This is a genomic window from Mycobacterium pseudoshottsii JCM 15466 (genome assembly GCF_003584745.1).
GTDB lineage: Bacteria > Actinomycetota > Actinomycetes > Mycobacteriales > Mycobacteriaceae > Mycobacterium > Mycobacterium marinum.
The window spans coordinates 4,955,258-5,012,928 of the sequence record NZ_AP018410.1 but is presented as its reverse complement, the minus strand read 5'-3'; the positions used below and the strand labels follow the sequence as shown (position 1 = coordinate 5,012,928).

Genomic DNA, 57,671 nt, shown 5'->3' with positions numbered 1-57,671 from the left:
CCCCGTCCTGTTGAGCGAACACCACCAGCGCGAAGCTACGGCAGGCTGTCGCAGTGTGAACGCGACGCCAAGTCGGGCAGGGGTGGGTTCGCGCTTTCAGTGTCCGGCCAGAACGTTCTTCACCACCGCGATGGCGGTCGCGAGAATGAGCACCACCAGTCCGTAGACGGTTGCCCGGAGGCGGCCCGCGCCGCCGCGGCGCGCTACCGCGTAGCCGCTGACCGCGATGAACCCGGACAGGCCGAACTCGGCGGCGTGGTACTCCAGATGAGCTGGCAACACGAGGATGGTGACCGACGCCAGGGCGGCGACCACGGCGGCGCCGACCAATTGTGCGCCGGCCGCCTCGATGTCGCGAGCCTGGACTTTGCCGGCCCCGATGAGGCGCGCCGAGATTTTGAAGGCGAAGAAGTGGGCGGCAGCCAGCCCGATGGTGATGCCCCAGATGAGACCGATCAGGTGGTGGCGGGCGGCCTCGGGCAGCGCCAACAGCGCGGCAAGCAGGCAGACGGCCACATACAGGGCCATCGTGTAGCTCTCCTTGCGCAGTTCGGCGGCGTCCTCGCCGCTTTTCGCCCTCGCGGAAGCACCTTCGGCCATGTTGCTCATCGTGACACAACGGCCGACGGTGGTCTGCGCCGAAACAGCCCGGCCCGATGCCCGTCGATCCGCGGGGGCGATACCCGAGGCGGGTAGCGCCAAGCACCCTCTTTCGACGATGACGACACCGCGCATTCCTTTTACCGAATCGAATGGTGCGGGACAGGAGCGGTGAAATCGCGAACGGCCTAGCGGGAATATCGGAGATTCCTACCGAACGTGCCACTTGAGGAGTACATCTTTTTACTACGCGATGTCTACCTGACGCGCGATTTGGTGCCGTGCTTGGAGTGGCTGGCGGTGTGCGAAGTGTTGTCTAACGCGGGCGTGGTTCAGTTTCGGGTGCTGGCAATTACGTGTGTAATGGGGCTTCTCTTCGCGCCAGCAGTAAACGCCGAACCGGGCGTTGCGCCGATCCCGCGACAACCAAGCTCATCGTGTGACCCGAACTACTCCGGTGCCTGCGTCCCGATCGCCAGTGATGTCGACTGCGCTGGCGGTAGCGGAAATGGTCCGGCCTATGTGGAGGGCCCGGTAATTGTCATCGGACGCGACATCTACGGCCTTGATCGAGACGGCAATGGAATTGGGTGCGAATAAAGCCCGTGAACTGGCGGGCCAAGAGTCTGCGTCAGGCAGTTTGGGGAATACGTACTAGCCTCGATTCTTCGTGCTGGCGGGGTTCGGTGGTGTTGGATCATGAAAATCGCTCAGTGATAGCGATTTTGGGTTTGGGGTGTGTTTGACTGCCCCGTGGCGCCCGGGTTGGGCGGGCTTTCCCGGGGTCGGTGGGCAGTCCGCTCCGTCGGCTACCGCCGCGGCCAGATCGGTGAACACCGCACCCGGGGCATACGCTCACGGCCCCTTGTAGGTGTCGGCCAATGCCGCGGTGAACTGCTCAGACAACCCGGTCTGATCGGCGAGCTCGCGCAACAGCCCCATCCCGGAATGCGACACCACACCATGGCCGTCCGCCGATACTTTCGCCCGCGAGGCGCCTTCCAGTCGAGATGGTTGAACCGTAGAGAAGTCCAATCATTCTTTACAGGACAGGCACTTTCGCGCTTCAACACCCAGATGCATCGGCATCCCGCGAAGAATCGAGGCTAGTGCCTGAAGAGCCGTATTGGCCGTGCCCGATCTCATTTCGGCCCCCGGCTGGGCCCCATTGAAGCATTGGCAACATTGGCAATGAAACCGAAATTGGGGCTAGTTGCTGACACTCCTAATACGTTGGTATGACGAAACATTCGATTAGGTCGATACTTCGACACAGTTCTTCGAAGCGGGGTCATCCCCACGCGGGCGGCTAGTACCGTTGCGCCTGGCCTCGACGAACAATATGCGGCTGTAGGCGAAGTTGCTTGCGATGCCAATGATAAGACTCGGTGCGATTGTCGCCAGGATATTCGATGTGCCCGCTATCAGGTGGCCGATGACCAGCCAGGATGCCGTGAGCATGGAATTCACCACCGCGGCCATCCAAAAGCCCCGTCGGGGGTTTGCTGGCCAGCGGACTAATCGTTCGAGCGTCAGTGCCAGCACGAGAGTCGCAGACAGGCTGAGTGCCGCTTGGGTCAAGCCGGCGTGCAGGGCGACGATCACGCCGGAGCGATAGTGCGTGACGGCAGCCGAACATCCGTAGCTCATGGCCGCCCACATTGCGAGCAATGCTGGCCGTGCATTGGTCCGTAGCCACCGAAAGTCGGCGCTGTTGCGTATTAGTCTCATCGGAAGCATCCGCGTCAACTTATGGCAATGGGAAATCTAAGTGAATCCGATGGCTAGGGGACATCTCTTGTCCCCTAATCGGGGGAAAAGAGATCTTCGTGACGGGACAGCGGACGTACGAATAGCACCCCTACAACGACGCAGCATGCAATCATAGATATGGGTTATTGACCGTTAAACTTTCTTTATGATTCTAAATTTGCACAGCTCAAACCCCTTGTGGTAGACGATATGTTCGAACTCCCCCCTCGGAGTCGAGGTGGTTTGGAGCCGACATGGGTGTTACGTGCTAGCAAGAATTGAGATTGAGGAATCAATTATTTCTGCGATTGAGGAATTCATCATTTCTGAGGTGGCGGCGCCGCGGCTGGAATTGTTGGCGCAGGCGCACCATTTGTCGGTGGGATTTGCTCAGGTCCGTGAGGACGCGTTGCAGGACGTGTGGCTTGCGTCGCGGCAATACCGGACGCGGGGTAGGCCGTTGCGCGTCGCGTTGACGGCCTCCGGTGGGTGTACCGTCGCTGCCTTGGCGGCGACTGCGGGTGTGGGTTTGCTGCATCTGATCGACGCCAATCCGGCGCAACTGGCGTTGACGCGGCTCAAGTTGCACCTGCTGGAGACGGTCGGTAGCCCAGAGCGGATGTGTTTGCTGGGACACGAGTGGATGCCTGCGTCGGAACGTCACGCCGCATTGGAGCAGGGCTCCGGCGTTGTTGATTAGCAGGCTTGTGAGCTGGGTTGATGATCTTTGGTGCCGCGCTATTGGGGCCGGAGTGTAGGCACGGGCTATCTGGAGAACGATCGAGTTGGTTACTGTTCGTCGTTGGTCTGGAGTTGCCCGTGCCTACCGTTTCAGTATTGCCTGTGTCGTCGGTTCCAGAGGTGTTCGACCGCTGGAGTCCTGGTGAGCGCAGCGAGTTCATCGGATCGGAGTTTCTCGATGTGTTGGCCTCGGTGCCAGACCTGAGGGGCCCACGCGGTCGGAGGTATTCGCTGGTGGCTTTGTTGGCGATCGCGGTTCTGGCCACTGCCGCGGGGATGCGCGGCTATGCTGGTTTTGCCACATGGGCGGCCACCGCTCCCGATGATGTGTTGGCCCAATTAGGGGTCCGGTTCCGGCGGCCCAGTGAGAAGACCTTCCGCGCTGTTTTGTCTCGGCTAGACCCCGCCGACCTCAACGCCAGGATGGGCAGTTACTTCACTGCACACGTGGCTAGCAGCGACCCCAGTGGATTGGTGCCGATCGCGTTGGACGGCAAGATGCTGCGTGGTGCTTTACGCGCCAAAGCGACAGCCACGCATCTCGTGTCGGTGTTCGCCCACCGTGCCCGATTGGTGCTCGGTCAACTCGCTGTCGCCGAGAAAAGCAATGAAATTCCCTGCGTACGTGCCCTGCTCACGCTGCTGCCGGGTAGCTTGCGGTGGCTGGTCACCGTGGATGCGATGCATACCCAGGTCGTCACCGCGAAGTTGATCTGCGCCACCTTGAAGTCGCACTACCTGATGATCGTCAAGTCCAACCAAGCCAAAATATTTGCGCGTATCACCGCGCTGCCCTGGGCCGAGGTGCCCGCAGCCGCTACCGACGACTCCCGCGGCCACGGCCGTGTCGAGACCCGCACCCTGCAAATCATCACCGCTGCACGAGGAATCGGCTTCCCCTACGCAAAACAAATCATCCGGATCACTCGTGAACGCTTGATCACCGCCACCGACCAGCGCAGCGTGGAGGTGGTCTATGCCATTTGCAGCCTGCCGTTCGAGCACGCCCGCCCTACCGCGATCATGACCTGGATGCGTCAACACTGGGGAATCGAGAACAGCCTGCACTGGATACGCGACGTCACCTTCGACGAAGACCGTCAAAGGGCACATACCGGAAACGGCGCACAGGTCCTAGCAACGCTACGCAACACCGCGATCAATCTGCACCGCCTCAACGGCGCCGACAACATCGCCGAAGCCTGCCGGATCACCGCTTTGACCGCCAACCGCCGCCTAGACCTCCTCAATCCACAATTCCCCAGCTCACAAGCCCGCTAATCAACAACGCCGGAGCCCTGCGCATTGGAGCCGGTCTTTGCGGCATTGAACATCGCACCGGACGCAGTGGGCCCGGTACCGGAGGTTGCTACCTGGGGCCCGGATTTCTGCGGTCGCTACGAGTGGCTGTTCGCCGCGTTGCGTCATGAGCTTGCGGACTGGCAATACGAATTGAATGGTGTCCTAGGGCTGCGGAATCCGGCAGAGCAGTCGCGAAGGGTTGCTCGTGGCACGGCTCTCGGTGCGGCGTTGGATCGCGCCTTCGATGCGGCCTTCGACCTGGACATCCTGGTGAATTTGTTCGGTGAGGGGGCGACGGCCAACCGTGTCGAACCGTTCGCCCGGCACTTCGCCCGCCGGACCCGACACGTGCTCGCGACCCAACCCGCGGCCGACAATCCCTACCTGTGGCAACTATTGGCCGGGCGATACCCCGGCGTCACGGTGCCTTGGCTTGCCCACAAGGCGCCAGTAGTCGACTTACCGGAGATCACATTCACGCAAAACACAATGGACGCGGCCCTCGGAGTCCTGCCGCGCGGCGGGTTCGACATCGTTCACCTGTCGAACATCCTTGATTGGCTCACTCCCGAGGAGGCTCTTATCACGCTGGCGCGTGCTTACCACGCCCTGCGGCCGGGCGGCATTGTCGTTGTGCGCCAGCTGAACTCAACGTTGGATGTGCGCGGCTGCGGCCCGGATTTCCGATGGGATCCGGCTGCGGACGAACTACATAGGCGGGACCGCAGCTTCTTCTATCGAGCCTTGCACGTCGGTGTCAAGCCCTGATCGCTACCGAATCAACTTCTCTTCATCCACCACCCCGATTGGAGCACGATGTCTACTACCGTATGCCTCACCAAGGCCGCGCGTGTCACGAAAAGGGCCGAGCAGATTCTTGACGGCATCGGGATCATGGCTAACCCGTACCTCACCACACTGACCGACGGCAGCATGCCGCTGGAGCGCTTCCGCGCCAGCCAGGAGCAGTTCGGCTTCGCCGTCACCTACTTCGCCCGGCCGATGGCCTCACTGATTTCCCGGATGGATCTACCCGGCCAGCGGCTCGGCATCTTGAGCAACATCGTCGAGGAGCATGGCGACTTCAAACCTCATTTCTTCCACCACGCGACCTTCCGGCAGTTCCTAGCCAGCATCGGCAGCGATGCCGAGCGACTGGACGCCCTGGCGCCAGCCCCCCAGGTGGATGCCTTCAACAGCGTTCTGACCTCCGTCTGCACGATGGAGGACATGGCGGTGGGGATCAGTTGTCTGGGCATCATCGAGCATGCTTTCGCCGGCATCTCGGCAACGATCGGTTCCGCGGTGGTGGAGCGGGGTTGGGTCGCCCAAGACGATCTGGTGCACTACGCGTTGCATGCCGAGATCGACGAGCAACATGCTGAGGACTTCTTCGTCCTCGTCGAGGACACCTGCGACGACTCGCGCACCAGCTGTGCGGTAGACCGCGGCCTGCGACTCGGCGGATACGTGTTTAACCGCCTGTACACCGACCTGTATCAGCTCGGCGGCTGAGCCAGGAGTGACAACCGTCCACATGCTTCAGGGCCCGCCGCCTTCCGGCCTGGCGCGAGCCTTGGAGACTTTCGAGCAGCAGTTCACCTACCCGCTGGGGCCCGGCCGTAGCTTCCGCATCTCCCATGGCGCCGACTACACGCGGTTCTACCGGGCGATGGGCGAGGTGGCCAGGGTGTTCGTGGCCGAGCGCGACGGCCAGGTGATGGGCACAGTGGCGGCTGCAGTGCGACCACTGCGGACCCCCGAGGGGCGCGAGCAGCACAGCGCCTACATCGGGGACTTGAAGATCCTGCCGGCCGAGCAGGGCGGACGGACCATTTTGAGGCTTGGCATCGCCTTTCTGAAAGAAGCAAGAAAGCATAGCCACGCCGAGAGCAGAGGGTTCGGCGTGGTGATGGATGGCACCGCCAAAACGCCGTCGGAGTATTCCGGGAGGCTGGGATTTCCCAACGGTACCGAGGTCGGCCACATCAGCGTGCTGCGCATCCCCACCTGCCAAGGCTCCGATGCCACCGCGGCACACACCGCCTACCTGGTGCCCCCGGCAGCGGCCGCGCAGGCCTACCGGCGCTGGACGCAGGGCCACTACGCGGTGCCCGCGGGCGACGCGACGTTACGCTCCGAGCTAACCCCAACCACACTCCTGCTGCCCGACGACTCGGCGTGCGGGCTGCTGGAAGACACCCGCCAGGCCAAACGCTTGCTCACTGAGGACGGTGAGCTGCGCAGCGCGCATCTGTCCGACTTCGCCTACCGCAACCCGGCGTGTGGAGCCGCACTGCTGCAGTCCGCGCTGCCGTTGGCCGCTAAGCATGGCAACCCGGCGCTGTTTGTCGCCGTCCCGGCTTCGGATACCGACGCGTTCCTGGCGCATCTGGACATCCCGCAAACGGTGGTGGCCCCGGCGACGATCTACGGCACGAGGCTGGCCGCCGCGCCGCGATGGACCGTCAACACCGCAGAGATCTGACATCTCTATCACCTGTCAAGAGAGGACATTGCAATGGCGGAAGCCACAACTGACCCGATTCGGCTGCCGCCGGGGCCGAATGCGTCGAAGCTGACTCAGACATTGGTATACGTTTTCGCCAAGGCGCGCGCCCGGACGCGGTTGACCAACCGGTATGGCTCTGGGTACTCCCTCAATCTACCAAAATACGGCCCCACGCTAGTCATCAGCGATCCGGCGATGTTGAAGGAACTTTTCACTTCCGGCAACGATTTAGTCACTCGGCCAACGACTCTCGGCAAGCTGCTGGGGCCGGGCTCGATACTCAGCATGATCGGCGTCGAGCATCGTCAGCGTCGCAAGCTAATGGTGCCACCATTTAACGGCAGGCGCATCGACGCGTACGTCAAGATCGTCGAAGAGGAGTTCCTGCGTGAGGCTCAAACCTGGCCTGAGGAAACAGAATTCGAATCCCTGCAAGCGTTGGTGAATATTACCGGCAGCATAGTCTTGCGCACGATCCTGGGTGCGCACGGGGCGATCGTCGAAGAGCTCCAGTACTTGGGGCCACGGACAATTGTGCTCGCCGCTAGCATGATTGCCTTACCAGAGTGGTTGCGGCGTGATCTTGGCCCCTGGAGTCCATGGGGCAAGATTCAAGCGGCTCGAAGCCGATTTGACGAACTGGTCGCCCAGCTGATCGCTGAAGCACGGGCAGATCCGAACTTTGAGACACGGACCGACATGCTGGCGATGATGCTGCAGGCGCGCTATGACGACGGCTCACCCATCACCGACGCTCACATCAGCGATGAAATGCTGACGATGATCGTGGCCGGACACGAAACGACGGCCACCACGCTGGCATGGGCCATCGAGCGTTTACGTCGCAGCCCCAGTTTCGTGGCGCAACTCGTCGATGAGATCGACAGCGGCGGAACCGCGCTGATGCAGGCTACGGTCTGGGAGGTGCAACGTACCCGGCCGGTATTGGATTTCATCGCTCGGCGAGTCGAAACGCAGCTACGACTGGGCCCATGGGTGCTTCCGAAGGGTCATATGATCGTTGGCGATGTTTGGGCTGCTCAACACGCGTCGAGCAGTTTCAAGGACCCAGAACGGTTTGACCCGACCCGTTTCGCCGATGGGCCACCAGAGAGCTATGCGTGGATACCTTTCGGCGGCGGCATACATCGGTGTATCGGCGCCGCCTTTGCGAACATGGAGATGACAACCGTCCTGCGAACCCTCCTGCGCAAGTTCGAACTTGTTCCGACCGATGCTCCCGCCGAGCCGATCCGTTCTCGCGGTATCACCAACGCGCCGGGCCATGGCGGGCGCATCGTGGTACGCAGCCGTCCGGCTGGTGCCCGCGCCGCATATGCGTCTGAGGATGGGCATTCTGCTGTAGCACAATCAGTTTGAAATCCGACCGGGAATTTTCACGCATGACCGACAACTCGATCGCCTGGGTGGAGGGGTCGTTGGTAGCGGGTGACCAGCGTGCGCAGCCGCACGAGCCGCGCCAACTGCGGATTGCGACGGCCGACGAACTCATCGCGGCGATCGCGACTTCGCTTATCAGGGGGGCGCCCGCGATTGGCGTCACGGCGGCTTTTGGAGTGGCGTTGGCCGCGTCGTTGGCTGCCTCAGGTGACAACACCGACGAGCAGATCCGACGTCAGGCCGCGCGCATCGCGTCGGCGCGGCCAACCTGCGCCCGTATATCCGCAAAGAACGGGGCGTGGACGCGAAGTAAACGTCGTCGATCTCTTGGTACTGGCGGAGCGCACACACCGACAACACGTTCCGGCGGTGGAAGAAGGACCTCGCCACTGAGGAGGCGGGCTCAGATCGATGCCTCTGTGAGTGGCAGTAAACGCGCGGTCCGTCGTTGTATTTCGCTGTCGAAGCAACAATGGTCGACTGCACCGCAATCACGTTCTAATAGCGCCTACAAGTACTACCGGGTGAAATTCGCATGACTGTCAATTACGCGAACCACTCCGACACCGAAAGGCCGCTGATCGCGAGGAAGATTCATGCGTTCGCGGTGCCAATCATCTTGGGCTGGCTGGCTATTTGCGTCGCACTCACCGTGTTCGTGCCATCGCTGGAAAAGGTCGAACAACAGCGTGCAGTTTCACTGAGTCCTCAGGATGCGCCGTCCTTCCAAGCGGTCAAGCGCATCGGCCAGGTGTTCCACGAAGGAAATTCCGACAGTTCAGCGATGATCGTGTTGGAGGGCGATCAACCGCTCGACGACGCGGTCCATAAGTATTACGCCGCTTTGTTGCGCAAGTTGAATGCCGATAAAAAGTACGTAGAGCACGTGCAAGACTTCTGGGGCGATCCTCTCACGGCGGCGGGCGCGCAAAGCGACGACGGCAAAGCCGTGACTGTCCAATTGAGTTTGGGGGGGCAATCGAGGTGAGTCGCTGGCCAATGAATCCGTCGAAGCCGTCCGCAAGATCGTTGCGGAGACGCCCGCTCCGCCCGGGATAAAAACGTACGTCACGGGACCATCGGCGCTCATGGTGGATATGCAGCGCAGCGGTGACAAGTCCATGCTGAAAATCACGCTGACGACTGTCACAGTCATTTTTTTCATGTTGCTACTCGTCTATCGTTCGGTCAGCACCGTTATTGCCTTGCTGTCCATGGTCGGCGTTGCATTGACAGCGTCGCGGGGAATTGTCGCCCTCATCGGGCACAGCGGGGGTATCGGACTCACCACGTTTGCGGTCACGTTGCTCACGTCGTTAACAATCGCGGCCGGCACGGACTACGGCATTTTCGTCTTTGGCCGGTACCACGAAGCGCGCCTGATCGGCGAAGACGAAGAGACCGCCTTTTACACCATGTACCGCGGCACTACCCACGTCATTTTGGGCACTGGCTTGACTATCGCCGCCGCGACCCTCTGCCTCCTGTTCGCCCGGCTGCCTTCCTTCCAGACTCTGGCCATCCCCTGCGCGGTGGGGACGCTGGTTACTGTGGCGGTCGCGCTGACGCTGACGCCGGCCGTGCTGGTTGTCGGCAGCCGCTACGGTCTGTTCAACCCCAAACGGCGGCTCGACGTCCGGAGCTGGAGACGAGTCGGCACGGTGGTAGTGCGATGGCCTGTGCCCGTCCTCACCGCAACACTGGCTATTGCCCTCGTCGGACTGCTGGCTCTGCCCGGACTTCGAATCAACTACAACGACCGGATCTATCTACCCGCCGGCATCCCTGCGAACCAGGGGTACGCGGCGGCAGATCGCCATTTCGCCCCGGCCCGGATGAAGCCCGAGATCTTGATGATCGAGGCGGATCACGACATGCGAAACCCGACCGACTTCTTGATTTTGGACAAACTGGCCAAGGGAATCTTCCGCGTTCCCGGAATCTCGCGGGTCCAGGCGATAACCAGGCCCGACGGAACTACACTGGCGCACACGACGATACCGTATTTGACCAGCATGCAGAACGCCATTCAAGTGCCGACGCTCAAATTTCAGCGTGACCCGATGAAGGACATGCTCGCGCAAGCCGAGGAAATGGGCTAAATGGCCGTTGCGATGCGTCGCATTTACGACGCCATGGCGAAGCTTTCCGGCAATACCCACCGAATGGCTAATGACTTCGTCGAGATGGAGCAAATCACCAGTGAGGTGCGCGACCACATCGCCGACTTCGATGACTTCTGGCGGCCAATCCGCAGCTATTTCTACTGGGAAAAGCACTGCTACGACATTCCGATCTGCTGGTCGTTCCGATCGGTATTCGACGCGCTGGATGGTGTGGACGAGATAGACGAGAAAATCGGCGCGCTCGTGAGTGACGTCCAGACCCTGGACGCGCTGCTACCCCAGATGCTCGCGACGTTCCCGCCGATGATCGAGACCATCGAAAGCGCGCGCACCATGATGCCGACCATGCACAGCACCATGGTGGGCATTTTCGACCAGATGGATGAGATGAGCGAAAATGCGAACGCCATGGGCAAGGCGTTCGACGCCGCCAAGAACGATGACTCTTTCTATTTGCCGCCGGAGATTTTCCAAAACAAGCGTTTTCAGCGCGCAATGGACTCGTTTCTGTCGGCGGACGGACACGCGGCCCGCTTCATCATTTTGCACCGAGGCGACCCCCAAACGCCCGACGGCATGGCAAGCGTTAATGCGGTCCGGACGGCGGCGGAAGAGTCGCTCAAGGGGACCCCATTGGAGGACGCCAAGATATATCTGACTGGCGCGGCAGCTGTGGTCAAAGATATCGACGAGGGCGCCGGCTGGGACCTTCTGATTGTGGGAATTTCGGCCATGTGCCTGATTTTTATCATCGTGCTGATCCTCACCCGCGCCCTTATTGCTGCCGCTGTGATCGTGGGGACGGTAGTGCTGTCGCTGGGCGCTTCCTTTGGGCTATCCGTGCTGCTATGGCAGCATATTCTCGGCGTTCCCTTGCACTACATGGTGCTGACGATGTCTGTTATCGCCCTCTTGGCGGTGGGATCTGACTACAACCTGCTGTTGGTGGCCCGGTTCAAACAGGAATTGGGCGCCGGACTGAATACCGGAATCATCCGCTCGATGGGCGGTACCGGAAAGGTCGTGACGAACGCGGGCCTGGTATTTGCCGTCACCATGGCATCGATGGTCGTCAGCGACTTGCGAGTTATCGGCCAGGTGGGAACTACGATTGCCCTGGTCCTGCTGTTCGATACCTTGATTGTCCGGTCGTTCATGACGCCCGCAGTAGCCGCGCAGTTGGGCCGCTGGTTCTGGTGGCCGATGCGAACAGGCGCCATACGCTAGATGGCTAGATCCGGCGAAGCCGGATTTTTGAGTCAAGTTGTGTGGCGTGGGTCAGGTTCGCTGGTGTTCGATTTGGAGGGTGCGTCATTCCATCTGCGTAGGTCCGGGGTGGTCCATTAGCGGACCGCTGTTGGGGCGGACAGAAGGAGTGTCTTGTGACCAAGACCATGCAGGCGCCAGCCGGGGACAAGACGGCGGTGCGGCGGTTGGCCGAGACGTTCACAGCCGAGACGCTGGACTCGTCGATCAACCTGACGTAGGTCACTTTTCCGGTTCGGGTTTGTCGCGGGGCTTGGAACTGCTGTTTTCCGATCGTTGAGGCTAGAGCAAGCTCAGTGCGGCCGTGTGCAAGCATTCGCCGTCGTTTTCGGCCACCATGGTGTGGTGGAGCTATCGGTACGCGGGGCGGCGCCATGACTCGGGCGCAGGTCGCGCGCCTGCTCGAACAGCACCGGGCATCGGGGCGCCGATTCACCGCGGCCGGCATCGAGTCCTTCGTCTTGGATAGCGGCGCCCGAGACGCACCGCCGGTGATCTGCGTGCACGGCGTGCCAGCGTCGTCATTCCTCTACCGCAAGGTCGTGGCGGCCCTGGCCCAGCGTGGTCTGCGGGGGATTGCGATCGATCTGCCCGGTCTCGGCCTTGCCGAATGCCCCGGCGACGCCGACTACACCTGGAGCGGTCTGGGACGTTGGCTGGGCGCGGCGATCGATGCGCTGGGTGTCGGCCGCTTTCACCTGGTCGTCCACGACATCGGTGGACCGATCGGATTCGACGTCGCCAACGCGGCACCCGATCGTGTGCTGTCGATGACGCTGCTCAACACCATCATCGCGGTGGAGCGCTTTCACCGCCCCTGGCCGATGGAGCCGTTCGCTCATCGAGCGGTCGGCGAAATGTGGCTTGCCTTGTTGCGCGTTCCGGGTGCGTTCGAGTCGATAATGCGTCTGGTGGGCGTGAGCAGTCGGGTCCCGAGCGCCGAGATCGCTTGTTGGAAGCCGCTTTTGTTCGGGGATGACGGAGGCCGGGCATTCCTCGAGATCATGCGGGGCTTCGAACTGACACCAGAAAAACAGCACAGCTACATCGCGGCGGTCCAGGACACGCGCTATCCGGTGCAAATCGTATGGGGTGTTCGAGACACGATGCTGAGTTGGCGCCGCTACGGCGCCGAGGCCCGGCAGCTGGCCGGGACGCAGCGGGTGACCACGCTACCGGCCAAGCACTTTCTTCAAGAGGATTTTCCAGAGGAGATCGCGGCCGCGGTTCAGCGGCTCGCCCAGTCGAGCTGAATCACAGGCCATGGTCTGCTTTGACGATCTCCGCGGCACGCTCACCGATCACGACGCAAGGAGCCATGGTGTTGCCGGTGGTGATCCGCGGCATGATCGAACTATCGGCGACCCGAAGATTTTCCATTCCATGGACTTTCAACTTGGCGTCAACCACCGACATGTCGTGTCGCCCCATCTTGGCGGTGCCGGACTGATGCCAATAGGTCGAAGCGCCATCGCGAATGAAACGTTCGAGCTCGGCACCCGCGAAACCGCCCGGCATCACCTCGCGCTTCGCGAAGGGGCGAAGTGGTGCCGTATTTCCGATCTCGCGGCAGAGTTGCAACCCGGCCGCGGCGGCCTTCATATCGTCAGGGTGGGCGAGCATCTCGGCCTCGATCAGCACAGGGTCGCCGGGGTGCGGCCCGCTGAGCCGCACCCGACCGCGACTTTGTGGTCTGACCACGCCGACACACATGGTCCAGCCGTGTGCCGGCAGCCCGTAGCGTGCTGCGTTCTCCGGGCTGGACAACGGAAACTCCGCGACACAGATCTGTAGGTCCGGGGTGGCCAGCGTCGGGTGGCTCTTCCAGAAGACCGTGACCTCCGCCCCGTTGTTGCGCGGTGCCAGCGCCTCATGCGATTCCCATACACAGTCAATCCGAGGGTGATCCTGATAGTTGTGTCCCACTCCGCGAAGATGCGTGATGACCGGAATGCCGAAGCCGCGCAGTTCATTTGCATCCCCGATGCCAGACTGCATGAGCACTTTGGGGGTGTTGATGGCGCCGAGTGAGACGACCACCTCTTGGGTGGCGGAGACGGTGCGGATCGCGTTGGCATGTGAGAACTGCACGCCGGTGACACGACTCCCGCTGAACGTCAGCCGCCGGACCGTCGCACCGGTAAGGACGGTGAGGTTGCGTTGTTGCAGGTGGGGGTGCGCATAGCTGCGGAACACCGACTCGCGGAGTCCATTTCGCAGTTGCAGGTCCAATAGCGATGCGCCGCCCGGTCCCTCCATCATGATGCCGTTGTTGCTGTCATACACGGGAATCCCGATTGCGCCCGCACCATCGACGACGGCCGTGGCAATCGGATTGGGGTCGGGCGCGGTTTGGACGAACACCGGGCCTCCGACTCCCCGCCGATCGCCGTCGCAGCGGCCGTGAGAGTCTTCGATGCGGCGGTAAATGTCCAGGACCGATTCATAGCCCCAGCTCGGGTCGCCGGCCGCCGCGGCGAAATGGGCCCAGTCGTTGCGGTGACCGCGCGCCCAAGCCATCACGTTGATGCTCGATCCTCCGCCGAGCACCTTGCCCATGGAGAGCGGGATGGATCGTCCGTTCAGGTGGGCGCTCGGAGCCGACGCAAAGCCCCAATCGCGTGCGCTGCCCAGGTTGAGTGGCCATTGGGCGGGATCCATCACCTCCGCAACGTCGTCGGTGCCGCCGGCCTCCAGCAACAGCACGGCGACGTTGCTGTTCTCGGATAGTCGCCGCGCCAGCACCGACCCTGCCGAACCGGATCCGCAGACCACGAAGTCATACCGCGCCGCGATGGGGTCGGAGCACATGTGATTTCTCGATTCTGCATCGGGGCGGTTCGGTATCCGGTGGTCTTTTGGTTTGCGGTCGCGGGGATCAGTGGCGGCGCCGATCACGATGACGCGATGTCTCACCCAGTGTTGGTCGCGCGGGACGGGGCGCGCTTGCACGCCGGCGCACGGATCTTGAGCTTGCGCGAATGCTTCGGGTGAACTCGCGGCGCAGCGCCGCTTCGGGCGCCGCGCAGGTACCGTCGAATGAGGTGCTCAGCATCCGTCACGGGGGTGGGCGCCGTACCGCGCGATGACGTCGGCTGAGCAGGTTGCGGCCAAACCCGGGATGGCTCGCCGACGAGTTGGAGGCACCATGGTGAATCCCAGCCGACCCGGCCAGCGCTGTGCCGCCACGTCCGCACGGCGAAACGAACGTTTTGAAGCCTTCCAGCACGCCATCTCCCAGACATTCGTGCCGCTTGCGTTATGCGTCGATGACGTCGGAACTTTTCGTGGCCAGGTGCGCTCGGCGAGTCTGGGCACGGTCCGAGTGTCCGATGTCCGGGTCGGAAGTGACGTGCTGGTGCGCCGCACGGCCAAGCTGATAAACCACAGCGCCCCGGACTACCTCAAGGTCGCGATGCCGCTGAACGGTAAGTGCGTTGTGACCCAGGACGGCCACGAAGAGACGTTGGCTCCGCGAGATTTCGCGGTGTACGACACGACCCGGCCCTACAGCCTGGCTTTCAGCGGTGTCTACCGGGCGCTGGTCGTCATGTTTCCGCGCGACCAGATGCGGCTGTCCTCGGCCGAATTGACGCGATTAACGGCTCGGCGGCTGAACGGGCGCGATGGCTTGGGAGCGTCGGTGTCGGCCTTCCTGACCGAGATGGGCAACCGGCTCGACGATGCGAACACCGCCGGCACCCTCTATCTAGCCGACGCGGTGCTGGACATGCTGGCGGCATCGTTCGCCGCGCAACTCTCCGACGAGACCGGCGGCAATGTGGCTCGAGGTACGCGAGGCCTGGCGCTGCGGATTCGCGCCTTCATCGAAAGTCGGCTCGGTGACCCGGGTCTGGATGTTTCAACGATCGCTGCCGCGCATCATGTTTCGGTGCGGTACCTGCAGAAGCTGTTCGAGTCGCAGGGTCAGACAGTCACCGGCTGGATCCGAGACCGCCGCATCGAACATTGCCGTCGCGACCTGGAAGATCACCGCCTTGGGGAGGTGCCGGTGAGCTCTATCGCCGCGCGTTGGGGGCTGGTCAACGCATCGCATTTCTCCCGCCTCTTCAAGGCCATTCATGGGTCCTCACCCGCCGAATACCGCGCCGAGGTTTCGCTACGCTCGCCTTCCGCATCCACCGATCGGGGCTAGGTTGGGAGGTAGAGCTGCGCGATAGCGGGATCGGGTTGCTGCTTGGGGAAAGGCGGCCGGTGTGGCAATCGACTACAACCAGGGGCACATCGCCGAGCAGTATCAACAGGCGAAGACGCAGCCTTGGCGAGAACGCATCGAGACCTACTCCTTTCTCAAGCACATCGGTGACGTCAGCGGCAAGAAGGTGCTGGACGTCGCTTGCGGCGAAGGGCATTTCACCCGCTTGTTGCGCCGCGCCGGCGCCGGGCAGGTGGTCGGACTCGACATCTCCGAACGGATGATCGCCCTGGCCCGCGCGCAGGAAAAGCAGCAGCCGTTGGGCATCGACTACGTCGTGGCGGACGCCCGTTCGACCGTTGCGCAACAGGATTACGACGTGGTTGTGAGTGCGTGGCTGCTGGTGTACGCGCAAAACCGGGCGGAGCTCGCGCAGATGTGTCGCGGCCTGGCGTGCCGGGTCAAGCCGGGCGGCCGGTTCGTCACCGTGAACACCAATCCGGGGGTGTATTCGTTTCGGCCCGACTACCGTAAGTATGGATTCGAGCTGCAACTGGCCGATCACGTCTACGACGGCGCGCCGATCGACATCACGGTCAATCTCGCCGATTCCAGACTGCGAGTCCGGAACTACTACCTGCCGATCGAGGCCTATGCCCGCGCGTTCCGGCACGCCGGTTTCCACGACTTCGCCGTCCACATTCCCGATCTGGAGCCTGCGCCCGAAGCGGGTGAGGAGGGCGACTACTGGGACTACCTACTCGACAATCCTTTCCTGGTCATCATGGACTGCGTCAAAGACTGACGTGCGCCGCGACGGTGCCGTCAGAGCTGCTGGAGCTAAATCGATTTCGGTTTGGCGAGATCCTGTCACGACCACGTTCTAGTTGTCGTTGACCGTTACCACCATCTGGTAGTCGCTGGCCTGCCAGGCCTGCATGAAGGTGTCGATCGGCACCTGCTTGTCGGCGCCCGACGGATAGGCGGGGTCGTTGAGGTGCACGACGCCGGTGCGGGTGTCCACGCCGGTGATGACCAGGGAGTGGTCCGGGGCGCTGTGGTCGCCGTCCGGGTTGTCCCAGATGGTTTCGACGTTGACGGTGGCGATCACCTTGTGGCCATCGCCGAGGTAGCGCTCGATCGCCGAAAGTCCGGTGGGAACACCGGTTTGCTCTTCGGTGGAGGCATTGGTGATGGCACCCTTGATGCCGAACTGGGCCAGCAGGACCACCACATCGCTGGGGTCGGTGCCCCAGGTTTGGGTGGGGGTGGGGCGGATGTAGATCGACCCGGGATGCATCGAACTCGGCGTGCTTTCGGCCAGGCGAACGATCTGCTCCTCGGACGGCAGCTTTCCAGTTACTTCGCCGACCACGTCGGCGACCGACATCAGCACGCAGTTGTCGGGCAGGTGCTGCATCTGCCAGTACTGAGCGGCCGTGTCTGGGTGGCCGTACAGCGCGCCGGTGGATTCGGTCTGGGGAGCGGGGCTGGCCAGCGCGGGGGCGGCGAACGCCCCGGCCGCGGCGGCGCCGATGAAGGCCGCCGCGGTGGCGGTACGCGCTGCGGTGGCGACTCGGTTCATGAAGGTCTTCGACACGATGAGCTCCTTTCCTCGTGGGCTTCTCGTCGGCCGCCTCGGCGGCGCGGTGGGTTCCGTGAGAAAAAGATCCACCCGGGGCCTTCCGGGATTCATGAAGAAACCTTGGAAGCCGCGAAAGCCCTGGAAGCTACCTGTCACCGCCCGTGAGCGGCGGCCTCGGTGTCAGGAGATGCGGTCCGTCCAGCCCAGCCCTCGACTCACCGCGTCAGCCGCGGCGATGGTCTGTTGGGCGACCTCTTCGAAGTCGGCGGCCGGTAGCCGGTAGGCCGGTCCGGAGACGCTCAGCGCCGCGGCAACCCGTCCGGTGCTGTCGTAGACCGGCGCGGCGACCGCATTGAGGCCGATTTCGAGCTCCTCACGTGCGCTGGCCCAGCCGGCCGCGCGGGTGGCCGCGAGTTGGGCCTCCAACGCATCGATGGTGACGATGGTGTTCTCGGTGAAGCTGTCCAATGTCGCGCCGACCCGGTGGCGTACCTCATCTGCCTCCAGACCGGCCAGCAACACCTTGCCGGACGAGGTGGCGTGCACTGGGCAGCTCTGGCCCACCCAGGTTTGCAGTGCGATTTCGGCGCTGCTTACCGCCTCGACGATGTTGACGGCGCGGTTTTCGTCGAGGATTGCCAGGTTGGCCGTTTCACCCAAGTCCGCCGCCAGCTTGTCGCACGCGTCCTGGCTCAGCTTCACCAGGTCCGAGTGACCGCTGCGGGCGCGGGCCAGTCGCGACACCCCGATTCCGAGCTGGTACTTGCCGCGATCGGAGAGCTGTTCGACGTAGCCGCGTGCTTCCAGCGCGGTGATCAGCCGCGACGCGGTTGATTTGTGTACCCCGAGCTCATCGGCGACCTCGGTCACCCCCGCTTTGCCCATGTCCGCCAACAGTTCGAGCACCAGCAGGGCACGGTCGACCGATTGAACGGCGGGGGCAGGGTCTGACTCGGAGGCACCGCCGTCGTTGCCTGTCCCCATGATCATCGATGATATACCGCTGCTCACGGGCACCTCGGTTACCCCGACACCGCGGGGATGCCGATGCGTGCGACCACCCACTGATGGAATTCGGCGATGTGGTGCTCGGCGGGAACCCGCACACCGCCGGTGCGGTAGGCGCGTGACGACATCGCGGGCTGGGTCCGCTGGCAGGCGTCGAAGTCCTGCTCGTTGACGCGATGGAACAGTTCAACCGAGTGCGCAATGTCGCCGCCCGCGGCCACCTCGGGGGCTTAGAGCCAGTCACATTCGACGATGGTTCGGTCGGCGGCGATCGGGAACATCCGGTGGATGATCGCGTGATCGGGGACCAGGTTGATGAACACCGTCGGTTTGACGGTGATGGCGAAGTAGCGTCGGTCCTGCTCCGGCCTGATTCCGGGTAGGGCGGTGAAGCCTGCCCGGCCGTCCACGGTGAAACCTGCTACCGCCGAGCCGAATTCGGCGCCGCGTCCCACCGATCGCTGAGCCGCCTGGCCGCGTGCGAATTCCGGTATCACTCTGGTCAGCTCGGGGTGGATGGTGGCGCAGTGGTAGCACTCCATGAAGTTCTCGACGATCAACTTCCAGTTCGCCGCGACGTCGTAGCTGACACGCCGCCCGACCTGCAACGCCTCGATCCGGTAGGTGTCTATGGCGCTCACGTCGCCGAGTCGCGCCGTGACCGACCCGACGACGTCGTCTTCGAACGACGGCGGATCCTCGGCCAGGCAGACCCACGCATAGCCCAGCCACTCCCGCAATGCCACCGCGACCAGGCCATAGCGGTGCCGGTCGATGCTCGCTCCGTCGGTGTCGGTCAGTTCCGCGATATTGGGGGCGGCGATCAGGGTGCCGTCCAATCCGTAGGTCCAGGAGTGATAGGGGCAGCGCAGATTCCGGCGCACCTGTCCCTCGGGCTCGGTGCACAGCAGCGCACCTCGATGCCGGCAGATGTTGAGAAAGGCGCGCAGCCGTCGATCCCGCCCCGCACCAGCAGCACGCTTTCGCGTCCCACCTGTACGGCCTTGAATTGCCCGGGCTCGTTCAGGTCGGCCGCGCGCACGACGCAAAACCACATGCTTTCGAACACGTGCTGTTGCTCGGCGGCAAACACGGCGGCACTGGTGTAGTAGGCCCCGCCCAGGGTGGGCAGCAAGGCCGAGGGTTGCCGGACAGCGGTCATACGGTCACCAGCCTCTGTGGGTCGAACAGCGAAATCGGTTGGCTGGTAGCGCCCTCGGTCACCAGGTCGGCAAGAATCTCGCCGACAACCGGCACGAACTTGATGCCGTGCCCGGAGAATCCACAGGCCACGGTCACCGCAGGACAGTACGGATGTCGTGCGATGACGAAATGCTGATCGGGTGTGTTGGAGTACATGCAGGTCGCCGCTTGCAGGCAGGTGCCGGCGAGCGCCGGCAATAATTCGCCGACCCGGGTGATCATCTCGTGGATCTCCTGCGGCCCAACCACCCGGTCGATGGTGTCCGGGGTGCAGGCGATCCCTTTGCGGAAGAACGCGACCTTGACCCCGCCGCGTGGTCCGTCGATGGCGGGGAAGCCGTAAATCTTTGCGCCGGAATCATTCTCGGCGATGAAGATCGGGTGATCCCGGAACCCGGCCGTGCCGCCAACCGGGTCCAGCCAGTACATCACCTGGCGTTGCACCGTGATCGGAATGCCCAATTGGCTCAGCAGCTCCGGTGCCCAGGCGCCGGGGCAGACCACCAGCTGTTCGGCGGTGTAGGTGCCGCGGCCGGTGGTGACCCGCACGCCGCTGGTGGTCGTGGTCCAGTTCAGCACCGGCTCCTCGAATTGCAGTGTTGCCCCCGATCGCTTTGCCAGCTCCAGGTGTGCACGCACCGTCAGTTCAGGGCGAGCCAAACCCGCCTTGGCTTCGTAGAGCGCGATGTCTGTGGGCTGCGGGGTGAAATTCGGGAAGCGGGCCGCGATCTGCGGGGCGTCGAGCACCTCGTGCGGCAGATTCCACTCGCGGCTGGCCCGCAGGCTGCCGGCTACGGTCGCGCAGTCCGGCGGTCCGATGAACAGGCCGCCGGTGAGTCGGTAGATGTCGCTCTGGGCATCGATGGCCAGCCTCTCCCACAGCTCATAGGACCGCCGCAGCAGTGGCACGTAACCGGGATCCTCGAAGTAGGACTGGCGGATGATCCGGGAGCCGCCGTGGCTGGATCCCTTGTCGTGGGCCGGTTGATGACGCTCCAGGCCGAGCACTCGGCGGCCCCGGGCGGCCAGATGATAGGCGGCCGCGCTTCCCATGCCGCCCAGTCCGATCACAATCACGTCGTAACCCGTTGTCGCCATGACGAGTTACCTCCGTATCCGGGTGGACCCTGGATCGACCGCCGGTTGCTGGTGGACGCTCGCCGGGTAGCGCCGGCCGCGGTGGTCGACGGTGACGGTGTCACCAATCGACGATTCGGCCGGCAGCCAGGCGTAGGCGATGGTGCGGCCAATCGTGGGCGAATACCCGGCACTGGTCACGAATCCAATGCAGACATCGCCGGCAAACACCGGCTCCTTGCCCAGTGCCGCCGCGGCGGGATCGTCGAAGACAATGCACTGCAGTACCTTTCGCGCAGCGGCGTCCACCAGCGCGGCCTTGCCGATGAAGTCTTTGGACATCCGAACCGCGAAGCCCAGGCCGGCCTCATCCGGGCGGTGCTCGGCGGTCATGTCGGTGCCCCACGCGCGGTAGCCCTTCTCCATGCGCAGGCTGTTGAACGCGATGCGTCCGGCGGCAATGGCCTGGTGGCCGGCGCCAGCCGCCCACAACAGGTCCCACAGGGCGCCGCCGTAGCTGGCTTCGGTATAGATCTCCCAGCCCAGCTCGCCGACATAAGACACCCGCAGCATGGTGACCGGGATGGCCTCCAGATAGGTCTGTAGCAACCGGAAGTACGGGAACGCTTGGTGTGACAGATCGTCTCGGCACAACGGCTGCACGAGGTCCCGCGCGGCCGGCCCCCACACCCCGATGCAGCAGGTGCCTCCGGTGATATCGCGCAGCGTGACGCTGCCGTCTTGGGGCAGATGACGACTCAGCCAGTCGAAGTCCTGGGGCCCATTGGCGCCGACCTGAAAACGGGCCGTGCCGAGTCGGGCGACGGTGAGATCGCTGCGGACGCCGCCCGTCTCATCGGGCATCAAGGTGTAGGTGACCGATCCGACGCCCTTGTCGATGTCGTTGGTAGTCAGCCGCTGCAGCAGGTCGACCGCACCGGCACCGCTGACTTCGTAGCGGGTCAGCGGTGTCATGTCGTAGAGGGCGACGCGTTCACGCGTCCACTGCGCCTCGGCGATCGCGATGGGCGACCAGTAGCGTGCCGCCCAGTCGTCACGCTCGGGAAACGCCACATTGCGGCCGGCGAGCTCCCGAACCAGCTCGGCATTGGCTTGAAACCATGCGGGTCGCTCCCAGCCACCGCCCTCGTAGAAGTAGGCGCCCAGTTCGCGCTGGCGGTGGTGGAATGGGCTGGTGCGCAGGCCGCGCAGCGCGCTGCGGTACTGGTGGGGATGAACGATGTCGTAGACCTCGACGAAGGCCTGCGCGCAGGTCTCGTCGATGAATCGTGGGCTGCGCGCAAAGTCCTCGAACCGGTACAGGTCGCATTCGTGCACGTCGATCGACGGGGTGCCGTCGACGATCCACTCCGCGACCGCTTTGGCCACCCCGGCCGAATGGGTCACCCACACCGCCTCGGCAACCCAGAACCCGCCCAACTCCCGGTGCTCGCCGAGCAGCGAATACCCGTCGGGCGTGAACGAGAAGATGCCGTTGAAGCCCTCGTCAACCTTGGTGTCCCCGAGCGCAGGCAGCAGTCGCACGCAGTCACGCCAGGCCGGTTCGAAGTCCTCCTCGGTGAAAGGGAGCATCGAGGGCATCGGTTCACCGGCGGTGTCGGCCAGCAACGTGGACATGTCCACGGGCATCGGCTGGTGCCCGTAGGAGCCGATGCCAAGGCGGTCGACGTGTTCGCGAAAATAAAGGTCGGCGTCTTGGTGGCGCAGGATCGGCAGGCTCGCCGGGGCGTCTTCGGTGTTGCGCCCGACCAGCGGTGCGACCTGGCCGGTCTTGGCGTACTGGTGCGCCATCGGCACCAGCGGCAGCACCAGGCCCACCTGTTTGGCCAGCTGTGCGCCCCAGAATCCCGCCGCGCAGACCACGATGTCGGCCTCGATGACACCGCGACTCGTGTGGACTCCGGTGACCCGGCCGTTGTGATCGGCCACCTGCTGCACCTCGGTCTCGGCCAGGAAGACCGCGCCCCGCGCGATCGCCCGCCGAGCTTGCGCTTCGACCGCGCGTACGGGCCGAGGCCAGGCCGTCGCTCGGGGTGTGAAAGCCGCCCAGGATTCCCGCGCGGTCCAACAGCGGGTGCAGCTCGACGCACTGGTCCGGGCCGACCAGCCGCCCCGGCACTCCCCAGGCCTGCGCCCAACCCGCCTTGCGATGCAGGTCCGCCCAGCGCTCGGCGGTGGTGGCGACCTCGAGCCCGCCCACCCGGTTGAACACCGCCCCATCGCGATGGTGCAGTCCGGAGAATTTGTCCACGGTGTAGCGAGCGAATGCGCTCATGGTTTTCGCCGGGTTGGTCGCAAACACCAGGCCGGGGGCATGCGACGTGGATCCGCCGGTGGTGAACAAGGGCCCGCGGTCGACCACCGTGACATCGATGCCCCCCGGGCGGTCAGCTCGTCGGCGAGCGAAGCCCCAACGATGCCGGCACCCACGATGACGAGCTTCGGTCCCATAGCGCCACCCACTTGCACTATGTTCCGTAATACGAAACAAGGTTTGTAATGCGCAACATGATGAGGTCTGGCGCGGCCGCTGTCAAGCGGACAGGAAGGGACCCGGAAACGGCGCGGGCGGGGCCGCGGCATTGGCTGGCCCCAGCCGTCTCCGGGTTGTCCAAAAAATGCTGGTGAGCAGGGGCTTGCACCCCGGTGCGGCTAGCGGAGGCTTACCGGTTGGGGTTGCGAATCGATCAATGGCGCGCGGCGCCGACCGCCGCGGTCTGATAGTCCCAGGGATCGAAGGGGGCGGAGGCGGTGCCGGTAGGTAGCTGCCATCTGGTGAAGAAGTGGCCGGCCGGATGTGCGCTCTCCGATGCCGCGATGCCCAGCGCCGCGCGGACCTCGGCCAGCGGTCGGTCCAGGAGCTCTTCGTACGGGGCCGCCATCAGGTTCTGCGCGGCCCGCCCGCGTGCTACCGCCTGGCGCCAGAACTCGCGTTTGCGCCGCCATGAGCCGCCGCGTACCACCGCGCACGCGATGAATCCGAAAATCGCTGTGGTTCGGCACTTTCCAAGCTGGCCGTGATGCAGGCCCAGGTTGCCGATCTCGCCGCCCAGGTCGGGTCCGTAGCCGCCCAGCACGTGGAACATGTCATGCAAGACGGTGCCCCGCTTGATCATGTAGCCGAAGTCGGGGTCCCAGCCATTGCGTTCGATGACCGGCTCGATGACGTCGCGGGCATCGAGTACCCCCGCATCGAGGCGGTGTTGACGCAGGAAATCGCGATAGGCGGCGCCGAGTGAGCCCGGCGGCAACGTAGCCAGGTAGTCGTCGTCACCGAGTCGCGCCATCAGGTCGGGCTTTGTCTCGAGCAGCCGGCGTCCCTGCGGGAGTCGGGCGAGTTTGTCGAACTCGCGCTGCAGGGTCGGGTAGCCGAAGGCGATCACGGCTTCGAATACCTGGTCGTGATTGAACCGAAGGCCGAACACGTGGCCCAGTGCGCGAACACCGGTCCGCATCTGCCCGTACCGTGCCGTTGTGGACGGGATAGCCATCTACCAAATAATAGACATACTGTAATCGATGTCAACTAAAATTCCAGCCGGAGAATCCGGCGTGCGGCGACGCGGCCGGCCCGTGGGGGGCGGCAATACCCCGGAGCAGGCGCGTCGTCTGCTGGTGCAAACGGCCGAGCGTTGCTTTGCCGAAAATGGTCTGGATATCACCATGGCGGAGGTTGCCAAGCGGGCGGGCGTCTCACGCGCTGTGCTCTATCGGCATTTCGGTGGGCGTGATGAGTTGGTGGTCGCGGTTGCGGTTCAGGTGATGGATCGCTATGTCGCACGAGTGGTTGATGACCTGATGCCCACGGACGACGTTGCCGCCCTGATCACCGAGTCATTGGTTTTTGTGACCACGGTGGTCAGTCGTGATCCCCTGCTCGAGTTGCTGTCCATGGGAGCCGAGCACGGCGTCGCCAGTTTGCTGGCCAACTCCCCGGTGTTGTGTGGGAAGGTGGCCGGCCTCTACGAGCAGGTGTTCGTCCTATTCCGGGACCGGTTGCGAGTGGGCTTGGAGCCCGGTGATGTCGGGCGATACGTCCTCGGGGTAGCGCTTTCGCTGCTGATGAACGTGATACCGGGGTCGGATGACCCTGCGACGGTCCGTCGCTATGTCCGGACCTTCGTGCTGCCGGCGATTGTCGCGTCCCCGCCCGACGCGGTGTCGGTGTTTGTCTGAGCCGCCGGTAACTTCCCCGTGTCGCGCGCGGCGGCGCACCGCGGTGGTGCGCTCGTGCGGCCATACACTGGGCCATCGTGGGTATGCTCTTCGGGTTTTCGCCGTGGCTGGTCTACTGGGTGTTGGTCGGCAATGTCCCTTTCGAGACGGCGGTCGCGGTCGCACTGTTGATTGCCCTGGCGGTGCTGGCGGTAGGGCGCTCCGCTCAAAGGCCCGGTCGCACCGTCGAAATAGGTTCTGTCGCAACATTTTCCGTGCTGACCGTGCTGACATTCGCACTCAGCGAGGCGTTTCTGGCGCGATGGATCGTGGCGGTGAGTAACTTCGGCATCTTCCTGGTCGCTGTTCTCGGATTGCTGATGGGCAAACCGCTTGTGCGCGAATACGCGGCCGCCGAATTGCCCTCCGACGTGGTCAACACCGAGTTGTTCAAGCGAATGACGATGATCCTGACCTGGATCTGGGTTGCCGCGTTCGCCGGTATGACGCTCTCATCACTGGTTCCGCCGGTCGTGGAAAGTGACGCCACCATCCTTGACACCAAGACCCCGGTGTCGTTCATGTGCTAATGGGTCATTCCGGTGTCGCTGCTGGGTTTGGCGGCGCTGGCTTCTCAGTTGCTGCCCACCCGGATGCTTGCCGGCATCGACGACGTTGTCCGGGAGACCTCGTTCGTCGCTTACGACGAAGCGACCATCGACGAGCTGTACTACCTTGCCCAAGAACACGCCAACCGGGAAGTCGGTCCGGGTAAGGAGGCCTACAACGTGAAGGTCGGCGGGATGGGGACACCCCTGACCGGCGACGAGGCGCGCAAATCCTGGCCCTCAACCTATAAAGTGAGTGACAAGCGGCGCTAGCGCCGGCTTCCGTACACCCGCACTACAACTTTTCCTGCTAAATCATGCGTATGGCATTTATGGCGAGACGATGGGTAGCGACGGTTGGGTTGTCGATTGCGCTGACAGCCTGCTCGTCGAGCACCTCAGATCCCACCGCCGCGTACGCGGGCAACATGGACTTGAGTACCGCAACCGGCACAGCGTTGGCGATCTCACCGGGCCGGATGTTGGCGGCCACCCACGGCGTGACACCGGTGGCGTTCGGCAAACCCGCGCACGGCCGCATCGCCTACGGCGAAAACGGTGCCATGATCTACACCCCCGACCCGGGCTTCACCGGTACCGATGAACTCGCCGTCACGGTCAGCCACGCGGTCAAGCTCTTCGCCGAGGACCAACTGCCGCTGGCCACCGTCGGCGGCGTCGCGATCAAGGCCAGCGCACACGGATCGGGAATCGCCGCGGTGCCGGGCAGTGCTGATGAAATCTATGGCATCACCGACCGCGGTCCCAACGTCGACGGGCGTACCCCGAATGAAAAGGTGCTCCCGGTACCCGAATTCCATCCGCACATCGCCAAGCTCAAACTCGCCGATGGCGTGGCAACGGTGGAGCGAATCATCACGCTGCACGGTCCGGCCGGACGTCCGATGCTCGGACTGGTGTCCCCGCAGGCGAATACCGGGGAGGCCCTGGTAGACCTCAACGCAACGCCGCTGCCGCCTTCCGATTACGGCGTGGACCCCGAGGGTCTGGTCGCCATGTACGACGGCAGCTTCTGGGTATCCGACGAGTACGGTCCCTACCTCATCCACTTCGACGACAACGGCAAAGAGCTGGAACGCTTTTCACCGTTTGACGGGACACTGCCCCGGGAGCTGTCACTGCGCAGCCCCAACCGCGGCATCGAGGGTCTAACCATCACCCCGGACGGCTCCACGCTGGTGGGGATCATGCAGTCGGCCATCCAGACGCCCGAGCTGGCCGGCCCGGCCAAGTCGGTCCCGATCGTGCGCATCGTGACCGTCAACCTCATTGACCCCAGAAACGTCCACGAATACCTGTATCCGCTGGAAAATCCCCAGCAGACGAAGGTCGCTGTCTCCGATATCACCGCGCTGAGCGCCACCACGTTCCTGGTCGACGAGCGCGACAACGAGCCGGCGCCCAGGGAAACAAGAAGATCTACCTGGTGGATACCGCCGACGCCACCGACGTCGGACCCCGCTCGACGGTGCCCGGTGCGGTGTATCAGGCGGACGCCGGCGGCTTGCTCATCGACGGTGTTCCGATCGAAACCGCGGTGGGCGTCAGCACCGACGCCGACGCCGTCGCCAAGCTCAAGGCCGCCGGCATCACGGTGGCGTCCAAGACCCTCAAACTCGATCTCGGAGCCCTGGTGCGCACGCTGAGTCCCAACGGTGACTTCTTCGGGCACGACAAGATCGAAGGCCTGATCACCCCGGACGGCGGCAAGACGCTGATCATGGCAAATGACAGCGATTTCGGGCTGGCTGGGTTGGCCTCGGACACGCCGCCCATGCGGCTCGAGCCCAAGATGTTGCCCAACGGCTCCCAAGACAATGGCGAGATTCTCATCGTCGACACGACCCAGCTGCCGGCGAAAACCGAATCGGTGACGGTCTCCATCAGGGTCGGTTGAGCGCGGTGGACCGGAGCGCTCAGCCCGCCACCGGGCGAAGGCGAAAAACCCGGATCTCGCGGGGCGCGCAGCTGCTGCGATAACCCTCGTAGCCGGCGTAGAAGTCCGTGGCGCTGGCCCACGCCGCCGCGCGCGCATCGCCGGTGAGCAGTTCGGCCCGGTACGGCCCGGGCGGCCCTTTGAACTGCACCGTGCACTCGGGGTGTGCCAGCAAGTTGGCACTCCACGCGGGATGGTTGGGACGCCCGTAGTTGGACCCGATGGCCAACAGTCCGTCGGAGTCCTCGATCAACGCCAGGGGATGCACCCGGGGCTGGCCGGACTTGGCGCCCGTCGAGGTGAGCAGGCCTACTTTGTTCAAGCCCCCGAAGCTCAGCCGGCCGCCGGTCCGTGGGATCAGCGCCTTGTCGATGGGTGGGGCAACGCGGAGCATGACGACGTAGCCCACCCGGGTCATCAGGACGCGCTCCAGCAGCGCCTCATCGAGTCGCAACCGTCGTCCGCGCCGCGGGCTGTACCTGCGAAACGCCACGAGTAGCACAGTAATCGATCGGAGCGGAGCCCACATTGGGGTTTGTGGGGGTTCGCGGGGGTTATGGCGTCGTAGGTTGAATGGGTCGGATGCGTCGAGTCCTCCGCAGGCAAGGAGCGTTGCGATGATCAAGGACAACTCATGACAAGCGACATGGGAGACCGCGACTATCCCCAGATGGCGGCCGCCCGCGGACGGATCGAGCCAGCGCCGCGCCGGGTGCGCGGCTATCTGGGCCACGAACTGGTCTTCGACACCACACAGGCTCGCTACGTGTGGGAAGTGCCGTACTACCCCGCGTACTACGTGCCATTGGCCGACGTCCGAGCGGAGTTCCTCAGGGACGAGAACCATGCGCAGCGGGTCCAGTTGGGTGCCTCGCATCTGTACTCCGTCGTCGGCTCCGGGGCAGGGCTCCGGCGTTGTTGATTAGCAGGCTTGTGAGCTGGGGAATTGTGGATTGAGGAGGTCTAGGCGGCGGTTGGCGGTCAAAGCGGTGATCCGGCAGGCTTCGGCGATGTTGTCGGCGCCGTTGAGGCGGTGCAGATTGATCGCGGTGTTGCGTAGCGTTGCTAGGACCTGTGCGCCGTTTCCGGTATGTGCCCTTTGACGGTCTTCGTCGAAGGTGACGTCGCGTATCCAGTGCAGGCTGTTCTCGATTCCCCAGTGTTGACGCATCCAGGTCATGATCGCGGTAGGGCGGGCGTGCTCGAACGGCAGGCTGCAGATGGCATAGACCACCTCCACGCTGCGCTGGTCGGTGGCGGTGATCAAGCGTTCACGAGTGATCCGGATGATTTGTTTTGCGTAGGGGAAGCCGATTCCTCGTGCAGCGGTGATGATTTGCGGGGTGCGGGTCTCGACACGGCCGTGGCCGCGGGAGTCGTCGGTAGCGGCTGCGGGCACCTCGGCCCAGGGCAGCGCGGTGATACGCGCAAGTATTTTGGCTTGGTTGGACTTGACGATCATCAGGTAGTGCGACTTCAAGGTGGCGCAGATCAACTTCGCGGTGACGACCTGGGTATGCATCGCATCCACGGTGACCAGCCACCGCAAGCTACCCGGCAGCAGCGTGAGCAGGGCACGTACGCAGGGAATTTCATTGCTTTTCTCGGCGACAGCGAGTTGACCGAGCACCAATCGGGCACGGTGGGCGAACACCGACACGAGATGCGTGGCTGTCGCTTTGGCGCGTAAAGCACCACGCAGCATCTTGCCGTCCAACGCGATCGGCACCAATCCACTGGGGTCGCGGCTGGCCACGTGTGCAGTGAAGTAACTGCCCATCCTGGCGTTGAGGTCGGCGGGGTCTAGCCGAGACAAAACAGCGCGGAAGGTCTTCTCACTGGGCCGCCGGAACCGGACCCCTAATTGGGCCAACACATCATCGGGAGCGGTGGCCGCCCATGTGGCAAAACCAGCATAGCCGCGCATCCCCGCGGCAGTGGCCAGAACCGCGATCGCCAACAAAGCCATCAGCGAATACCTCCGACCGCGTGGGTCCCTCGGGTCTGGCACCGAGGCCAACACATCGAGAAACTCCGATCCGATGAACTCGCTGCGCTCACCAGGACTCCAGCGGTCGAACACCTCTGGAACCGACGACACAGGCAATACTGAAACGGTAGGCACGGGCAACTCCAGACCAACGACGAACAGTAACCAACTCGATCGTTCTCCAGATAGCCCGTGCCTACACTCCGGCCCCAATAGCGCGGCACCAAAGATCATCAACCCAGCTCACAAGCCTGCTAATCAACAACGCCGGAGCCCTGGGCTCCGGGGCGACGCAGACCCACCCGTCGGCCGCGCGGGTGTTCGACGCCGACGGTGCGAGTCCGGTAGCGGGCACCGTGCGGTTCGACTGGGACGTGCTGCGGTGGTTCGAGGAAGACGAACAGATCTATGGCCATCCGCGCAATCCCTACTCGCGCGTCGACGCGCTGCGCTCGCAACGACATGTCCGGGTCGAACTCGACGGTGTCGTGCTTGCCGATACCGGCGCTCCCGTGCTGCTGTTCGAGACCGGACTGCCCACCAGGTACTACATCGATCCAACCGACGTCGCCTTCGAGCATCTGGAACCGAGCGCGACCCAGACGTTGTGCCCCTACAAGGGGACGACCACCGGCTATTGGTCGGTGCGGGTGGGCGACAGCGTGCATCCGGACCTGGCGTGGACCTACCACTACCCGTTGCCCGCCGTCGCCGCAATCGCCGGGTTGGTGGCGTTTTACAACGAAAAACTTGACATTAGCGTCGACGGTGTCAACCTATCCCGGCCCCGTACGCACTTTGGCTAGGTTTGAGCATAAGCACGGTGTGAGATTTGCTTCTCCCGGTGTTGGAATATAAGAGATTCTTATTTGACGTCCGCGACCAGCGCATTTGGACTGTTGGCGACACGTGCCAAAAGGGCAGATCAAGCTATCCTTGGACGTTTGCTGCGAATTCCCTGTGTAAATGATTCAGAATTGCATTCTGAGCGCCGGCTGAGGCGGCCGAGTGGCATAGGTAACAGCAATAAAATTGAAATCTATTTACCCAGAATTAAGGAGCTAGACTCGGGCGAAAGCAGTCGATCAGCGCCTTTTTGGTGCTGAAATCCGGTTTGGATCGGGCGGCGAGGATCGCACAGGGTTGTCGCGATATGCGGCGCCCGCATGGAATTTTCAAAACAGCAAAGGCGGTGCCAACGTGAGCGACGTGAACGGCCAGCAGACCGGCTGGAATGATCGCGATGGCGGGGATGTCCAGGTCTTCGAGTTGGGTACCGCACCCGATTTCCCGACCTCCGTCGAGATTGCGGTGGCCAACGGGCCCATCGGTGACATCGGCATCAGTCCCGACGGCAGTCGCCTGATGGTGACCAACTACGGCGACAACAGCGTGTCGGTGATCGACACCGACACCTGCCGGGTGGTGGAGACCATCACCGGCCTCGATGAGGCTTTCGCGGTCACCGCGGGCGGCCCAGCCGCCAACCGCGCCTACGTGAGCACCGTTTCGACGGCGTATGACGCCATTGCCGTCATCGATGTCGCTACCAATGCCGTCGTCTCCACCCACCCGCTGGGGCTCAGCGTCAGTGACCTGGCGGCCAGCTCGGATGGAAAGTACGTCTACGCCAGCCGTAACGGCGCTCGCGGTGCCGACATCGCTGTTCTTGACACCGCAACGGGCCGCGTCGATGTGGTCGACATCGCTCCCAAGCCTGGCCTCACCACCGAATGTGTCCGCGTCAGCGCCGACGGCAACCGCGGTTACGTCGGCGCCAACGGACCGTCCGGCGGTCAGCCCATCGTCGTGGCAACGCATGCGGAGTCCGAACTCAATCCGGTCCGGGGCGGACGCGCACGCTCGCGGGGCAGGAATGGCCAGGGCGTGGCCGGATCTGTCGTGCAGCAGTTCCCGCGCGATCTGCGCATCATCGACACGATTGAGATCGGCTCTTCGGTTCGTGATGTCGCGATCAGCCCCGACGGCACCACCGCCTACGTCGCCAGTTGCGGCGCCGACTTCGGCGCGGTGATCGACGTTGTCGACACCCGCACCCGCAAGATCACCGGCACCCGCAAGATCGAGGAGATCGGCGGTCTGATCACCCGGCTTTCCATCGGCGGCAACGGCGAGCGTGCCTACCTGGTGAGCGAGGACCGTGTCACCGTGCTCAGCGCGCGCTCGCAGGATGTCATCGGCACCGTCCGGGTCAACCAGCCGTCCGCCGCGATCGAAAGCCCGGGCGGCGACCGCCTGTACGTCGCTGACTATTCCGGAACGGTCACCATGACGTTGGTTGATCTGGGCGTGTCAGCCATCGACAACGCCCTGTGCCAGGGTCTGTCGGCCGATTGGGTCATGCCTGAGCTGCTGCAGTTCGAGGCGGCGCTGGCCTAGCGCCCCCTACTGGACGCGGTTCTGCGGGGGAGCCCGTTTCTTATGGTGGTGCTCGGCGATAGCATTCGCCGGAGGCCGACACGAGGCGGTGCTGCGCCGGGACCCGTAAGGCGGTACATCGATGTACAGCACGATGCAGGATTTTCCTCTGACGATCACCGCGATCATGCGCCACGGCTGTGGCGTTCACGGGTCGCGGCAGGTGATCACCGCGACCGGTGACGCCTACCGTCAGACCACCTATCGCGAAGTCGGACAGCGTGCCGCCCAACTGGCAAACGCGCTGCGCGGACTGGGCATTTCCGGTGACCAGCGGGTGGCCACGTTCATGTGGAACAACGCCGAACACCTGGTGACCTACCTGGCGGTGCCGTCGATGGGGGCGGTACTGCACACCCTCAATATCCGACTGTTCGCCGAGCAGATCGCCTACGTCGCCAACGAGGCCGAAGACCAGGTGGTCCTGGTCGACCTGTCCTTGACCAACCTGCTGGCTCCAGTGCTGCCCAACCTCGACACCGTGCACACGGTGATCGCGGTCGGGGAGGGGGACACCGCGGCGCTGGAAGAGTCGGGCAAGACCGTGCTGCGCTACGACGAGCTGCTCGACGGCCAATCGACCGAGTTCGATTGGCCGCACATCGACGAGAACTCCGCCGCCGCCATGTGTTACACCAGCGGTACCACCGGACACCCGAAAGGTGTTGTATACAGCCATCGTTCAAGCTTTTTGCACTCGATGGCGACCTGTACCGCAAACGGTATCGGCGTGGGATCCAGCGATCGGGTGCTGCCGATCGTGCCGATGTTTCATGCCAACGCCTGGGGGCTGCCCTACGCCGCACTGATGGCCGGCGCGGATCTGGTGCTACCCGACCGCCATCTCGACGCCAGGTCGCTGGTCCACATGGTGGAGAACCTGCGCCCCACCCGGGCCGGCGCGGTGCCGACCATCTGGAACGACGTCATGCACTACCTGGAGAAAAATCCCGGCCACGACGTGTCCTCGTTGGGGCTGGTGGCCTGCGGTGGCTCGGCGGTTCCGGAATCGCTGATGCGGACGTTCGAAGAAAAGTACGGCGTCCAAATCCGGCAGTTGTGGGGGATGACGGAAACGTCGCCGTTGGCCACCATGGCCTGGCCGCCGCCGGGAACCCCGCCGGACCGGCACTGGGCGATCCGGTCCACGCAGGGCCAGCCGGTGTGCGGCGTGGAAACCAGGATCGTCGACGACAACGGCGAGGCGCTGCCCAACGACGGCCAGGCCGTGGGTGAGGTAGAGGTCCGCGGCCCGTGGATCACCGGCGCCTACTACCTGGGCTATGACCAGTCCAAGTTCGATTCCGGCTGGCTGCGCACCGGCGATGTCGGGCGCATCGATGAGCTGGGCTTCATCACGTTGACCGACCGGGCCAAGGATGTCATCAAGTCCGGCGGGGAATGGATCTCCTCGGTGGAGTTGGAGAACTGTCTGATCGCTCATCCCGATGTGGTCGAGGCCGCGGTGGTGGGCGTCCCCGACGAGCGCTGGCAGGAGCGGCCGCTGGCCGTCGTGGTTCGCCGCGAGGGGGCCACGGTCAGCGCCGCGGAGTTGCGAAAGTTCCTTGCGGACCGGGTTGTTCGATGGTGGCTGCCCGAACGGTGGGCATTTGCCGATCAGGTTCCGCGCACCAGTGTGGGTAAGTACGACAAGAAGACCATCAGGGCCGGTTATGCGGAGGGCGTCTACCAGGTCACCGAGGTGCACAACTGAGCGCGAGCAGACACAGACTCGCATAGCCTCGGCGCCAATCGTGCGATTCTGTGTCTGCTCGCCAGAGGCAGCGAGCCAGCGCAACGAAGCGCGAGGAAGGTGGGGTCATGGGCCTGCGAGTCGTGCAGTGGGCAACCGGGTCGGTCGGTGTTGCCGCAATCAACGGTGTTCTCGAGCATCCCGAACTCGAACTCGTCGGCTGCTGGGTGTACTCGGAGGCCAAGAGCGGCGTCGACGTCGGTGAGATCATCGGGACGCCGCCGTTGGGCGTGATCACGACCAACAGCGTCGACGAGATTCTCGCACTCGACGCCGACGCGGTGATCTATGCGCCGCTGATGCCCAGCGTCGATGAGGTTGCGGCTCTGCTGCATTCGGGCAAGAACGTGGTCACGCCGCTGGGCTGGTTCTACCCGACCGAAAAGGAAGCTGCCCCAATCGAAGTCGCTGCGCAGTCCGGCAACGCCACGCTGCACGGTGCCGGCATCGGCCCGGGCGCGGCCACCGAACTGTTCCCGCTGTTGCTGTCGGTGATGTCCACCGGCGTGACTTTCGTTCGCTCCGAGGAGTTTTCCGACTTACGCACCTACGGTGCGCCGGACGTGCTGCGCTATGTGATGGGTTTCGGGGGCACCCCGGACAGTGCGCTGACCGGGCCGATGCAAAAGCTGCTCGACGGCGGCTTCATGCAGTCGGTCCGGCTCTGCGTGGACCGCCTCGGCTTTGCCGCCGACCCGCAGATCCGCACCTCGCAAGAGGTGGCGGTGGCAACCGCGCCGATCGAATCGCCGATCGGAGTGATCGAGCCGGGCCAGGTGGCGGGGCGCCGCTTCCACTGGGAGGCCGTGGTTGGCGACACGGCGGTCGTCGAGATCACCGTGAACTGGCTGATGGGTGAGGAAAACCTAGACCCTCCATGGTCTTTCGGCCCCGCCGGGGAGCGCTACGAGATCGAGGTGCGCGGACATCCCGACGCCTTTGTCACCATCAAGGGATGGCAGCCCGACAGTGTGGCCGCGGGTTTGCAGAGCAACCCGGGAATCGTCGCCACGGCGGCGCACTGCGTCAACGCCGTCCCGGCGACCTGCGCGGCACCGGCGGGCATCCAAAGCTTCTTCGACTTGCCGCTGATCACCGGCCGGGCCGCACCCGAGCTGTCTGGCTGATCTGTCGCCGCGGGGGGCGCTCGTCGGCCTCGGGCACGACGGGTGAGCCGACCCGTGTCGACACGCCCCCGAGGGGTGCCATTGCGCCACGGATTTACGTAGGCTGCGATTCATGTCCAACGGAAAACCCAACATCCTTGTCATTTGGGGCGACGACATCGGCATCACCAATCTCAGCTGCTACAGCGACGGTTTGATGGGATATCGCACGCCGCACATCGATCGGATCGCCAACGAAGGCATGCGGTTCACCGACGCCTACGGGGAGCAGAGCTGCACCGCAGGCCGTGCGGCGTTTATCAGTGGGCAGAGCGTGTACCGCACCGGCATGAGCAAGGTCGGAATGCCGGGCTCCGACATCGGCTGGTCGGGCCAGGACCCGACCATCGCCGACCTGCTCAAACCACTTGGCTATGCCACCGGGCAGTTCGGCAAGAATCACCTCGGCGACCGCAACAAGCACCTGCCGACCGTGCACGGGTTCGACGAATTCTTCGGAAACCTCTACCACCTCAATGCCGAGGAAGAGCCAGAGCTGCCGGACTATCCCAAAAGCGATCGATTTCCGGTGCTAGCCGAGTTGAACCGGCCGCGCGGCGTTCTCCGGTGCTGGGCCACCGAGGAGGTTTCCGACGAGCCCGACGACCCGAAATACGGGCCGGTGGGCAAGCAACGCATCGTGGACACCGGCCCGCTGACCAAACAGCGCATGGAGACCATCGATGACGAAACCACCGAGGCCTGTGTGGATTTCATCAAACGGCAGGCCGCGGCGGACACGCCGTTCTTTGTGTGGATGAACATGACCCACATGCACCTGCGCACTCACACCAAGCCGGAAAGCGTGGGCCAGGCCGGGGTGTGGCAGTCGCCCTACCACGACATCATGATCGACCACGACCGAAACGTCGGTCAGCTCCTTGATGCGCTGGACGGACTGGGCATCGCGCAGGACACCATCGTCATCTACAGCACCGACAACGGCCCACACGCCAACACCTGGCCCGACGGCGCAACAACCCCCTTCCGCAGTGAGAAGAACACCAACTGGGAAGGCGCATTCCGCATTCCGGAGATGATTCGCTGGCCGGGCAAGATCTCCGCGGGCGTGGTCTCCAACGAGATCATCCAGCAACACGACTGGTTGCCCACCTTCTTGGCGGCCGCCGGCGAGTCCGACATCATCGAAAAGTTGAAGAAGGGCCACAAGATCAGCGTCAGGGGAGACGACAAGGAGTTCAAGGTCCACCTCGATGCCTTCAACCTGCTGCCGTATCTGACCGGTGAGGTCGAAGAGAGTCCGCGCCAGGGGTTCATCTACTTCTCCGAAGACTGCGATGTGCTGGGTATCCGTTTCCACAACTGGAAGATCGTCTTCCAAGAACAGCGCTGCCAGGGGACGCTGCAGGTCTGGGCCGAACCATTCGTTCCGCTGCGGGTGCCCAAGATCTTCAATCTTCGCACCGATCCTTTTGAGCGGGCTGACATTACATCCAACACCTACTACGACTGGTTCCTCGACCACGATTTCATCGCCTTCTACGGCACCGCGATATGCACGCAGTTCCTCGAGACATTCAAGGAGTTTCCGCCGCGGCATCCACCGGCCAGCTTCACGATCGATCAGGCCGTGGAGAAGCTGCAGGCGATCGTAAAGGACTAGATGCTCGAGCATTGGAACGACGGCCCCACCAAGGCGGCGATCGTCGATTTTGTCGATCAGACCGTCGCTGAGGTGGAGCCCGAGGCACGTATCGCGGTGTTCGACAACGACGGGACACTGTGGTGTGAGAAGCCGATGTATATCCAGCTGGACTTCCTGGTCCGCCGGTTCGCCGAGCAGGTTGCGGCTGACCCGTCGTTGCGGGAGCGCCAGCCCTACAAGGCGGTGTACGAGGATGACCTGAGCTGGATCGGTGACGCCCTCACCAAGCATTACCAAGGTGATGACACCGACCTGAAACCTCTTGTTGGGGCAATACTTTCCGCGCATGAGGCGATTACTGTCGAGGAACACGCCAGCCGGGTGCGGGCATTCTTCGCCGAGGCGACACACCCGACTCTGGGCCGTCCCTATCGGGAATGCAGGTACCTGCCGATGGTGGAGTTACTGCAGTACCTGGCCGGCAACGGATTCACCAACTACATCGTCTCCGGAGGTTGCCGGGACTTCATGCGCCCGATCACCGGTGCGCTCTACGACATTCCGCCGGAGCGGGTGGTGGGCAGCTCGGTGGGGCTGATCTATCGCGACGGCAGCCTGTTCACCACCGCGCAGCCGGAATTCCTCGACGACGGTCCGATGAAACCGGTGCGGTTATGGAGCCGAATCGGGCGCCGTCCGATTTTCGCTGCCGGCAACTCCAACGGGGATATCGAAATGCTCGAATTTGCCGACACACCTGGCGGATCCGCGCTGCGGCTGCTGGTTCGCCACGATGACGCGGAGCGCGAATTCGATTACACCGCAGGGGCCGAACGGGCACTCGACCAGGCCGCCGCGTCGGGCTGGGTGGTGTCCAGCATCAAAAATGACTGGGCGACCGTCTTCGGTGACTGACGATCTGATCCGGATCGCCGCCCAGACCGCTGTGCTGGGGTCCGAGGCGCACTACCCCGAGGAGAGCCCGCTGCGACAGGTCGACGTCAACGCCTTCCGGATCCAAGTGCACCAGGTGACCAATACTCAATTCGCCGAATTCGTCGACGCTACAGGTTATCTCACCGTCGCCGAGCGACCGCTGGACCCGGCGGACTATCCGGGCGCGCCGCCGGAGAACCTGCAACCGGGCTCCATGGTGTTCACCCGCACCGCTGGCCCCGTCGACCTGCGCCACCTCAGCTTGTGGTGGACGTGGACTCCCGGCGCCTCTTGGCGCCATCCCGCGGGCCCGCATTCGTCGATCGCCAAACGGGCCGATCATCCGGTGGTGCACGTCGCCTACGAGGACGCGCACGCCTACGCCGGATGGGCGGGGCTGGCGCTGCCCAGCGAGGCCGAATGGGAAGTCGCCGCCCGCGGCGGGCTGACCGGTGCGGCCTATACCTGGGGTGAAGAATCGGAGCGGCCGGGGCAGCGGTTGGCGAACTTCTGGCATGGCGACTTCCCGTGGCGACCCGAACCCGGCTACGGGCGCACCAGCCCGGTGGGCAGTTTCGAGCCCAACGGCTATGGCCTATTCGATATGGCCGGCAACGTCTGGGAATGGACCGTGGACTGGTACACCGACACCCCCCCGGCCCGGCCCGCCGCCGAGGCCGATAGCTATGACCCCCAACAACCCCAGTTCCGGGTGCCGCGCAAGGTCGTCAAGGGCGGCTCGTTCCTGTGTGCCGACAGCTATTGCCGTCGCTACCGGCCGGCCGCTCGCCGCCCACAGCCGATCGATACGGGCATGAGCCATATTGGATTTCGCTGCGTAGGACGCGACTGAGCGACACCGTCTTTTGGGAATGGCGACCAGTCGCGGGTTGGAAATGGCAAGAATCCGGCTCTGAAAGTGGAAATGATGCCTGCAAAGTGGCGGCAGAAGGAATGGCCGCCCCGGTTGGCGTAGGCTGGAATTCGGGCCCAAAGATGACAATGCGACTTTGCCGCTTTGTGGGCCGGGGCGAGGTGCTGCCGCCGAGGTGCAACGATGCTGCTGCTCGGGTGAATCCCGTTGTCGCGCTACAAATATGACAACGCTACGGTGGCGGCTTAGCGGGCTGGTTTCGCAACGTGATGGTGATGGGGTGTGCCTTGCGCTGCAGCGACCTACCGGGGTGAACAATTCACCGAAAACTGAATTCCTAATTAATCCGAAAATGAATTCCGGGAGGCTTGACACTGCCTTTGAATTCCGGTGTAGTTGGCGGGAAAAGACGCGATTTTAAAACGTCGCGTTCAGGCGTTTTGTGATTGCAATTGCCGTCGTTGCAGAGCATCGTCCGTACGGCACCTGCCGCACCACAGGACCCATGTCGCAGGCATGGGCCGTTTGGAGGTTCACCGATGTCGTACGTATTCGCCGCGCACGAGCTGATGGCGGTGGCCGCCGGGGAGTTGAACGACATCGGGGCGCTGGTCGGGTCGGCCAACACGGCGGCGGCGGCTTCGACAACCGATCTGATGGCGGCAGCGGGAGATGAGGTGTCGCTGGCCATCGCGCGGGTTTTCGGTGCTTACGGCCGCGACTACCAGGCGTTCGGCGTGCAGGCGGCGGAATTTCACGAGCGGTTTGTCCAGGCATTGCGTGCGGGAGCGGGCGCCTACGGCGCCGCCGAGGCCGCCGGTGCGTCATCGTTGCAGTCCTTGGAAACAGATCTGCTGGGTCTGATCAACGCGCCCACCATGGCGTTGTTCGGGCGGGCACTGATCGGCAACGGCGCCAACGGTGCGGCGGGGACCGGGGCGGCCGGCGGGGACGGGGGATCCTGATCGGCAACGGCGGCAATGGTGGGTCGGGTGCGGTCGGCGGTACGGGCGGGGCCGGGGGTTCGGCGGGGCTGTTCGGTAGCGGTGGTGCCGGTGCAGCCGGTGGTGCGGGGGCGGCCGGTGGCGTGGGCGGCAACGGCGGGGCCGGCGGTAGCGGCGGGTGGTTGTTCGGTGCGGGCGGGGTGGGCGGCGCCGGTGGTGTCGGTGGTGCCGGTGGGGGCACTGGGGGATCGGCGGCAACGGTGGCAGCTCAACGGGCTGGTGGTTTGGGCCCGGGGCCGGTGGTGCGGGCGGCGAGGGTGGCACCGGCGTGGGCTTCGGTACGGACGGTGGCGCTGGCGGAGCCGGCGGTGTCGGCGGGGCCAACAACTCCTTGTTCGGTGGGGTCGGTGGAAGGGGTGGCGCCGGCGGGGGCGGCGGCACCGGTGACACCGGCGCCGCCGGTGAGATGGGTTTCACCGGCGGTGTTGGTGGGGTCGGCGGTGCCGGTGGAGCTCATCACTTCCTGCTCGGCGCGGGCGGAGCCGGTGGGGATGGCGGCACCGGCGGGGCCGGTGGTGTCGGCGGCGCGGGTGGGAATAGCGCTGGTGGGGACGGCGGTCTGGGTGGTGACGGGGGCGCTTCGGGGGCTGGTGGTGCGGCCGGTTTGCTGGGCACGGCCGGTCACGCGGGGGCCGGTGGTGGCGGTGGCGTCGGGGGTAGCGGTGGGGTCGGGGACGTCGATTCGACGGGCAGCGGCGTCGGCTATGTCGGAGGCGACGGAGGTACCGGCGGTATCGGCGGCGGCGCCGGCGGGGTAGGTGGCTCCGCTGGAGCGGGCGGTGCCGGCGGCACGGGCGGTGCCGGTGGTGCTGGCGTAGCTGGCACCGACTCGGCTACCCCCACCGACGGTGGCAAGGGTGGCGATGGCGGCGGCGGCCAGGGCGGCGCCGGCGGTGCTGGTATCGGCGGTGTGGGCGGCGGCCAAGGCGGCAACGGTGGCACTGGCGGTGTCGGCGGAGTGGGCGGGGCGGGCGGGCAGAACACCGGCACCGGCGGCGACGGCGCCGACGGCGGGGCCGGGGGCACCGGCGGACACGCGGGTGCTGCTGGCGCCGGAACCGACGGCGGCGCGGCGGGCGGCAACGGACTTGGTGGTGCGGGCGGACAAGGCGGCGCCGGTGGTGACGGCAACGTCGGCAGTATCGGCAAGGTGGGCAGCCCCACTGAACCGGCCATCGCGGCCCAGCAGGGTGGCACCGGCGGCGACGGCGGCGCCGGCGGCAACGGTGGCGATGGCTTCCTCGGTGTCGGCGGGGGTGCCGGTGGCACCCTGCTGGGCCGGTGGTGGCGGCGGAACGGGCGGTGCCGGTGCTGACGATGGAGATTCCGGCACCGGGGGTGTCGGCGCCCAAGGCGGCACCGGCGGCAAGGGCGGTGTCGGCGGAGTCGGTGGTGACGGCGGCGGGGTCGGCGGTACCGGGGGAGCTGGTGGTGCCGCCGGCACGGGCGGGGCCGGCGGCAATGTTGGCGATGGTGGTGCGGCGGGTGGCGGCGGCAAGGGCGGCATCGGCGGCGAAGGCGGCGGTGGCGGCGAAGGCGGGAGTGCCGGGGTAGCGGCGGTGTCGGCGGAGCCGGCGGCGCAGCCGGTACGGGCGGGGCCGGTGGCGCGTCTGGCCCGGGCGGCATCGGCGGCGGCGGTGGGCACGGCGGCAGCGCCGGCACCGGTGGCCAGGGCGGCACCGGAGGCACCGGCGGGGGCACCGGTGGCGTCGGCGGCCAGGGCGGTGCCGGTGGTGACGGTGGGCACGGCGGTGAAGGCGGCTTCTTCGGCACCGGCGGCGGCAACGGCGGCAACGGCAGCACCGGGGGAACTGGCGGTGTCGGTGGCACCGGTGGTGACGGCGGCAACGGTGGGGAAGGCGCCGGGGACGGCGGATCCAACGGGGGTGGTGGCGGCGGCGGCCAGGGCGGTGGCGGCGGCGCCCCCAGCGCCTCCGGCGGCAGCCCAGGTGAGCACGGGGCCGAAGGCAAGGCCGGCGGCTCCGGCGCCAGCAGCGCGCTGTAGCCGGGCAGGGACAGCGGCGCCGCGGGATCGGCGGTGCAGCGCCGCCCTGCGTAGAGCCGGAAGTTCATCGATCACGTCACGGCCGACCCGACGCAGCGAAGGGGGGCAGGGGCAAGCCGGCCAATCGGGCCGGTGACCCCGACTACCAATGGCAACACCTATCGTCGTCGAGCAATCGCTGGTCATCCCGGTCCCCGGCGACCAAGCGTTCCGCGGCACGCTGCCGGCGCCGCTGCCGGAAGTCTTCAACCACTGGTATGGGCCCATCCCACCGATCAAAGAGGTCCGCGACCAAACCGGTGATTGGGACGCCGCGGGCCAGACTCGCAAACTTTTCATGGTCGGCGGCGGCAGTGTGCACGAGGAGTTGACCAGCCTCGACTCGCCCCGATCATTCGGCTACCGGCTCTCCGACATCAAAGGCCCGATGGCGTTGCTGGTCGGCCAGGTGGTGGGTGCATGGATCTTCACTCCGGCGGACGGCGGTACCGAGATCACCTGGCGCTGGACCATTCATCCGAAGTCTGCGGTGGCCGCGCCGGCGCTACCGGTGTTCGGGATGTTGTGGAAGGGCTACGCCCGTCGGGCGCTACGTAACCTGTCCGCGCTGCTGACGCGCTGAGCACGCGTCTAGCTCCAGCTACCGTCGACGTCATGTGCCGACTCTTTGGCCTGCACGCGGGACGGGACTGCGTCACCGCCACGTTTTGGTTGCTCAACGCCCCGGATAGCCTTGCCGCCCAAAGCAAGCGAAACCCCGACGGGACGGGTCTGGGCGTGTTCGACGACCGAGGCCGGCCCGAACTGCACAAGCAGCCGATAGCGGCGTGGCAGGACGCCGACTTTGCCGCCGAGGCGCACGAGATGACGGGCACGACCTTCATCGCTCACGTGCGCTACGCCACCGCCGGATCGCACTCGGTGGTCAACACCCACCCGTTTCTGCAGGACGGCCGGATCTTCGCGCACAACGGGACGCTGGGGGATCTCGAATTGCTCGACACCCGGTTGCGGGAGGTGGGCACCGCCGGTCTGGCGCAGGGGCAGACCGACTCCGAGCGGGTTTTCGCGCTGATCACGGCCGCGATCCGCACCCATGACGGCGGCGTGTCCGCCGGTCTGCTCGACGCGATGGGGTGGCTGGCCGCCAACGTGCCGATCTATGCGGTCAATGTCTTGCTCAGCACCGCCACCGGGATGTGGGCGCTGCGTTACCCGGAGTCGCACAACCTCTACATCCTGGACCGGCGTAATGGTGCGCCGGCCTCCAGGCGCGAGTTCCACTTGCGCACCAAGCGGATTCGCGCGCGTTCCGAGCACCTGCGCACCCGGCCGTCGGTGGTGTTCGCCAGCCAGCCGATGGACGACGACCCGCGCTGGCGCCTGCTGGACCCGGGGGAGTTGGTACACGTCGACGTCGACCTGCGGATCACCCGAAGCCTGGCGCTGCCCGACCCACCCCGGCATCGGCTGCGGCTCGCCGACTTGGGTCCGGAGGTCCAAGAGGCGCTGCACCCGCCGGCCTGACTGGGCTGGCAGACTGACTGGGCGTGGCACCCAAACGCGCACTGGTATTGGCTGGCGGAGGACTGGCGGGAATCGCCTGGGAGACAGGTGTTCTGCTCGGCATCGCCGACGAGTCGCCGGCGGCGGCACGGTTGCTGTTGGATTCGGACGTGCTGGTGGGTACCTCGGCCGGTTCGGCGGTGGCCGCGCAGATCAGCAGCGGCACCAGCCTCGATGCGCTGTTCGACCGGCAGATCGCCGAGCAGTCGGCCGAGCTTGATCCGGGCGTCGACATCGACGTCATCACTGAACTTTTCCTGGACGCCCTGCGCGAGCCGCGAATCCCCGGCGTCGACAAGATACGGCTGCGACTGCAGCGAATCGGGGCGGTGGCGCTGGCCACCGAAACCGTGTCCGAGTCCGTTCGCCGCGAGGTGATCGCTGCGCGCCTGCCCTGCCACGATTGGCCGGACCGCGCGCTGCGGGTCACCGCGATCGATGTGTCCACCGGCGAGCTGGTGGCATTCGATCGTGACTCCGGGGTCGAACTCGTCGATGCGGTGGCGGCCAGTTGCGCGGTCCCGGGGGCGTGGCCGCCGGTGACCATTGCGGGCCGGCGCTACATGGATGGCGGGGTGGCCAGTCTGGTCAACCTCGGTGTGGCCGACGATTGCGGTGTGGCGGTGGTGTTGGTGCCCACGGGGGCCGACGCGCCGTCGCCGTTCGGCGGCGGGTCCGCCGCGGAGGTGGCGGAATTCGCCGGGACGTCGCTGGGCGTCTTTGCTGACGACGACTCGCTGGCCGCCTTCGGGGCCAATCCGCTGGATCCGTGTTGCCGCAAGGCTTCGGCGCTGGCCGGGCGGGCGCAGGGCCGGCGCGAGGCGTCCGCCGTCGCGGCGTTTCTGGGGCTGTGATCAGCCCTCGATGGCCGGCGTCGCGGGTTGGTCCGCGGACTCGAGTGCGTCCAGGGCGCGGTTAGCCAGCGCCCGGCCCACCGCGATCACCTCGCTTGCCCGATGAAATTCCAGGCTGCGGCAGGTCGAGCGCGGCACCTCGATCAACAGATCGGCGGGGTAGGCCGCCAGCGTATGGCGCGCCAGTGCGGACTGGGCGATGTCGATGGTCCGGTTCATCACCTCAAAACTGCCCATTTTGGGCAGTCCGGGTGTGTAGCCGCCGTCATCGCGCTCCGGCACGGGGGCCTCGATCTGGGCGTCTTCCGGCCAGGAGTCCTGGTCCGGGGACCCGGCGCCGAAGCGGTTCAGCACCGCCCGCGTCGGCCGGTCCAGCAGCGACCGGGCGGCCGTGGCGTCGAATATCGAGGAGGTGGTGCGCACCATGCGGTTCAACCACTCGGTGGTGACACCGGGCTCGCTTTCTCGGCTGGGGCCGCTTTCGCTGCCGTTGAGGCTCACCGCGATGGTCAGGTCGGCGTTGACTCCGGCGATCGGTGCCATGGGCAGCGGATCCAGGATGCCGCCGTCGGCGAGCAAACGGCCGTCGACCTCATGGGGGGCGATGATTCCCGGGATGGCGATGGAAGCGCGAATGGCTTCGTCGAGCGGGCCGCGCTGAAACCAGACCGATTTGCCCGCCAGAATGTCGGTCGCCACCGCCGTGTAGGGGACCGGCAGTTGTTCGATGGTGACCGGTCCGAGGATGTCGCGTACGGCGTCCAGAATCTTCTCGGCTCGCAGCAGCCCCGCCGCGGTGATCGACGGATCGAGCAGCCGCAGAATGGTGCGCTGATTCAGGGACTTGGCCCAGTCGCTGAACTCCCCGAGGCGCCCGGCCGCCTGCAGTCCGCCGACCACGGCGCCCATCGACGAACCGGCGATCTCATAGCCCCGCTCGCGCAACGCCTCGATCACCCCGATGTGCGCATAGCCGCGCGCGCCGCCGCTGCCGAGCGCCAAGGCCACCCGGGTCGACGATGATCCGTGCGTGCGCACGGCGATTGGCCCGGTCATCCCTTCATTCTGCGCGGCCTACCCGAGGGGATCGAATCGGACGGGAGTTTCGTGCATCGCTGATCGCAATTGCGCAGCGCTTCGAATCGGCGGTAGCGGCCGCTATCCGCATTCGTTGTTGGCGGCCGCCGCCGCCGCGACGATCACCGCCGCCTGGCGCGGCAGGCTCAGATCCGCCCACCGCATATTCCAGGTGCCGGCAACGCCGGATTCGGATGCCTGAACCATGGCCAGGTAGGGCTCGATCCGCGGCTGCTCGGTGGCTGGTTGGGCGTCCATCCACACCTTCGCGGCATGGCAGGCCTGGAAATATTCCTCTTCGGTCGACTCTGCGGGGACGTCGACGCGAGTCGTCACGCCGGTCGGTGAGACGCCGACGGCGCCGGGCGCCAGCGAACTAACCGGCGGTGCGGTGGTCTTGGCGGACGGCCCGGATGACGTGGTGGCCGTGCCGTTGCTGGCATCGGTGGAGCAGCCCGCGAGGGTCGAGACGCCCGCCGCGACGATGAGTGGTGCGCACACCTCCCAGCACTGGTGGCGCGGTCGGGAAAAGAGACGGTGTGGGCGCATGGTGCCAATTTATGCAACACTGTGCGGCGTGATGAAGTGCCTCGGATGTTTGGAGTGTTGTCGGCGCTGACGTGCCGCCGCTTGCCCGATCCACTTCACACTCTGGAGAACTCCTTCCGTGGCCATGCCTCTTCGCCAGTCCTCTGTCACGTCTTCTCGCCCCCAGACCGTCACGTCCCCGGCACCGGGCCCCACGCGGCTTCGGGTGCCCGACCTGTTGCACGCGACCGACCAGGTCGCCGATGACGTGCTCAGCGGTCGCTGCGATCACCTGTTGCCGGAGGGGGGCGTGCCCGACGACGGGCGCTGGTTCACCCGCGTCCATGGCGACGACGAACTCGACGTTTGGCTGATCAGCTGGGTGCCCGGTCACGCGACGGAATTGCACGACCATGGCGGCTCGCTCGGGGCGCTGACCGTGCTGTCCGGATCGCTCAATGAATTTCGGTGGGACGGCACGCGGTTACGCCGCCGCCGCCTTGACGCCGGGGATCAGGCCGGATTCCCGCTGGGCTGGGTGCACGACGTGGTCTGGGCGCCGCGCCCGGCCGCCGAGCCGATCGCGGCGCCGCTGCCGCCCACCCTGAGCGTGCACGCGTATTCGCCGCCGCTGACGGCCATGTCTTACTACGAAGTCACCGACCGCAATACGTTGCGCCGCAAGCGCACCGAATTGACCGACCACCCCGAGAAGCCCTGATGAGCCGAATCGACCGGATACTCGACGACGCCCGCAACCGCTATCCGCGGCTGCCCGCCGACCAGGTGCCGGACGCGCTGCGCCGCGGTGCGGTGCTGGTCGACATCCGGCCGCAGGCCCAGCGCGCCCGGGAGGGCGAGGTGCCCGCGGCGTTGGTGATCGAACGCAACGTCTTGGAATGGCGCTGCGATCCCACCAGCGACGCGCGGTTGCCGCAGGCGGTCGATGACGATGTCGAGTGGGTGATCCTGTGTTCGGAGGGGTACACCTCGAGCCTCGCGGCGGCGGCACTGCTGGACCTCGGGTTGCACCGGTCAACTGACGTGGTGGGTGGCTATCACGCGCTGGTGGCCGCCGGGGTGCTGACCGCGCTGAGCGGCTAGGAGCCTGCGGGGTCTAATGCGGTCGTGGTCGGTTACGACGCCCCGCTGAGCCCGTCGACACCGATCAGCCCGCCGGTTCCGCCGGTTCCGGGGGTGCCCTTGGCGGTGCCGGTTCCGCCGTTGCCGCCGTTGCCGCCGGTGCCGATCAGCACGGCGTTGCCGCCAACTCCGCCGGATCCGCCGGCGCTGCCTCCGAGCGGGTCGGTTTGGCCGCCGGCGCTGCCTGCCCCGCCGGCGCCCAGCAGCTGACCGCCGGCCTCGCCGGTGCCGCCAGTGCCACCGATGGTGATTCCGCCGGCGCCGCCGGCCCCGCCGCAGCCCAGCCAGCCGGCGTCGCCGCCGGCACCGCCGGTGCCGCCGCTGCCGGTATTGCCGTATCCGCCGAATCCGCCGGCTCCGGCGCTGGAGAACAGCAGCCCGGCGTTGCCGCCCCGGCCGCCGGTCCCGCCGGCCCCGGGGCCGAATCCGCCGTCGCCGCCGGCGCCGCCGCTGCCGAACAGCAGCCCGGCATTGCCGCCGGCGCCGCCGACTCCGGCAGTTCCATCAACCGCGCCCCCGAATAGCGCGGGTCCTGCGGCCCCGCCTGACCCGCCGGCCCCGCCGGGGCCGCCGAGGAGTCCGGCGTTGCCGCCGACCCCGCCGCCTCCGCCGGACCCGCCGGATCCTCCGAACCCAATCCCACCTTGGCCGCCGGCGCCGCCGTCGCCGCCGCCAGCGCCGACGAGGCCGCTGAGCAGGCCGCCAGCCCCTCCGGCCCCGCCGGCCCCGCCACCGCCCCCATCGCCGAAGGTGGGCACGCCGACGAACACGCCGAGTCCGGCCGGTCCGCCGGTTCCGCCGGCCCCGCCGGTTCCACCGCCGCCGAACAGCCCACCGGCCCCGCCCGCGCCGGCGGAGCCGCCGGCACCCCCGTTGCCCGGGGTGATGGCGCCGCCGTACCCGCCGGCGCCGCCCCCACCGCCGATCCCGCCGCTGCCTGAGAGCCACCCGCCTGCGCCGCCGGTGCCGCCGGTGCCCATCAGCCCGGCGGCCCCGCCATCGCCGCCGTCGAGGCCGGTGCCACCGGATCCGCCGGCGCCGCCGTCGCCGAGTAGCCATCCGCCGGGTGTTCCGTCGGTTCCGCTACCAGCGTCCCCGGGGGTGCCGTTGCCGATCAGCGGGCGTCCGGTCGCGGCCTGGATGGGTGCGTTGATCGCATTGAGGGCCTGTTGTTGCAGGGTGTGAATTGGTGAGGTGCTGGTCGGGGCGTTGAAGCCGTCCAGCCCCAGCAGCAGCCCGCTGGTCCCGCCGATACCGTTGCCGCCCGGAGTCGGGCCGGCCCCGCCGATACCGCCGTTGCCGCCGTTGCCGATCAACACCCCGCTACCGGCGGCACCACCTGCCCCGCCGGTGCCGCCGCCATTGCCGCTGGTGCCGCCGGCGCCGCTGGCGCCGCCGTTTCCGAGCAGCAAGCCGCCGGTGCCGCCAGCTCCACCCACACCGCCGCTACCGGCGGAAATGCCGAGCGAGGGCATCGCAGGCGCCCCAGCCCCGCCGGCCCCGCCGACACCCCCATTGGAGAACAGCCACCCACCGTTGCCGCCGTTCCCGCCAGCCCCACCGTTACCGGATATCAAGGCGGTGCCGGCACCGCCGGCGCCGCCGGCACCGCCGTTGGAGAACAGCAACCCCGCGCTGCCGCCATCGCCGCCGATCCCACCTACGCCCTGACCGCTGGTGCCGCCGGTGCCGCCGACGCCGCCATCACCGAACAGCAGGCCCGCGTTGCCGCCGGCGCCGCCGTGGCCTCCATCGGCGCCGACGAACCCGGACAGCAGCCCGGCCGCCCCGCCTTGGCCGCCGGCCCCGCCGCTGGCGGTAGCGCTAGTGCTGGCCCCGCCGGCCCCGCCGAGCCCGCCGCCGCCCAACAACCCGCCGGCACCACCGGCGCCGCCGGCACCACCGTTGGCGACGGTTGAGGCCCCGCCGGCCCCGCCGACTCCGGCGTTGCCCGAGAGCCAGCCGCCGGCCCCGCCGGCACCACCGGCACCCCCGTTGGCGGATGTCGAGCTGCCGCCGGCGCCGCCGGCACCCCCGGAACCCAACAGGCCCGCGGCCCCGCCGGCGCCGCCGTTTAGCCCGGGTGCGCCGGATCCGCCGGCGCCGCCGTCACCGAGTAGCCAGCCGCCCGGGGCTCCATCGGCCCCCGTCCCGGGGGTCCCGTTGGCGCCGTTGCCGATCAGCGGGCGCCCGGTCAACGACTGAACCGGTGCGTTGATCGCGGCCAGCAGACCCGCCAGCGGTGAGGCGCTGGCGGCCTCGGCCTGGGTGTAGGCGCTCGCGCCGGCGCTCAGCGCCTGCACGAACTGGGCATGAAACGTCTCGGCTTGTGCGCTGAGAGTTTGATAGCTCTGGCCGTGGGCGGAAAACACCGCCGCGATGGCCGCGGAGACCTCATCTCCAGCGGCGGCCAGCACCCCTGTCGTCTGAGCGGCCGCGGCCGTGGTGGCGGTGCTCAGTGTCGAGCCCACCCCGGCCAGCTCCGATGCCGCACCGGCCACCAGGTCCGGCACTGCGATCACATACGACATGGGAGACCTCCCAACCGCGTCGACCGACTACCCGACCGGCGCTCGCCAACACCTGTGCTGGGCAAAGTCGACCACAATGGCAATGAGGAACGCGGTGTTTCCACCGAATTGGTCAGCACGAATCGTGACGGTCGTGGGGGATTACATCGGCCCGTTGGTGTATGGAGCCGCCCGAGCTCGGCGCCGCATCCAGGTTGCGGCGCGTACCGCCGCGCGGCCTCAGGACAAGCCGTTGAGCCCGTCCACGCCGAGCAGCCCGCCGGCCCCGCCGGATCCCGGGTCGCCCTTGGCGGTGCCCGGTCCGCCGTTGCCGCCGTTGCCGCCCGCCCCGATCAGTACCGCGTCGCCGCCAACCCCGCCTGATCCTCCAGTGCCACCTGCGGCCAGCTCGGCCTCACCGCCCGCGCCGCCGGCGCCGCCGTCGCCCAATAACTGGCCGCTGGTACCACCGGCCCCACCGGCGCCCGCGTCGCCGTTGACGCTGATTCCACCGGCTCCGCCGGCCCCGCCGCTGCCCAGCCAGCCGGCATCGCCACCAGACCCACCGGTCCCGCCGCCGCCGGCCAGGCCGAACCCGCCGAACCCGCCGCCACCGGCGTCGGAGAACAACAGACCGGCGTTGCCGCCCCCGCCACCGTCTCCACCATTGCCGTGGTCGCTGCCGCCGTCACCACCGACACCGCCACTGCCGAACAGCGTCCCGGCGTTGCCGCCGGCCCCGCCGGCGCCGCTATTTCCGGGTGCACCCAATACCCCGCCAGCGTCGATGTTGGGACCTCCGGTCCCACCGGTGCCGCCCGCCCCGCCGGGACCGCCGAGCAGTCCGGCGTCGCCGCCGGCCCCACCGGTCCCGCCGGCCCCGGCAGTCCCAGTCACGGCATCCCCGTGGAATCCGCCGGTGCCGCCGGCCCCGCCGTCGCCGCCACCGGCACCGACCAGGCCGCCCAGCAGCCCGCCGGCCCCGCCGGCCCCGCCGGCACCGCCGTCACCGGATGCCAATAGCCCGCTGAATCCTCCGATCGCGCCGGTTCCGCCGGTTCCGCCGGCGCCCAGCAGCCCGCCGGCCCCACCGGACCCTCCGGCCCCACCGGTGCCTGACAGCCACCCGCCGGCCCCTCCGGCACCCCCGTCACCACCGGCAATGCCGCTGATGGAGTCGGTTCCGCCGGACCCGCCGGACCCGCCGGACCCGCCGGACCCGCCGGTCCCGCCGGTGCCCCACAGCCCGGCGGCCCCGCCGGTGCCGCCGTCGAGGCCGGAACCCGCCGTGCTGGATCCGCCGGCGCCGCCGTCGCCGAGTAGCCATCCGCCGGCGGTTCCGTCGGCTCCGCTGCCGGCTGCTCCGGGGGTGCCGTTGCCGATGAGCGGGCGTCCGGTCGCGGCCTCGACGGGTGCGTTGATGGCGTTGAGTGCTTGTTGTTGCAGGGTGTGCAGGGTGTGCAGGGGTGAGGTGCTTGCTGGGGCGTTGAAGCCGTCCAGACCCAGCACCAGCCCACTGGTCCCACCAATGCCGTCGGCGCCCGGAGTCAAGCCGGCCCCGCCGATACCGCCGTTGCCGCCGTTACCGATCAGCACCCCGTTGCCGGCCGCACCACCTGCCCCGCCGATACCGCCGCCGGTACCGCCGGCGCCGCCAGCGCCGCCGTTTCCGAAGAACACGCCACCCCCACCGCCGGCGCCACCGCCGCCTCCGCTACCAGCGGGTATGCCGAACGGAGGGCCTACCGCATCCGCCCCGGCCCCGCCGGCCCCGCCGACCCCGCCGTTGGAGAGCAGCCACCCGCCGTTACCACCGGCGCCGCCGGCACCCCCGTCGGCAAGTTCGCTGGCGCCGCCGGCGCCGCCGGCCCCGCCGTTGGAGAACAGCATGCCCGCGCTGCCGCCGTCCCCGCCGATCCCACCCGTGTTCCCGCCTCCGGTAGCACCGGCCCCGCCGGCGCCGCCGGTACCGGCCAGCAGGCCCGCGTTGCCGCCGGCCCCGCCAGCACCGCCGCCGTACCCGCCGGTACCGCCGTGGCCGCCGCCAGCACCAACCAAACCGGACAACAGCCCGCCAGCCCCGCCCTGACCCCCGGCGCCACCGGCGCTACCGCCGAACCCGCCGGCCCCGCCCAGCCCGCCAGCACCGAACAACCCGCCGAACCCGCCGGCCCCGCCCAGCCCGCCAGCACCGAACAACCCGCCGGACCCGCCGGCCCCTCCGGCGCCACCCTTGCCGATGAGGTCCGGGCCGAGCGGGATCGCGCTGGCGCCACCCGCACCGCCCGCGCCGCCATTGCCCAACAGCCAACCGCCGGCCCCGCCGGTTCCGCCGACTCCACCGTTGACCGTCGATGAACTCCCGCCGGCCCCGCCGGCGCCTCCGGTACCAATCAACCCGGCCGCCCCGCCGGCACCGCCGTTTAGCCCGGGCGCACCCGAGCCCCCGGCCCCGCCGTTACCGATCAGCCAGCCGCCCGCGCCACCGTTGGCTCCGGTACCGGGGGCGCCGTTGGCGCCGTTGCCGATCAGCGGCCGTCCGGTCAGGGTTTGCACGGGCGCATTGACGGCGCCGAGCAGACCCTGAAATGGCGCGGCGTTGGCGGCCTCGGCGCTGGCGTAGGTCCCCGCGCCGTTGGCCATCAGCTGCGCAAACTGGGCATGAAACGCCTCGCCTTGCGCGCCGAGTGTCTGATAGCTCTGACCGTGGAAGGAAAACAGCGCGGCGATCGCCGCCGACACCTCATCTCCGCCCGCGGCCGGCACCGTCGTCGTCGCCCTCGCCGCGACCGCATTGGCCTCACCAAGTACCGACCCGATCCCCGTCAAATCCGACGCCGCCGCAGCGACCGCCTCGGGAGTCACATTCACAAACGACACAGCCCACCCACCTAATCAACCCATTGCGGAGAAGTCCCAGACGAACTGGGCCACGTTAATCTGCAGGTCAGGGCCGTATGTGCGGAATGGGTGGCATCGTGAAAAGTTGAGTGGGGACCCTCTAACCCCGGGCGTGCGGTTGTCTCACCACGGGTGGCGCGACCAGCGGCGACGACACCCTGCGGCCACTGGTCGCGTCTCACCGCGAGACGATGCTGGGACGGCCCGATCGGCGTCCTACGCCGCAGCCGCTAGTCGGCGCGCAGCAGCGGTCGTAGCCGCTCGGTTTTCTCGGGGGTCCAGCCCGGCGGCGACAAGACCGCGGCCCAGCCGTTGGCGACGTTGCTGACGTAGCGGTGTCCATGCCCGTCGGGAACGTCCACGGCCACCGCCATGTCCGCAGACACTTGCAGGAAGGTCACCAACGGGATCCACCGCGTTTGGGGCAGTACGTCATAGCCGCGTTTCTCGCGTAGCCAGTCCGGCTCGCTGAAGAGCAGGTCCGGCGTCCACCACGCGATGGGGTCGGAGGCGTGCTGCAGATACACCACCCGCGGTTTGCCCCACGGCGCGTCCGGGCGCTGCAGATCACTGGCGCGGGCGATGAACCGCACGTTGTAGCCGTCGTCGTAGATGGGCAACCACTCCGGGGAACCGGGATCGCGGTTGGCGGTCAGCTCGGTCCAGACGGTGTTGTTGAACGTCGGTCCGCTGAACAACGCCCCGTCGGTGCGGGCGAGGATGTTGTTGAGGTTCATGAACGGTGCTTCGCCGCCGAAGGAACCCAAACTCTCACCGAATACGACGAGCTTGGGGCGCTGAAACTCCGGCATCTGCCGGATCAGCTTGTCCACGGCCTCGAACAGGGCCTGGCCGGCCTGTCGGGCGTTCTCCTTGTCCACCAGGAACGACAGCCAGCTCGGCAGATAGGAATACTGCATGCTCACGATCGCGGTATTGCCGTTGTACATGTACTCGAGCGCGGAGGCTTCCGCCTCGTTGATCCAGCCGGTTCCGGTGGTCGTCGCGACCGCGACCACCGCGCGCTGCAGACCACCGGTGCGCTGCAACTCCCGCGCCGCCAGCTCCGCGGTCGCGATGATCCCGTTCGCCGAGTTCAACCCGGCATAGGCCCGGATCGGCTCGGTGGCGGGGGAACCGTTGAACGCGGTGAGATCGGCCCGGCTTGGCCCACCCTCGACGAAGACCCGGCCCTGATGCCCCAGGGATTCCCACGAAACCAATGACTGCGGTCCTCCGGATCGCAGTGCGGTATTCGGCGGTGCGCTATTGGGATCCAACTCGTCGTTGACCGAGGCGAAGGTGCTGTTCATGGAATGCATCGCGAACTTGAGCACCACACCGTTGAGCACCGTGATCGTCAGAGTTACCAGCAGCACCACCACGATGGTCGCCGACAGGCGAAATGGTGCGATCCGGTCGAGCTGGCGAACCAGAAAACTGAACAGCCGGCGGATGAACTGACCGACTTCGACGAACGCGAACAGCACGATCAGCGATACCACCGCGGTCAACGGGTAGTCGTACCACTTCAGGTGTACAACGCCCATCAGGTCGCGCACATCGTCCTGCCAGAAGTGGAACCAGATCGCCATGAGCACGATGCCAACCCCGCCGACCGCGATGAGCGGCGGCCACACCCAGCGGGGCGGCGGTGGGCTGTCGTCTTGCGAGCGCATGTATCGGACCAGCCAGACGGCGAAAACACCCAGGCCGTATCCGATTGCCCCGGAGATGCCGCTGACCAGACCCTGAAACAGTGGGCCGCGGGGCAGCAGCGATGGCGTCATGGAAAACCACAGAAAAATCAAGCCGACCGCGCTGCCGGTAAAGGTGTAGTGGCGAACCCACCAGGCGTTGCGAGTCGTCTTCGGCGCGGCGGTTTCCCCGCTGCCGGAAGTCTCAACCGACTCGTCGGCCGCCGGTGCCGCTTCGTCGCTGGCGTCGGTACTGGTTGCGGAATCCATGTCGCTCATCGGTGCGTCACCTATCGGTGGGTGAAATTGGGCGGGCGCTTCTCGATGAACGCCGCCATCCCTTCGGACTGATCGGCTGTCCCGAAGGCGGAGTGGATGAGGCGACGTTCGTAGAGAAGTCCCTCGGCCAGGGTTGCTTCGAACGTGCGGTTCACGGCTTCCTTGGCCATTCGGGCCGCTGACCGCGACATCTGCGAAATGGTGGTGGCCACCGCCTTTGCCTCGGTGAGCAGGTCGTCGGCCGGCACCACCCGTGACACCAGACCACTGCGCTCCGCTTCGGCGGCGTCGATGGTGCGCCCGGTCAGGATCAGATCCATGGCTTTGGCCTTGCCGATCGCCCGGGTCAACCGCTGTGAGCCGCCCATCCCCGGCAGGACGCCGAGTTTGATCTCGGGTTGGCCGAACTTCGCGGTATCGGCGGCGATGATCAGGTCGCACATCATGGCTACCTCGCAACCGCCACCGAGCGCGTACCCGGCCACCGCGGCGATGGTCGGGGTGCGGACGGCGGCCAGTTTGCCCCAGGCGGCGAAGAAGTCGGCGTCGAACGCTTCGGAGAACGTCAGGTCCGCCATTTCCTTGATGTCGGCTCCGGCGGCAAATGCCTTGGCTGAGCCGGTGATGATGATCGCCCCGATGCCGGGATCGTTGTCCAGCTCGGCCGCAGCGCTGGTGACTTCGTTCATCACCTGGCTGTTGAGCGCGTTGAGGGCCTGTGGCCGGTTCAGGGTGATGATGCCGACTCGCTGGTCGCGCTCGACCAGGATGGTTTCGTAGCTCATGACCTGCCTTTCTAGAAACTCAAGTCGTCGTCGACCGGCGCGAAATACGCTGCGACGTCGGACTCGGTGATCTCGGCGAACGTCGCCGGCGACCATTTCGGATTGCGGTCCTTATCGATCAACTGTGCGCGGATGCCCTCCACCAGGTCGTGCGAGCGCAACGACGCCGAGGACACCCGATAGTCCTGGACCAAGACGTCTTCGAGCGTTTCCAGCTTGGCTGCACGGCGCACCGCCTCCAACGTCACCGACAGTGCGATGGGGGAGCGGCTGGCAATCACATTGGCGGCGTCGTTGGCCGGGCCGGCATCGTGGCCGCGCAGTGCGGCGATGATGTCGGCGACCATATCACCCGCATAGCACTCGTCGATCCAGCCGCGTTGGGCGGCGAGACCGCTGGGTGGCGGTTCGACGGCGTGGTGGGCCAGCGCGCTCTCGATTCCGTCGGAGGCGATGGCCGCGCTGAAGGCGCCGAGTTCGGCGTGCGGCACGAAGTGGTCGGCGAACCCCAGTGCGATGGCGTCGGCACCGGAGAAGGGTGCTCCGGTGAGTGCCGCGTGCAACCCCAGGGCGCCGGGGGCCCGCGACAGCAGGTACGCCCCGCCGACGTCGGGAATGAACCCGATACCGACCTCGGGCATCGCGACCTTGGAGGTATCGGTCACCACCCGGATGTCGCCGTGGGCGCTCACGCCCACGCCGCCGCCCATCACGATGCCGTCCATCAAGGCCACATACGGCTTGCTGAACCGGCCGATCTGGCCGTTCATCAGATACTCGTCGCGCCAGAACCGCCGCGCTTCGGCCCCGTCCTTGCGGGCACTGTGATAGACGGCCACCACATCACCGCCGGCACACAATCCGCGTTCGCCGGCTCCGGAGACCACCACCGCGCGTACCTCGCCGTCGCGCTCCCAGCGGGTGAGCACCGTGCTCAGCAGGTCCACCATTGTCTGGTTCAGCGAGTTGATCGCTTTGGGGCGGTTGAGGGTAATAAAGCCGACACCGCCGTCGACGCGGGTCAGAACTTCGTCGGACTCGCCGGTCACGGCTTCGGTCACGCTAGATCTCCCCTCCAGGGAATCGTCCAAGAGTTTGACCAGCAATCTAGATCGTGACTCGCTCCTGGGTGGCCCCGGGGCTAAGGTTTATCGTTAGCCGGACGACAGCGGCGCGGTTGGGCACGAGTCCGGAAAACAGAAAACCGGCAGGTGCGTTGGGAACCCGCGCGGGCCACTGATCGTTGAGCAGTTGTTCGCACAGCTCGAACCCATAGCCATAAGAGAGGATCCGACGGTGCGGGAGACAAGTAACCCGGTATTCCGCTCGCTGCCGAAGCAGCGGGGCGGATACGCGCAATTCGGTACGGGAGCAGGGGCGGGATATGCCGGCGACCCCTACATGGCCCCCTACCAGGAGACTCGTGACGCTGGGACGACCCGGCCACTGACCATCGACGACGTCGTGACCAAGACTGGCCTGACGCTGGCCATGCTGTCCGCGACGGCAGTCGTTTCCTACTTCCTGGTTGCCCAGAACATCGCGCTGGCGATGCCGCTGACCCTGGTCGGCGCGCTCGGCGGGCTGGCGCTGGTGCTGGTCGCGACCTTCGGTCGCAAACAAGACAACCCGGCGATCGTGCTCAGCTACGCCGCGCTGGAGGGTCTGTTCCTTGGCGCCGTTTCGTTCGTTTTGGCCGCCTACACGGTGGGGTCCGCCAACGCGGGAGTGCTCATCGGGGAGGCGGTCCTGGGCACGCTCGGCGTGTTCTTCGGTATGCTGGTCGTCTACAAGACCGGGGCTATCCGAGTCACGCCTCGGTTCACTCGCATGATCGTGGCCGTCATGTTCGGGGCGCTGGCCCTCATGCTCGGCAACTTCCTGCTGGGGATGTTCGGCGGCGGCGAGGGCCTGGGCCTGCGCAGCGGTGGACCGCTGGCGATCCTGTTCTCACTGGTGGTCATCGGTATCGCGGCGTTCAGCTTCCTGATCGACTTCGACGCCGCTGACCAGATGATCCGGGCCGGAGCGCCGGAGAAGGCGGCGTGGGGTATCGCGCTGGGCCTGACCGTGACGCTGGTCTGGCTCTACATCGAGATCCTGCGTCTGCTGAGTTATCTGCAGAACGACTAGTCTCGGCTCGACGAGAAAAGCCGGCACATATGTGTCGGCTTTTTCGTGTGTCCGCTTGGTCTCTTGAGTGTGCGGTGGTGGCCCCGAGCGTGTGCTGGTGGCGGGCTGACCCGAGTTTCGCAGCCCAGGGCGCACACTCACCGCCCTGGGCGCACGCTCGACGTCGGTGCCTGAGGCGCTAGCTCAGCCGCTCGATCACCATGGCCATGCCCTGGCCGCCACCGACGCACATGGTCTCCAGGCCGAACGTCTTGTCGTGGGTCTGCAGATTGTTGAGCAAGGTGGTGGTGATGCGGGCGCCGGTCATGCCGAACGGGTGTCCCAGGGCGATCGCTCCGCCAGAGACGTTCAGCTTGTCCTCGTCGATGCCCAACTCCCGGGCCGAGCCCAGCACCTGCACCGCGAACGCTTCATTGATCTCGACCAAGTCGATGTCGCTGATGGACATACCCGCCCGCTGTAGCGCCTTCTTGCAAGCCTCGATGGGGCCAAGGCCCATGATCTCCGGGGACAGACCGCTCACGCCGGTGGACACGATGCGCGCCAACGGCGTCAGGCCCAGCTCCTTGGCCTTGGTGTCGCTGGTGATCACCACTGCCGCGGCGCCGTCGTTGAGTGGACAGGCGTTGCCGGCGGTCACTGTGCCGTTGGGCCGAAACACCGGCTTGAGTTGGCTGACCTTTTCGTAGGTGGTACCCGCGCGCGGGCCATCATCGGTGCTGACCGTGGTGCCGTCGGGAAGCGTCACCGGGGAGATCTCCCGTTCGAAAAAGCCGCTCTTGATCGCCTCTTCGGCACGGTTTTGGCTGCGCACACCCCAGTGGTCTTGGTCTTCGCGGCTGATGCCCGAAATGATCGCGACGTTTTCAGCGGTCTGACCCATGGCGATGTAGACGTCAGGCAGATTTCCGTCAGCGCGCGGGTCATGCCATTCCTCGGCACCCGCGGCCGCGGC

At 66.1% G+C, this 57,671-nt stretch carries 39 protein-coding genes and 10 pseudogenes (1 of these 49 cut by a window edge); 29 read left to right on the top strand and 20 right to left on the bottom strand.

Going from position 1 to position 57,671, the window contains the following annotated elements:
- Positions 1-96: 96 nt before the first annotated feature.
- From MPSD_RS22760 to MPSD_RS29780, 3 genes and pseudogenes are all read right to left on the bottom strand, one after another.
- Complete coding sequence (locus tag MPSD_RS22760) at positions 97-702, bottom strand: hypothetical protein (protein WP_231395656.1); 606 nt, start codon at positions 700-702, stop codon at positions 97-99.
- A gap of 690 nt (positions 703-1,392) precedes the next feature.
- Positions 1,393-1,605 (bottom strand): annotated as a pseudogene (locus tag MPSD_RS22750) (IS1380 family transposase); the annotation flags it as partial.
- Positions 1,606-1,854: 249 nt separating this feature from the next.
- Positions 1,855-2,250: a hypothetical protein gene (locus MPSD_RS29780; RefSeq protein ID WP_232022640.1), complete on the bottom strand. Its 396-nt coding sequence runs from the start codon at positions 2,248-2,250 to the stop codon at positions 1,855-1,857.
- Positions 2,251-2,683: 433 nt separating this feature from the next.
- On the opposite strand from MPSD_RS29780, the gene MPSD_RS22740 reads away from it, so the two are divergent.
- The 9 genes and pseudogenes from MPSD_RS22740 to MPSD_RS22700 all read left to right on the top strand — a co-directional run bounded on the left by MPSD_RS22740 (position 2,684) and on the right by MPSD_RS22700 (position 12,953).
- Complete coding sequence (locus MPSD_RS22740; protein WP_232022639.1) at positions 2,684-3,052, top strand: hypothetical protein; 369 nt, start codon at positions 2,684-2,686, stop codon at positions 3,050-3,052.
- Positions 3,053-3,171: 119 nt separating this feature from the next.
- On the top strand, positions 3,172-4,374 hold the full coding sequence (locus MPSD_RS22730; protein WP_420811967.1) for an ISAs1-like element IS2404/ISMul1 family transposase: 1,203 nt from the start codon (positions 3,172-3,174) through the stop codon (positions 4,372-4,374).
- A gap of 24 nt (positions 4,375-4,398) precedes the next feature.
- The gene (locus tag MPSD_RS22725; protein ID WP_020786188.1) at positions 4,399-5,163 is read left to right on the top strand and encodes a DUF3419 family protein; all 765 of its coding nucleotides are present in this window, start codon (positions 4,399-4,401) and stop codon (positions 5,161-5,163) included.
- Positions 5,164-5,211: 48 nt separating this feature from the next.
- On the top strand, positions 5,212-5,910 hold the full coding sequence (locus tag MPSD_RS22720; RefSeq protein ID WP_086085663.1) for an iron-containing redox enzyme family protein: 699 nt from the start codon (positions 5,212-5,214) through the stop codon (positions 5,908-5,910).
- 7 nt (positions 5,911-5,917) lie between these two features.
- Positions 5,918-6,883 carry a GNAT family N-acetyltransferase gene (locus MPSD_RS22715; RefSeq protein ID WP_231395653.1) on the top strand — a complete coding sequence of 322 codons (966 nt, stop codon included), beginning with the start codon at positions 5,918-5,920 and terminating at the stop codon, positions 6,881-6,883.
- 33 nt (positions 6,884-6,916) lie between these two features.
- Positions 6,917-8,287 (top strand): cytochrome P450, encoded by a 1,371-nt coding sequence (locus MPSD_RS22710; protein WP_020786192.1) that lies wholly within the window; start codon positions 6,917-6,919, stop codon positions 8,285-8,287.
- Positions 8,288-8,573: 286 nt separating this feature from the next.
- Positions 8,574-8,741, top strand: a pseudogene (locus MPSD_RS29775) (hypothetical protein); the annotation flags it as partial.
- A gap of 102 nt (positions 8,742-8,843) precedes the next feature.
- A pseudogene (locus MPSD_RS22705) lies at positions 8,844-11,643 on the top strand (MMPL/RND family transporter); the annotation flags it as partial.
- Positions 11,644-12,074: 431 nt separating this feature from the next.
- On the top strand, positions 12,075-12,953 hold the full coding sequence (locus tag MPSD_RS22700) for an alpha/beta fold hydrolase (protein WP_086085662.1): 879 nt from the start codon (positions 12,075-12,077) through the stop codon (positions 12,951-12,953).
- Between the two features lies 1 nt (position 12,954).
- Here MPSD_RS22700 and MPSD_RS22695 read toward each other — a convergent pair whose 3' ends face one another.
- Positions 12,955-14,511 (bottom strand): GMC family oxidoreductase, encoded by a 1,557-nt coding sequence (locus MPSD_RS22695; protein ID WP_086085661.1) that lies wholly within the window; start codon positions 14,509-14,511, stop codon positions 12,955-12,957.
- 337 nt (positions 14,512-14,848) lie between these two features.
- Between MPSD_RS22695 and MPSD_RS22685 the strand changes: the two genes are divergently transcribed.
- Both MPSD_RS22685 and MPSD_RS22680 read left to right on the top strand, forming a co-directional pair.
- On the top strand, positions 14,849-15,856 hold the full coding sequence (locus MPSD_RS22685) for an AraC-like ligand-binding domain-containing protein (RefSeq protein ID WP_015356943.1): 1,008 nt from the start codon (positions 14,849-14,851) through the stop codon (positions 15,854-15,856).
- Between the two features lie 61 nt (positions 15,857-15,917).
- A complete protein-coding gene (locus MPSD_RS22680) occupies positions 15,918-16,661 on the top strand; it encodes a class I SAM-dependent methyltransferase (RefSeq protein ID WP_020786199.1) in 744 nt (247 codons plus the stop codon).
- A gap of 78 nt (positions 16,662-16,739) precedes the next feature.
- Here MPSD_RS22680 and MPSD_RS22675 read toward each other — a convergent pair whose 3' ends face one another.
- The 6 genes and pseudogenes from MPSD_RS22675 to MPSD_RS22650 form a co-directional block, all read right to left on the bottom strand.
- The gene (locus MPSD_RS22675) at positions 16,740-17,456 is read right to left on the bottom strand and encodes a C39 family peptidase (RefSeq protein ID WP_020786200.1); all 717 of its coding nucleotides are present in this window, start codon (positions 17,454-17,456) and stop codon (positions 16,740-16,742) included.
- Between the two features lie 165 nt (positions 17,457-17,621).
- Positions 17,622-18,452, bottom strand: coding sequence for an IclR family transcriptional regulator (locus tag MPSD_RS22670; protein WP_015356941.1), 831 nt, complete (start codon positions 18,450-18,452; stop codon positions 17,622-17,624).
- Between the two features lie 11 nt (positions 18,453-18,463).
- Positions 18,464-19,611, bottom strand: a pseudogene (locus MPSD_RS22665) (aromatic ring-hydroxylating oxygenase subunit alpha).
- Positions 19,608-20,750 carry an N-methyl-L-tryptophan oxidase gene (solA, locus tag MPSD_RS22660; protein WP_086085660.1) on the bottom strand — a complete coding sequence of 381 codons (1,143 nt, stop codon included), beginning with the start codon at positions 20,748-20,750 and terminating at the stop codon, positions 19,608-19,610. Before solA ends, MPSD_RS22665 begins: the two are co-directional and overlap by 4 nt.
- Before the next feature lie 6 nt (positions 20,751-20,756).
- Positions 20,757-23,201, bottom strand: a pseudogene (locus MPSD_RS31100) (GcvT family protein).
- Between the two features lie 236 nt (positions 23,202-23,437).
- Positions 23,438-24,205 carry a Coq4 family protein gene (locus tag MPSD_RS22650; RefSeq protein WP_020786207.1) on the bottom strand — a complete coding sequence of 256 codons (768 nt, stop codon included), beginning with the start codon at positions 24,203-24,205 and terminating at the stop codon, positions 23,438-23,440.
- Between the two features lie 64 nt (positions 24,206-24,269).
- Between MPSD_RS22650 and MPSD_RS22645 the strand changes: the two genes are divergently transcribed.
- The 3 genes and pseudogenes from MPSD_RS22645 to MPSD_RS29765 all read left to right on the top strand — a co-directional run bounded on the left by MPSD_RS22645 (position 24,270) and on the right by MPSD_RS29765 (position 27,431).
- Positions 24,270-24,926 (top strand): TetR/AcrR family transcriptional regulator, encoded by a 657-nt coding sequence (locus MPSD_RS22645; protein ID WP_223161678.1) that lies wholly within the window; start codon positions 24,270-24,272, stop codon positions 24,924-24,926.
- 77 nt (positions 24,927-25,003) lie between these two features.
- Positions 25,004-25,786, top strand: a pseudogene (locus MPSD_RS22640) (hypothetical protein).
- A 59-nt stretch (positions 25,787-25,845) separates the two neighbouring features.
- Positions 25,846-27,431, top strand: a pseudogene (locus MPSD_RS29765) (esterase-like activity of phytase family protein).
- 19 nt (positions 27,432-27,450) lie between these two features.
- On the opposite strand, the gene MPSD_RS22630 reads toward MPSD_RS29765, so the two are convergent.
- Positions 27,451-27,963: a nitroreductase family deazaflavin-dependent oxidoreductase gene (locus MPSD_RS22630; RefSeq protein WP_020726365.1), complete on the bottom strand. Its 513-nt coding sequence runs from the start codon at positions 27,961-27,963 to the stop codon at positions 27,451-27,453.
- Between the two features lie 153 nt (positions 27,964-28,116).
- On the opposite strand from MPSD_RS22630, the pseudogene MPSD_RS22625 reads away from it, so the two are divergent.
- Positions 28,117-28,371 (top strand): annotated as a pseudogene (locus MPSD_RS22625) (DUF427 domain-containing protein); the annotation flags it as partial.
- A gap of 21 nt (positions 28,372-28,392) precedes the next feature.
- Here the strand turns inward: MPSD_RS22625 and MPSD_RS22620 are convergent.
- Positions 28,393-29,595 carry an ISAs1-like element IS2404/ISMul1 family transposase gene (locus MPSD_RS22620; protein ID WP_420811966.1) on the bottom strand — a complete coding sequence of 401 codons (1,203 nt, stop codon included), beginning with the start codon at positions 29,593-29,595 and terminating at the stop codon, positions 28,393-28,395.
- Between the two features lie 152 nt (positions 29,596-29,747).
- Between MPSD_RS22620 and MPSD_RS22610 the strand changes: the two are divergent.
- The 11 genes and pseudogenes from MPSD_RS22610 to MPSD_RS22555 all read left to right on the top strand — a co-directional run.
- Positions 29,748-30,266, top strand: a pseudogene (locus tag MPSD_RS22610) (DUF427 domain-containing protein); the annotation flags it as partial.
- A 394-nt stretch (positions 30,267-30,660) separates the two neighbouring features.
- A complete protein-coding gene (locus MPSD_RS22605; RefSeq protein WP_086085723.1) occupies positions 30,661-31,860 on the top strand; it encodes a YncE family protein in 1,200 nt (399 codons plus the stop codon).
- A gap of 121 nt (positions 31,861-31,981) precedes the next feature.
- A complete protein-coding gene (locus tag MPSD_RS22600; RefSeq protein WP_015356932.1) occupies positions 31,982-33,613 on the top strand; it encodes a fatty acid--CoA ligase in 1,632 nt (543 codons plus the stop codon).
- Positions 33,614-33,720: 107 nt separating this feature from the next.
- Positions 33,721-34,779 carry an NAD(P)H-dependent amine dehydrogenase family protein gene (locus MPSD_RS22595; protein ID WP_086085721.1) on the top strand — a complete coding sequence of 353 codons (1,059 nt, stop codon included), beginning with the start codon at positions 33,721-33,723 and terminating at the stop codon, positions 34,777-34,779.
- A gap of 112 nt (positions 34,780-34,891) precedes the next feature.
- Positions 34,892-36,442, top strand: a complete 1,551-nt coding sequence (locus tag MPSD_RS22590; RefSeq protein ID WP_020786216.1) for an arylsulfatase — start codon at positions 34,892-34,894, stop codon at positions 36,440-36,442.
- Entirely contained in the window at positions 36,443-37,339 is an 897-nt protein-coding gene (locus MPSD_RS22585) for an HAD family hydrolase (protein ID WP_086085720.1), read from the top strand.
- Positions 37,332-38,213: a formylglycine-generating enzyme family protein gene (locus MPSD_RS22580; RefSeq protein ID WP_086085719.1), complete on the top strand. Its 882-nt coding sequence runs from the start codon at positions 37,332-37,334 to the stop codon at positions 38,211-38,213. The genes MPSD_RS22585 and MPSD_RS22580 overlap by 8 nt, the downstream gene beginning before the upstream one ends.
- A 560-nt stretch (positions 38,214-38,773) precedes the next feature.
- A pseudogene (locus tag MPSD_RS22575) lies at positions 38,774-41,243 on the top strand (PE family protein).
- Between the two features lie 148 nt (positions 41,244-41,391).
- Positions 41,392-41,865: an SRPBCC family protein gene (locus MPSD_RS22565; RefSeq protein ID WP_020786218.1), complete on the top strand. Its 474-nt coding sequence runs from the start codon at positions 41,392-41,394 to the stop codon at positions 41,863-41,865.
- A 32-nt stretch (positions 41,866-41,897) separates the two neighbouring features.
- Entirely contained in the window at positions 41,898-42,770 is an 873-nt protein-coding gene (locus MPSD_RS22560; RefSeq protein ID WP_020786219.1) for a class II glutamine amidotransferase, read from the top strand.
- Positions 42,771-42,793: 23 nt separating this feature from the next.
- On the top strand, positions 42,794-43,663 hold the full coding sequence (locus MPSD_RS22555) for a patatin-like phospholipase family protein (protein WP_020786220.1): 870 nt from the start codon (positions 42,794-42,796) through the stop codon (positions 43,661-43,663).
- Here the strand turns inward: MPSD_RS22555 and MPSD_RS22550 are convergent, their stop codons facing one another.
- Together MPSD_RS22550 and MPSD_RS22545 are read right to left on the bottom strand one after the other, a co-directional pair.
- Positions 43,664-44,719, bottom strand: coding sequence for a patatin-like phospholipase family protein (locus MPSD_RS22550; protein WP_036426322.1), 1,056 nt, complete (start codon positions 44,717-44,719; stop codon positions 43,664-43,666). It lies immediately after the preceding gene.
- Positions 44,720-44,821: 102 nt separating this feature from the next.
- Positions 44,822-45,289 (bottom strand): lipoprotein LpqV, encoded by a 468-nt coding sequence (locus tag MPSD_RS22545; RefSeq protein WP_174524130.1) that lies wholly within the window; start codon positions 45,287-45,289, stop codon positions 44,822-44,824.
- Positions 45,290-45,413: 124 nt separating this feature from the next.
- On the opposite strand from MPSD_RS22545, the gene MPSD_RS22540 reads away from it, so the two are divergent.
- Together MPSD_RS22540 and MPSD_RS22535 are read left to right on the top strand one after the other, a co-directional pair.
- The gene (locus MPSD_RS22540; protein ID WP_011738590.1) at positions 45,414-45,989 is read left to right on the top strand and encodes a cysteine dioxygenase; all 576 of its coding nucleotides are present in this window, start codon (positions 45,414-45,416) and stop codon (positions 45,987-45,989) included.
- A complete protein-coding gene (locus MPSD_RS22535) occupies positions 45,989-46,372 on the top strand; it encodes a rhodanese-like domain-containing protein (RefSeq protein ID WP_020726355.1) in 384 nt (127 codons plus the stop codon). Before MPSD_RS22540 ends, MPSD_RS22535 begins: the two co-directional genes overlap by 1 nt.
- A gap of 32 nt (positions 46,373-46,404) precedes the next feature.
- Here the strand turns inward: MPSD_RS22535 and MPSD_RS22530 are convergent, their stop codons facing one another.
- From MPSD_RS22530 to MPSD_RS22510, 5 genes are all read right to left on the bottom strand, one after another.
- A complete protein-coding gene (locus tag MPSD_RS22530) occupies positions 46,405-48,942 on the bottom strand; it encodes a PE family protein (RefSeq protein WP_086085718.1) in 2,538 nt (845 codons plus the stop codon).
- A gap of 219 nt (positions 48,943-49,161) precedes the next feature.
- Positions 49,162-51,801, bottom strand: a complete 2,640-nt coding sequence (locus MPSD_RS22525) for a PE family protein (protein WP_119571746.1) — start codon at positions 51,799-51,801, stop codon at positions 49,162-49,164.
- 251 nt (positions 51,802-52,052) lie between these two features.
- Complete coding sequence (locus MPSD_RS22520; RefSeq protein WP_020786224.1) at positions 52,053-53,798, bottom strand: alpha/beta hydrolase; 1,746 nt, start codon at positions 53,796-53,798, stop codon at positions 52,053-52,055.
- Between the two features lie 11 nt (positions 53,799-53,809).
- Complete coding sequence (locus tag MPSD_RS22515) at positions 53,810-54,583, bottom strand: enoyl-CoA hydratase (protein WP_020786225.1); 774 nt, start codon at positions 54,581-54,583, stop codon at positions 53,810-53,812.
- Between the two features lie 11 nt (positions 54,584-54,594).
- Positions 54,595-55,632, bottom strand: a complete 1,038-nt coding sequence (locus tag MPSD_RS22510; protein ID WP_086085686.1) for an enoyl-CoA hydratase/isomerase family protein — start codon at positions 55,630-55,632, stop codon at positions 54,595-54,597.
- A gap of 247 nt (positions 55,633-55,879) precedes the next feature.
- Between MPSD_RS22510 and MPSD_RS22505 the strand changes: the two genes are divergently transcribed.
- On the top strand, positions 55,880-56,716 hold the full coding sequence (locus MPSD_RS22505) for a Bax inhibitor-1/YccA family protein (protein ID WP_086085685.1): 837 nt from the start codon (positions 55,880-55,882) through the stop codon (positions 56,714-56,716).
- 178 nt (positions 56,717-56,894) lie between these two features.
- Here MPSD_RS22505 and MPSD_RS22500 read toward each other — a convergent pair whose 3' ends face one another.
- Positions 56,895-57,671, bottom strand: partial view of an acetyl-CoA C-acetyltransferase gene (locus tag MPSD_RS22500; RefSeq protein WP_015356919.1) — the 3' portion only. 441 nt of this gene lie beyond the right edge of the window; only the last 777 of its 1,218 coding nucleotides appear in the window; the start codon falls outside the window, past its right edge; it ends in the stop codon at positions 56,895-56,897.

Excerpts from the sequence above, each read along its gene's own strand:
- MPSD_RS22695 (WP_086085661.1), bottom strand. The coding sequence starts at position 14,511 with ATGTGCTCCGACCCCATCGCGGCGCGGTATGACTTCGTGGTCTGCGGA.
- MPSD_RS22515 (WP_020786225.1), bottom strand. The coding sequence starts at position 54,583 with ATGAGCTACGAAACCATCCTGGTCGAGCGCGACCAGCGAGTCGGCATC.
- MPSD_RS22540 (WP_011738590.1), top strand. The coding sequence starts at position 45,414 with ATGCCTCTTCGCCAGTCCTCTGTCACGTCTTCTCGCCCCCAGACCGTC.
- solA (WP_086085660.1), bottom strand. The coding sequence starts at position 20,750 with ATGGCGACAACGGGTTACGACGTGATTGTGATCGGACTGGGCGGCATG.
- MPSD_RS22590 (WP_020786216.1), top strand. The coding sequence starts at position 34,892 with ATGTCCAACGGAAAACCCAACATCCTTGTCATTTGGGGCGACGACATC.
- MPSD_RS22600 (WP_015356932.1), top strand. The coding sequence starts at position 31,982 with ATGTACAGCACGATGCAGGATTTTCCTCTGACGATCACCGCGATCATG.
- MPSD_RS22685 (WP_015356943.1), top strand. The coding sequence starts at position 14,849 with ATGGTGAATCCCAGCCGACCCGGCCAGCGCTGTGCCGCCACGTCCGCA.
- MPSD_RS22550 (WP_036426322.1), bottom strand. The coding sequence starts at position 44,719 with ATGACCGGGCCAATCGCCGTGCGCACGCACGGATCATCGTCGACCCGG.
- MPSD_RS22700 (WP_086085662.1), top strand. The coding sequence starts at position 12,075 with ATGACTCGGGCGCAGGTCGCGCGCCTGCTCGAACAGCACCGGGCATCG.
- MPSD_RS29780 (WP_232022640.1), bottom strand. The coding sequence starts at position 2,250 with ATGAGCTACGGATGTTCGGCTGCCGTCACGCACTATCGCTCCGGCGTG.
- MPSD_RS22645 (WP_223161678.1), top strand. The coding sequence starts at position 24,270 with ATGTCAACTAAAATTCCAGCCGGAGAATCCGGCGTGCGGCGACGCGGC.
- MPSD_RS22710 (WP_020786192.1), top strand. The coding sequence starts at position 6,917 with ATGGCGGAAGCCACAACTGACCCGATTCGGCTGCCGCCGGGGCCGAAT.
- MPSD_RS22720 (WP_086085663.1), top strand. The coding sequence starts at position 5,212 with ATGTCTACTACCGTATGCCTCACCAAGGCCGCGCGTGTCACGAAAAGG.
- MPSD_RS22650 (WP_020786207.1), bottom strand. The coding sequence starts at position 24,205 with ATGCGGACCGGTGTTCGCGCACTGGGCCACGTGTTCGGCCTTCGGTTC.
- MPSD_RS22560 (WP_020786219.1), top strand. The coding sequence starts at position 41,898 with ATGTGCCGACTCTTTGGCCTGCACGCGGGACGGGACTGCGTCACCGCC.
- MPSD_RS22545 (WP_174524130.1), bottom strand. The coding sequence starts at position 45,289 with ATGCGCCCACACCGTCTCTTTTCCCGACCGCGCCACCAGTGCTGGGAG.
- MPSD_RS22530 (WP_086085718.1), bottom strand. The coding sequence starts at position 48,942 with ATGTCGTATGTGATCGCAGTGCCGGACCTGGTGGCCGGTGCGGCATCG.
- MPSD_RS22585 (WP_086085720.1), top strand. The coding sequence starts at position 36,443 with ATGCTCGAGCATTGGAACGACGGCCCCACCAAGGCGGCGATCGTCGAT.
- MPSD_RS22565 (WP_020786218.1), top strand. The coding sequence starts at position 41,392 with ATGGCAACACCTATCGTCGTCGAGCAATCGCTGGTCATCCCGGTCCCC.
- MPSD_RS22595 (WP_086085721.1), top strand. The coding sequence starts at position 33,721 with ATGGGCCTGCGAGTCGTGCAGTGGGCAACCGGGTCGGTCGGTGTTGCC.
- MPSD_RS22520 (WP_020786224.1), bottom strand. The coding sequence starts at position 53,798 with ATGAGCGACATGGATTCCGCAACCAGTACCGACGCCAGCGACGAAGCG.
- MPSD_RS22535 (WP_020726355.1), top strand. The coding sequence starts at position 45,989 with ATGAGCCGAATCGACCGGATACTCGACGACGCCCGCAACCGCTATCCG.